Here is a 57,671-nt window from a genome sequence, read left to right as displayed (position 1 = left end):
ACAGTGGGACAGTAATCGTGACCCAAATGGGCAAACGATATAAACGTATTTTAGAGGGACCAATTAATGTACAGCAACATTTTTCAGCTAAAGGTGATGGAGTAACCGATGATACCAAAGCCATACAAGCTGCAATAGATGCTGCCTGTATCGTTAATAACCCTAAACTTAGAGGAGCGGCTAGTCCTTCCGATGGATCCAATACCGTTTATATACCTCATGGTTTATACAAAGTTACCAATGAAATTCTGGTGCGTGGGGCTTGTACTATCATAATGGAACAGGCTAGCAGTTACGGAGGCACAAGACTTCAACAGATGGCTCAAGGGAAACATTTATTTCACATCATCAAAGATACGGACGGTATTTCGTCGGGGGTTCATATAATTGGCGGGATTTTAAAAGGTAGTGCCTCAAAAGCTGCCAATGAAACTGCATTAATTTATGGTGGCGAAGGCGCACAAGATGCGAATAATAACAGTACCTATATTGATAATGTATGGTTCCAAACACCAGAGCAATATGGGGTAAATTTTGCGCGGGGGGACGATATCCATATTCGCAATTGTACATTCGATGTAGCTGCGTATCATTCAATTAAATTAGGAAGTCGTATTAACTCAGTTACTAACTCAAGTATAAGTGGTTGTACTTTCTACGATATAAGAAGTGGTGCAATTGATTTAATTAATACTGATGGATTACAAATAAATAATAATTTTATATATACTGATGTGAACAAACACATTCCTTATTTTATTAATGCTAACGGCGAGAATATAAAAGGCTTACAAGTTAATAGTAACTCGTTGAATTATGTCAATAGATTGATCTACATTAATCATAAAGCAGAAGACATTCAAATTGTAGCTAACATGCACCGCAATGGCCTAGGTAGATGTATTGAATTTGGTGGAGGCCAAATTATTACTACGGTGTACATAATAAATAATGTGTTTACTGGTGATTACTCTGGAAATGTTAAATTGGGCGACATAGTGCCGGACTCACCTATATTCGGCTATTTAACAGGCCTTACAAATTCAAGAATTTCAAACAATACGTTTCGACATACAGGTAAAAGTAAAGCTATTACTCCTTTACTTTTACCTGATAAAAGAGTGGTCGATAATTACATAGAAAATAATATGGTTATAGGCTTTACTGACAAAGGCCAGTTAGCTAATAATAATTTAAATAAATTTAATTAAAATCTCAACTGTATTGATTCCTGTTTTTGGTGAAATAAGTTGCCAAAAATAGCTAGTATTGACTCTAAGCTTGACTTTAGCCTTATGCAGCCCAGGCCAAGGCGTTCTGCCACAGTTGGTACTGCTGTTGGCTCATTTTAACGTGTACTACCGCCGAGCCTGATGTCTGGAAATTCATTTCCTGCCACAAATACCGGCGAACCCCAGCCAGTGCGTCGCTGAATGTCAACTGCTGCTTGATATACCAACTGCTCGCCTGACTAACCAATTGGCCCTGCTGCTGTAATGAATGGGCTAAGAGCGTAACTACCGAAAACAAGCCCAGCAAAACAGGGGTAGTGCGGGCAATTGCCTTATGACTCCATTGCCGTTGTGTTTCCACACCCAGATGCGCACGTACCAGGGCGAAAGTTGTCTCTATCGACCAACGGCGGACAAAATACTCGATCATCTGACGGGCCTGTAAATGATCATCGTTACTAACTAAGCCGGTTAATTTACCATCCAGACGCACAATCACCCATCGGATGGCCACCGGCTGCTTGCCGGTGTGGTACCACAGGGCCTTACCTGTACAATAGTCGAGGGCCTGTGGTTGTCCCCCGTACCAGTCGCTTACCGTCAAGGGTTCCCATTGAGTTCGCTGATCACTGGCTACCTCCATCAAGGTCGGCAAGCGTTGCCCTTTGAGCCGCTTTCGGCCTCGTTTGCCAGCAGACTGAATAGGAGCCGGTTCGTACAAGGCCGCATCCAACCGTAACCGACTGATTAGACTAACCTGGCCCTGCATGTGAGCAAGTCAATGACTGCATAGCTACTATCGCCGACTGCAATAACCGCACGTTCACCAACCCACCGCTTTACCTGCAACAGTAATTGCCGTGCCCAATCCGTGAGCTTCTTGTGTAGGCGGGGCTTATCGGCGTAGTAGCGCTCCGAGGGCGCTAAAGCTGTTAAGAAAGGGAGTGCCCATACTCGATTAGCCCAGCTTACTTTGGTTAACAACATTACACTCATCCATCTTAATCCGCTACACTTTACAAAATGACTGCCACTACTGCGCACGGCATCGCGGTAAATGCCACGGGCTTGAATTTTGGGTCCCCAACGTCGTTCGAGCGTCTCATCAATACCAATTATTAGAGGGCCATCACCCACAAATAAGTTAAGCAGTTGGTCAAGCAAGAGCCGACTAGCGGCCAGTGTTGACCATTGGGAATGGCTCAATACCCGGTGGTACTTATGAAAGGCTTTTTCGTTATTGAGGCCTATGATTCGGAGTACCGAACTGATGGTTCGTTTACCGGGTGCCAAGACGGCTCCCGCCACTAATAGTTGCACATGGGCAAAGACCCGTTTGCAAAACAGACTCGCGTATGGTAGTATTACTGAGAGAAACTCGTCGGGTAAAATGGGCATGGTGATTTGAGTTTGGCGACCCAAAATTACACGCTGGATACCCGCGAGTTTCTTCTAAAAGGCTAAAGTCAAGCTAAGAGCGTGTTTGGGAATTGAAAAGAACTGGTAGCGGAGTCAACTTTGTGGTCGCCAAACGACAAAGCTATGACCAAACAGTGGGGGCCACTGACCGACTACCAGTGGGCCGCAATTTCGCCTTTTTTCAATGGCACCGGCCACCCGGCTCCAACGCAAGCGTAAACACGATTTACGTAAAATTCTTGATTGTATTTTGTGGCTATTGCGCACAGGCAGCTAGTGGCGTAACATTCACCCTGACTGGCTACCTTGGCAAGCTGTCTACTACTATTTTAACCAGTGGAAGAAAGCGGGGGTTTTCGAAAAAATGAATGCGGCACTGAACCAATTTGACCGTCAACAGCAAGGCAGGGAAGCACTACCTTCCGCATTATGTATTGATACACAATCTATTAAGTTATTACCTATGATTGGCGAATATCGAGGTATGGATGCCCATAAGCTTGTTAATGGACGCAAGCGCACGTTTGTCGTCGATACCCAAGGACGCTTATGGGTAGCTGATGTAAACCTAGCAAATGGGGCCGATGGAGCCTTAGCTGTCCCCCTTGTCACTAGTATTTTGTGGCGATGTGGCGATCGGCTGGAAAAGTTCTTCGGCGATCAGGCTTATAACGGGGTATTTGCCGCAGAGTTAGCAACTTGGAGTATCGAGTTTGAGAAAGCGTCCCGGCCTGAATCAGCCAAGGGATTTGTGCCTGTAGCCAAGCGTTGGGTGGTCGAAAGGAGTATTAGCTGGACAAATTTCTTCCGTAAGCTGGTGAAGGACTATGAATATACCATATCTTCTTCGGTTAGTTGGATGTATTTAGCTAACATTCAGATCATGTTGCAACGAATTCAATCCAAGAACCAAACATAATTCCCCAACACGCTCTTAAATAAGCCTATTATGCAATTTATTATGTGACAACCTCCCAGCAAACTAAACCAATCTAAAATAGAGAATTTGGGCGGTTTTTTATACTTTAAACCAATCAGATAATCGCTTGTGAAGAAGAGAAAATTCACCGAAGCACAACCGGGGGCCGGAGCAATTGTTTTTGCGCTTCGTCAAGCCGACACGGTCTTTGTCGAAGTTTGCCGTAAGATGGGCATCAGTGAGGCCCCAGCACGGGCCACCCCGCTTTTATAATTGGAGCCGCGACGGCGGACTGTAGGAAGTACGCAGGCCTAGGAGTTCCCGAACTTCGACGGCTGCGCCAATTAGAAGAGAACAAGCAACTAAAACAGTTGGTAGCGGACTTGAGCTTAGATAAACAGATGCTTCAGGATGTGATCAAAAAAAGCTCTAACGGGGCCGCCCGGGCGGGCCAGATCAAAAGCGAGGGCTGGCCCAAAGCCTGATGGCTGACTATCGGAGCGGTCGAGCGTCGATCCTGTATCGTGCTTCTGCTTCGACGCTCAACCGCTCCGGTGGCTCGACTGGTTTTATAAAGACCATCGGCGAGACGATTCCCTATTAAGAAAGCGCATACGCGAGATTGCCGAAACTTGGGTTCGATATGGTTGCCAACGCATTTTCACTTGCTCCGACGTGAGGGTTGGCGCGATAATCACAAGCGGGTGATCGTCTATATCGTCTAGAAGGGCTGCATCTACATAGTAAGCGGCCTAGACGCAACCGGGCAGCGGCTCATAGGCTTGAACGTCCCCAACTCTCCGGGATTCATCAATGTTTGAACGGTCCGATTTCTATGGTTTATGCAAGAGGTGACACATAATTTTTGTCATATTTTTCACCCCGTGCCACCACCGCATACACGCGATGAATGAGTTTGTTGCGAACCGCGTTCAAGACCAGCCGCATCGGCGGTCCGAATTTTATTCTTGCCCTCCTTCACTTTTCGGTGGTAGTAGTCCTGAAGTTCACCCTTGGCTCGAATGGCTGCCATCGCACCCAAGTGGAACAAAGACTTGAGTCGTTTACGAGCATGTTGACTCACGCCGGGACGCCCTCGGACACTGCTGCCTGATTGGTAATTAAAGGGGGCAACCCCGGCATGACAGGCCATTTTTTTAGGGTCAGTGATCGCCTTCATTTCATTGGTGGCGATGACAACTTCGGTGGCCGTGGCCGTACCGATGCCCGGCACAGACATGACCAACTCAAAAAGTTGACTCAGACGTGGGTCAGCTTCGATAAGTTTATCAATGGCCTTTTCCACTGCTTTGCGATCTTTCTCCAAGGCGGTTAACGAGGCTTGACAGCTCTGGCCCAGTTGCTTTTGCAGCACTGGGCCGATAAAGCCCTGTTGTTCAGTTAGAGGACAAGCCAGCTGGTTGTACACGCTGATAAGCCGATGACGAGTAGCACTCAACAATGCTAACTTTTGAACAATCTGGCGGGGCGGCTCCCATAGGCGAAGCTGATCGCGGAAGCGAAACCGGGCCGCCGGAGCGGGCATACTCAGCTATCCGCTGGGCATCAATTGAGTCGATTTTTCCTCGCTGCAAACCACCCGCTTTTTTGATTTGCAGACTGCTTTCTAACCAAATAGGGAAATGAAGTTTATGCAGAAAATCAAGCAGGTGAGCGTTGTAAATACCTGTGTGTTCCATGCAGAAGATGGCTTGTTGTGGGTTCCAACCAGGCAGTGCCTTTAAGAGCCGCAAGGCAGTCTTGATACCTGCGATGGTGTTAGGAGAGCTGGTTTGCAGTACTATTTTCTTGCCGTCGTAAACCGCCCAATCCAGCGTGAGTTTAGCGATGTCAATACCAATGAAATAGCGAATGTCCATGATGATTTGTACTTTAGAGTTGCCAAAAGCCTACCGCCGGGCGGCCCCGTTGTTTTGTGCTCATACCTTGCTAACGGGCCTTGTGTCCCACATTTCTATCGCTACGGCGCACCGTTCGAGCCAGCCAAGTAGAGACAGAGCGGGTCCTAAATCGGCCGGCACGGGCCGCCCCGCATAGGCCTAGGAACCTTGCCGAGCGATAGGGTAGCCCGCTCTGTTTTTCTTTCTGAGGCAAGCTACCCAAATCCAGGAATCTTACCAGCCCTTAAACCTAAAGGCCGGAGCGGTGCTATGCGTCAACGGCTTGTAGGCGTTCGCCAGCAACTTCAACAGCCTCTGACCGAACAAGCTGGTTTTGTGGAGTCATCCCTTCAAAAGCAACTCACTAAAAACTGTCAGGCTTCCCTCAAAGCAATTAACGCTGATCTGGAAGTGGTTGATAAACAAATTGATGAACTCATTCAAGGTGATGATCGGCTCAAAGAACTCTTTGGCTGGATTACTTCTATCCCTGGTGTTGGTAGTGCCACTGCAACCGAAGTATTAGCAGCAACCGACGAGTTCAAGGCAATCAACAATGCCAAGAAATTAGCGGCTTCGGCCGTCCGATTGCCATGCTGGTGTAGCCTCTTTTGAATACCGATCGGTAGCAGCGTCCGAGGCAAAACTCGCGTGAGTCAACATGCTCGATTACGCAGCGCGGGCTGCCCCGTTGAAATCTGTTTTTCATCTGGGAGCTATGTCTGCCATCCGCATGGAGGGCGAGCTACGAGATTACTATCAGCGCAAGGTTATGGAGGGCAAGAATAAAATTCGGACCGCCGATGCGGCTTGTCTTGAACGCGGTACGCAATAAACTCATCCACCGGGTCTGCTCGGTGGTGGCGCGGGGCCAAAAATATGACAAAAATTATACGCCACTGCTTGCATAAACCATGGAAATCCGTGCGGTGGTGATAGTGATGAATCACTTAAAAATCGTAGATTTGGCTATTCCTAAATCTTTGAGTGGTCCATTATTTGGAGGGCCTCATCTTAGCTTAAATTCCGGCTGAAACTGGTTTCTCGAACGGGGTAAGGTCAATATGGTGTTGAAGCTATATTGAAATTATTAACTAAAAATAGAGTAAATGATATATCTAGTGATATCTGTTTACTTATATATATGCTCCGGATGTTAAATATATATATATTGTATTTATTGAGTAAGCCTTATCATTTTTACTTGTTACTTATTTGGCTTATTTATATTAAAAGCCTACTTTTGAAGCAATATCTCAATCAAATTAAAAGCGACCAATGAAAGCCTAAATAACATCCTATGGCATGAAATTTGTTTCTTTTTAAGTTTCTCATATATAGGTCTGGGTATGCGGTTGTAGTTATTTCGTTTAACATTTTTTGAGAATTGATTATTCAACTCTGATCGATTTGTAACTAAGTAAGTTGACAAATAGTAAGGAATCACACGGTAATGATCTTAGTATAATAAAAAGAGTTTGGCTTGAGGATTGGTTAGTTTACATTCTAATTTAGATTATCTGGCTATTCAACTTTCTAAAATTTAACTTTGTATGTGTATTGCCATATGTTTAAACCGTTTCAAGTTATGAAGCACAAATTTTACATGCTATTTATTTTTATGGCTAATTGCCATATTCTGACAGCTCAAACGAACTTTGTTTCAACTGCACCAGAATCAATCACACCAGGCTCTGATAATACGCTGATAGGGATAGGAGCAGGAAACCTAAATATGAGTGGGGCTAATAATTTGATTGTTGGTAGAGCGGCAGGAGTGGCTAATGCAGCTGGTACCCAAAATGTGTTTCTTGGTTCTAGTGCTGGTAAAAATAACTCGAGTGGACAAGGCAATGCTTTTGTTGGATATTCTGCTGGACTCACGAATACGAGTGGTAATTATAACACGTTTATTGGTTCAGAAGCTGGTAATAAAAATGATGTAGGGTTCAATAACCTTTTTGCTGGTTATAGGGCTGGCTTTTTTAATACTTCTGGGCAGAATAATGCCTTTGTGGGGTCTGGGGCGGGCTATGCAAACCAAACAGGCATCAATAATAGCTTTTTAGGTGCTGATGCCGGTTCTGCAAATATTAACGGGAATGATAATGTATTTAATGGCAACTTAGCTGGCGCAGCTAATACTTCGGGAAGTAGTAATATATTTTTAGGCAGCAAATCTGGGGCTTCGAATATATCAGGATCACAAAATACATTTGTTGGCTTTGAAACAGGTTACGGTTCAACAGGCGCAGCTAACACATTTCTAGGTTATCAGGCGGGCCGAAATAATCAGGGGGGGGGGGCTAACGTATTTATTGGTAGTACTGCAGGTTACGGTAATACAAATGGATTTGCCAATCTTTTCTTAGGTCAACGAGCTGGTTATGGAAACTCAACGGGGGCTTATAACACCTTTATCGGTAGCTCATCCGGAGAAAGCAACACGGTAGGGGCTAACAATAACTTTATCGGTAATGGGGCTGGCCTGGCCAATACAGAAGGTAACTTCAATGTGTTCATTGGCTCAGAAGCAGGTTCGAAAAACAAACGGGGCGGCTCCAATGTTCATATTGGCAGCTATGCTGGTAAAGAGAATCTGGATGGGAGTGCTAACACGTTTATTGGGCATAATGCTGGCGTGCCGGTCGGAGTGACTCTCAACAATGTGACCGTGTTGGGTTACAATGCGGTTGCCACGGCGAGCAACAGTGTAATTTTGGGCTACAGTGCCAATGTAGGGATCGGTACATCCGCCCCTGCTAACAAGTTAGAAATTACTCAGGGCACCAACGGAAATAGTGGACTGCGATTTACTAATCTGACAAGCGCTGTTAGTACTACATACACAACTAATAAGTTTTTGACAGTTAACTCCTCAGGAGATGTTGTATTAGCACAGTCAGGTACACCTAATTTAAGAGTTGCTGCTGACGAAACGCCACTTTGGCAAGCTGATGGAGCAAATATTCAGAATACTAACACAGGGGCAGTCGTTATTGGGCCCGGTATTAGTAAGACTCCTGTTGGTTACAGACTTTTTGTCGCTGATGGCGTTTTGACGGAAAAAGTAAAAGTTGCGGTAAAAACAACGGATGACTGGTCTGACCGTGTGTTTGAAAAAGGCTATCGTCTTCGGAATTTAAATGAGGTAGAACACTATATTAATCATGAAAAGCATTTGCCCGGCATTCCATCTGCTGAGGAAGTCGTTAGTGAGGGAGTTGATGTAGGTAAAATGCAAGCGAAGCTTCTTGAGAAAGTTGAAGAATTAACGCTTTACCTGATTGAGCTCAAAAAAGAAAATGAATTATTGAAGAAGAAAAGTGTAGAGCTTGAGCATCGAGTTAACAAACTCCAATCTAAAGATCGTAAATAGTATGCGACTACTACTACTAGCACTAGGCTGCTGTTTATCTTTTGTCGGTATGGCTCAGTCAATTCAAAATCGATTGACTATCAAGATAAGCTATGAAAAGGCTGGTCAATATCGGGAGAGGGCCATTGAGACTATAGAAGCCTCTAATTTGTTGATCAAAAATACGGATGTTGAATACAAGGCAGGACGGTCTATAAGCCTGTTACCTGGCTTTCAGGCTCAGCATGGTAGTCAATTTGTTGCTCAGATAGATCCAGTTATGCAGCAGGGTGAGCCTACTTTACAACTTACTGCTTTCCCAAACCCTTTTGAGCAATCAACGACAATTAACTACTACTTGCCTGCTGATGGTAAAGTAAATTTATGGATCATTGATTCACAAGGTAAAGTCGTAGCGCAGTTACTAAGAGACGAAGACCAACCATCTGGTAGTCATCGATTAGAGTGGAAACCAGAAGCAATAAGTTCGGGTATGTATATCCCAATTGTTGAGGTTAATCAACAAAGAGTTAGTGGAAGGCTCGTGAAAAAATGATTTTACTAGCCCTATTAACAGCAAAAGACACTCCAATCAATTGGAGTGTCTTTTGCTGTTAATAGGGCTAGTAAAACTTTACCACACTATAGAAATCTTAATTAATTGAAGTAAATTATTGAATACGGCATTATTATTGTAACCTTCTTAGCTCATTTATACCAGACAATCAATGCTCACTTGCACAAAGCCAGGTCTGATATTTTTTTTTCTCATATTTAGTGTTGTTCCTTATTACTTATTGGCCCAACTGATTCATAGCCCTAATCAATATTCTGCTGAAATAGGAACATATATATCGACATCTACCGAAACCCCATTTTGGCTGCGCTCTAATCAATACGGTATAGTTCCTAATAGGTCTCCAGTATCCTCTTTACGGGTTGGCTTATATAGTGATTACGACACGAGTCGCCATAGTACAGGGCGGTGGAAGGAATCTAAATTTGATGTCCGATATGGAATAAATTTTGTCGCTAATACACCCCAAAATTTATTATCGTATGAAAAGAGTCTACTACTTCCCGAAGCCTATATAGCCATACGCCGGGGGATTTTTGAAGCTTACGTTGGCCGACAACGGGAAAAATTTGGGCTCGCTGATTCTTCATTGTCGACAGGATCATATGCCTGGTCAGGTAATGCCATACCAGTTCCTAAAATTCAAATTTCTATTCCGGTTTTCACCCCAATCAGATTTACTAAAGGTTGGGTTGCTATCCAGGGAACTTATGCACATGGCTACTTGGATGCCCAAGGATATATTCGAAATAAATTATTACACCAGAAGTCACTATACCTTCGAATAGGAAGGCCGAGCGATGTAATACATATTTATGGAGGATTAAATCATCAAGCCATTTGGGGAGGACAAGCAGCCGATCCGACGGGGATTCCGGGTACAATTCCGGTCGGTGGTAAACTGCCCTCTGGTCTGATTAACTACTTTTATGTAGTGACTACCCTTAATTATGGCCGGACCGACACGCAGCAATATACCTTTTTTGATTTGACTAATCGTGTCGGTAATCATCTTGGCTCTGTTGACGTAGCGGCAGAAATTGACTTAGTACGACATACTTTATATATATATAGGCAGAACCTCTATGAAGACGGTTCATTGTTCTATTTGCTAAACATCGCTGATGGATTAAATGGAGTCAGACTCCGGCGTAATGACCCCAATGCTTTAGTACGCGATATTCTATTTGAATTTTTGAACACAACCAGCCAGGGCGGCCCAGTTTTTGTGTATGATGATCCGAACCGACGAGGTAAAGATGATTATTTTAATCATCAGCAGTATAGAGATGGATGGGCATATCGCAATCATACAGTCGGTACCCCGTTTATTGCCCCAGCACTAGGTAGCCAAGATCAATATCCTTATGGCACGTTTACGGCAAACAACAGGGTCTATGTATTTCATATGGGACTAGCAGGAAAACTCCCGTTACGTGGACGACAGTTACTCGCTCCAGTTTCCTATCAGGTTAAGTTGTCTTTTAGTCGAAACTTAGGTACTTATGATAATCCTTTTCAATCCATAAGAGATCAGTTTTCTGCTTATGCTAGTTTAGGTGTACCTTTACGTATGCTTGGAGGTCTGTACCTCAATGCCAGCATTGCAGGTGATGCTGGTGATTTTTATCAAAATAGTTTCGGAGCCTATATCGGGATTCGCAAAAGCTGGAACAGATAATGGTTATGTAACTTTATTCTGATTTCGGTACTATCGATTGTTTTTTATTACGACAGGTAATTATTAATTTGCAGGGTTGTAAATTGAGCCGTAGAATAATATTCTGCATACTCAATTAAGTCAATGAGTTATTTTAGCATAAGCGGTTGGGTATAGTAGCCATACTTCGCCAAATAAATCCAACAAGTATGAGGCATCGTTATTCCATACTGTTTTTCCCACTTCATGTAATTGTTGATTTTCTAAGTCTAAATGCGGCTTTTGTAGGAGCTTATTGGATAAAATTTCAGACTGTTGAAACCGTTTGGGACCAGCCATATGCAACATTATGGGCAACATTTAATTTGATTTGGTTAATAGAAATATTACTCCTAAAACCGTATATATTCCCCAGGCAGCTTTTTAAGGCAGACCATTTAATAAGAAAGCTATTAATATTAATGATTATCCATGTGTCGGTTATTTCGATTTATTGGGTAAGCATACGGGCCTATTACTATTCAAGAGAGCACTTACTGATCACATACTTACTTTTTATTGGGCTAGCAGCCGTTATTCGAATTGGGGGACTACTATTCTTGAGAGAATATCGCGCTCGAGGCTATAATAATCGGCGATACGTAGTTGTCGGATATGGTAAATTGGCTGCTTCTATAAAAAGTTTTTATGATACGCATCCTGAAATGGGGTTTCGCTTTTGTGGGTATTTCGATCAACCGACTTTAGAAAACCAAGGTCTGCTTACAGGTGATTACACTAATCTCCTCGCCTATATTCAAAAGGAACAAATTGATTGTGTATACTGCTGTATGCCTTATATTGATAATAATAACTTGAGGCCTATCGCTGATAATGCCGAAGTTCTTGATTATCAGGTAAAGTTATTGGTTGATTTTAGAGGCTTTTTAGCGCGTAGCACGTCGGTTGAATATCATGATTTTCTACCCGTTTTGAATTTATCGTCAGAGGTGATTGCTGATTTTAGGGTAAACATCTTTAAGCGTTCGTTTGATATATTGTTTTCTCTACTCGCTTTAGGGCTGGGGGCACCATTCTTTTTGCTGATTGCGGTAATTACGAAAGTAACCTCTAAAGGCCCCATTTTTTATGCCCAGGAACGAATCGGGCGTTCTGGAAAACCATTCAAAATATATAAGTACCGTAGTATGTACGTAGATGCTGAGAAAACCGGCCCGGTTCTGTCAGGTGGTCTATTAGATGCTCGTATTACTCCTTGGGGGCGATTTATGCGAAAAACGCGGCTTGATGAAATTCCTCAATTTTATAATGTATTGATCGGAGACATGTCGGTAGTTGGACCAAGACCCGAACGGCAGTATTTTATCGATCAGATTGTCGAAATTGCTCCTGAATATCGATCCCTTTTGAAAGTAAAGCCGGGGATTACATCGATTGGCCAGATTCGGTTTGGCTACGCTGCCAACGTTGATGAAATGGTACAGCGTTTACGATATGATTTAATCTATCCCAAACGCCGGTCATTTTTATTTGATATGTGGATCATTGCACAAACCCTGCGAGTTATGGCTCAGGGGCGTGGTAAATGATCGTTGGCTAATTTTTAATGTAGCCACTCTTCTTTATGAGGCTTGTTTGCTTATTGTTTTTGGGGATAATTTATATTATCAGTGGGGTTAATATAGCGTATGGGCAGCGGGCAAACCAATATCAGCTTGAGCTAGGTGGTTTTGTTGCTTCAGACCAGACCCCTTTCTGGCTTCGGGCAAATCAGTATGGCACGGTGCCGCTGAAGTCCTCTCTAGGGCGGCTATCTGCTGGTTTAAAGTCTGATTACCAATCAACTGATAGTACAGGTTACAGACCACGAGTTGATTGGGGCTATGGTATAAATGCAGTTATTAATACAGGGAAAACTAATCAGGTTCTACTTCCTGAAGCTTATGTAAAGGGCCGCTGGGGCGCTTTGGAACTTTACATTGGGCGCCGTAAAGAGGTGATTGGCTTGATGGATACTTTACTGACGACAGGATCGTATATCTGGTCAGGAAACGCGTTGCCAATGCCTAAAATCCAACTTGCGGTACCTCAGTTTACGCCTATTGGACTTACAAAGGGTGTTATATCCCTAATGGGAACCTTTGCTCATGGATGGTTTGAAAATGCAGATCGCCTGATAAAGGGGGTTTATCTCCATCAATCATCCTTATACGGGCGAATTGGAAAGCCTTCCTGGCTGTTGCGATTATACGGTGGGTTCAATCATCAGGTAATGTGGGGTGGTTATACAAACTACGTAAGCCCGAATATAGGTGCAGATGGGCGCTTACCATCGAGTATCAAGTATTTTCCTGCGGTAGTTTTAGGAACCAGAGATCCCTTTCCGGAAGATCAGAATATTCAGACAATCACTCGTTTTGAAGAAAATAGAATAGGTAATCATCTGGGTTCGATAGATCTGGCCGCTGATGTGAATATAGGCCGTTGGAATCTGTTCGCTTATCGCCAATTTGTTTATGACGATGGTTCTCTGTTCTATGGTACTAATCTAGAAGACGGTTTGAACGGTCTACGGTTGAAAAATGGAAATGAGCCTAAAGGTTCACCATTTTTTCTGCGTCAAATTACTGTAGAGTACCTGTTTACAGGAAGCCAGGGGGGAGAGGTATTTGTTCTTGAGGATCCGAAATTAAGAGGTCGTGACGATTATTTTAATCATAGTCAGTATCTAGATGGCTGGACGTATTTTGGCCGCACGATAGGTACGCCGTTTTTAACACCACAGCAGGAGGTTAATTCGTCGCTGCCTCCTCGTTTTGGGATTGCCAATAATCGTGTCAGTGTGTTTCATATAGGATTAAGCGCTTTAGTCGTTGGTAAAGTAGATATAACCACTCGTTTATCGTTTAGTAAAAATGCAGGTACTTATGTCACTCCTTATTTAACATTACCTAGAGAGTTTTCTGGTTTGCTAACGGCATCAATACCGGTTAATCTATTTGGCGGAACTGTATTGAACGGATCATTAGCAGTTGATTCAGGTGAGTTGTTGCCTAATAGTGTAGGAGGATATGTTAGTTTACGGAAAATAGGTGTTTTTGAACGCCAACGGAAATCTCGCTCTGTACTATCACCCAGATGGCCATTTAAATAAACGTCTGAAAGGCCGATAACGAACTTTCATTTGAATTTAACTCAATGGAGGCCGCTGAGTCTGGTATAAATACTATTTTTGTTTAATGTCTGCTAATAAAAGTAAGTTGAAATAAGTGCGTGAGGATGGTGAGGACGAATAGTATCTGGAGTGTTTGCGCTAGTTTAATTCTCATAGCAATTAGTGTTGCGTGTACGCAGGATTCCCAAAAGAATCTCAATCGGTCGGCACGTGAAATGCGTAACTGTGCTGATGGTCAGTTGCTCACTACAGACCAGGAAGCAGCTGTCCGGCAACAAATCGATGCCGATCGGAAAACGCAGCAAATCGATGAGATAATCCGTCAGAAAGTCCGAAGCGGCTTGAACGGGAATGTATTGATTGCCCAGAAAGGAATCGTACTTTATAAACAGTCGTTTGGATTGGGCCATTTTGAAAAAAGCCAGCGCGATACACTGGTTGAAGATTCTAAATTTCAATTGGCCTCTCTGTCAAAAACATTTACGGCTGTAGGTACGCTAAAGCTTATTCAGGCTGGTAAACTGAAGTTTGAAGATACTATCCAAAAATATTACCCGGATTTCCCCTATCACGGAATCACGATTCGGGATTTATTGTGTCATCGAAGTGGCTTGCCCAATTATCAATATGCCTTCGACGATAGCATGAAGGTGAATTTCTATAAGAAAGAAAAACCCTATCCAACTAATGCAACGATCATGCATTGGTTTGCAACCGTACAACCCACGCCCAGAGCTTATAACATACCAGGCCGTGGCTTTAGCTATAGCAATACGAATTATATGGTGCTGGCCTCTATTATTGAGAAGGCAACCGGGCAAAGCTATGAGTCGTTTATAAACAAAAATATCTTTGAGCCACTTGGTATGCATCAGACCTTTGTGGCAACTACCAAGAACGATTCAATTAATCACCATCGAACGGCGGGTTATCAGTGGAACCGCCGAATTCCCAAAGATTATTACGACGATGTAGTTGGTGATAAAGGGATCTATTCAACAACAGGCGATCTGTTTCGGTGGTATCGTGCCTTGAATGGAGACTGCCTGTTGCCTAGAAAAATGTTGGCTGAAGCATTTATTCCACGCAGTTTCGAACGAAAAGGAGCTAAGAATTATGGCTACGGGTTTCGGATGATGTTAAATGATATGAATCAGCCGGAATACATTTATCACTCAGGCTGGTGGAAGGGCTACAATACCATGTTCTGGTTTAGTCCTAAAGATGAATATGTCATCATAATTCTTGGTAACCGCTATAATACAACGGTGTATCGGGTAAAGGAACTGATCGACATTTTGCACGGCGGTACTAATACAAGCTCATCCGACGCTGATAGTGAAGTGGAGATATGAGTAGAGCCGACCACAAGGTCGGCTTTTTGTTTAAAGGCTTCTTTGATTCGTTTCTACACATATGCGCGCTTTCTTTGTTAGTATGCTTTTTATTTCTGGTTTAACGACGGTTGCTTCGGCACAAGATGTTGTAAAGCTATGGACCGATGATGCGATTCCAAATGCCATTGCTGGAGCCCAAATCACAGAAGCTTCTGCAACAGATGCCAATGGAATCTTGCGAATCAGCAATGTATCGGTTCCTACATTAACAGCTTATATGCCTGCTAAAGAGAAAATGACGGGCGCGGCTGTGATGATTTGCCCAGGAGGAGGCTATTCAATTCTGGCGGCCAGTCATGAAGGGTCCGACATTGCTCGCTGGTTTAATGACATGGGCATAGCTGCTTTTGTGCTGAAATACCGGTTGCCCAATCCTGAAATTATGACTAACCAGCAGGAAGTCCCCTTGATGGATGCTATGCAGGGGATGACATTGATTCGGAAAAATGCCAGCAAATATGGTATCGACCCAACCAAAATAGGGGTTATGGGCTTTTCGGCAGGTGGTCATTTAGCATCAACGCTTTCGACTCATTACCATCGAGGACCGAAAGCCAGTGAGCTGGCCAAACCAAATTTTGCTATCCTGATGTATCCGGTCGTCACATTTGGGGAGAAAGCCCATACGGGTTCACGAGATAAATTATTGGGTAAATTAAATACCTCCCCCGAGATGGTTGCCTATTACTCCAACGAGCTACAGGTAAGCAACCAAACACCGCCAACGTTTCTGGTCCATTCCGAAGACGATAAGACGGTTCCGGTAGAAAATAGCATAAATTACTACCTGGCTTGTCTGAAAAGTGGGGTTCCGGCCGAAATGCATCTCTACCCAACCGGGGGGCACGGCTACGGATTGCGAACAACAAAATTTGGGTCGCTCAACAAATGGCCTGAAGCTTGCAAAGCCTGGCTAACAAGTATAGGTGCAGCCAAATAAGGAATCCGAAAGAACTGATTTGACGTTTGGTGTTTGATGAGACCGTTATATAGATGAGACCGTTATATACTAGTCATTTCAACTACCAAACGTCTTACCCTGTTACTAGTCATTTAGGATTAGGGGTACATTCCCTCGGCTGCCCATAATCACGATTTTGGCGTTCGGTGAGGCCGCAAGCTCTCGCTGGGCTTTGATCTGCTCATATTGCAACTGCTTGTCGGTCAGTCCCGTGGCCAGGATTTTCTGATAATCGGCAATGCCCTGCGCTTCAACTCGTTTTCGTTCGGCTTCCTGACGCTCCTTTTGCAGAACAAACTGCATTTTCTGGGCATCCTGCTCGGCATTGATCTTCGACTCGATGGTTTTCTTGACCGAAGCAGGCAAGTCAATGTTGCGGATCAATAATTGCTCCAGTAGAAGACCACGCTTTTTAAAATCGGCTTCAATGGTTTTATAAATCCGTCCTTGAAATTCGTCACGACGGGTGGAGTAAAGGGCAACAGCATCGTAATACACGGCATTGTCCCGGATACGCGTACGGGTGATTGGCCGAACGATTTTATCCGTGTAATCTTCCCCAATCTGGCGGTAGATTTTTGGAGCATCATCAGGGACAACCCGATAGAGAACGGTCAGGTCAATAATTACCTCCAGACCATCGGCCGTAAGAACCCGAATGGCATCGTCCCCTTGTTTTTGCCCTTCATCGTGCGAGGCCGACATCGTGTAGTTTTGGGTTTTTATATCAAATTCAGACACAGCAGCCAGAGGGTTCACAAAATTAAGTCCAGCATTCAGGACACGGTCACTTACGTTGCCAAACAGCGAAATAACGCCAACCTGTCCAGCATCGATTTGCCGAATGCTGGCAGTCAGCGCACCCAGCACAAGTAAAATAAGCCCAACCACCTTGGCGGGCCTTGAAAAGCGCGAAATAGTAAGCGCAGGGGTATTGATGGCAAATCCGGCAATGAAGACCAGAAAGCCTAGCATAATGAAAAACATGGTGTATAGTAAACGAGCCGTTCGGACTCGAACAGCATGGTTAAATGATGGTTAAGAACGGATAAGGCAGAAATGACAAGGTGCCGGACAAATCAGCGATGGGGCGGAGTCATGGTTGGCTATAAGTCGGTAGACGGGCCAAATATAGCGGGTAATTGACTGATAGAGAACAACTATTGGAGGAGTGGACGGGCAACAGGCCGATTGGTTACAGGACAGGATGGTGAAAGACTAAACATAAAAAAAAGGCATCCGGTAAACTACCAGATGCCTTTCTTAACCACACTATTAACCCTTCAGTAGATTAGCGTGAAGTTTTCTTCTTAGGCGCTGTAGCCGCTGGCGTAGCTGCGGTCTCTGCCTCTTTCTGTGTCACGACCTCGCCCTTGAGATACAAAACTGTTTGACCGGCTTCAGCGTTGCTGGTTACCGTTACCGATTTATTGAACGGTCCCATAGCTGCTGCGTTGAACGTTGCAGATACTGTTCCCGTTTTGCCCGGCATAACTGGTTCACGAGTCCAGCTTGGCTTTGTGCAGCCACAAGATGCCTGCGCATCGCTGATGACAACTGGATCTGCGCCTGTGTTTTTGAATTCAAATACGTAGGTTACTGGTTTGCCTTGCTCAACTTTGCCGAAATCATGCGTTTCTTTCGCAAATTTCAGAACGCCTTTCTGTGCATAGCTAACTGCAACAAACACAAACAAAGCTACGAAAAGTGAAAAAATCTTTTTCATTGGACTAAACGGAATTATGATTTGGTTGTTAAGATATTTACCCTCACAACCTCAATCATAGCAAACATTTTGCCAATCCTTGCAGGTTGTTGTTCGGTTAACAAAGAAACTCAAAAAATCGTTTTTTTGAAAGCTGTCTTGTTTTGACTTACTTTTACTTTTGTTAAGTAAATGGGCTATTGAAAGCCATCCACTTCATCGATAAATTGAAAGGTAGACGATTTTAATCCGTAGCTCTGTTGTGATAGCAAACGAACAACTCCGCTCAACTGATATTTTAAGTCGCGAAAAAATCCTATTGGACTACCGGCTTGCCTGCGAAAGTCGGCAGGCAAGTTTACTGGGGCGGCGCGATGTAATGGGAGGTCGGGCTAAATTTGGCATTTTTGGCGATGGTAAAGAACTGGCACAACTAGCAGCCGCCCACGCATTTGCAAAGGGGGACTTTCGGTCCGGTTATTATCGCGACCAAACGTTTGTAGCGGCTCTGGGTGAACTGCGATGGACGGAATTTTTTGCGCAGCTCTATGCACATACTGACCTGGAAGCAGATCCGAATACCGCTGGCCGTTCGATGAATGGGCATTTTGCCACTCGCTGGCTCGATGAACAGGGGCTTTGGCGTAACCAGACAGAGATGTACAACTCGGTTTGTGATATTGCCCCCACCGCTGGTCAAGTTCCTCGTTCGCTAGGGCTAGCGTATGCCTCAAAATTATTCCGGAATAATCCTGCCCTGAGCGATCTGACGAAGTTTTCCCATAATGGGAACGAAATTGTATTTTCTACCATAGGCGATGCATCAACTTCACAAGGCATGTTTTGGGAGACCATGAATGCTGCTGGTGTATTGCAGGTGCCTTTGCTTATGTCCGTTTGGGATGATGGGTATGGTATTTCGGTTCCCGTTGAGTATCAAACGACCAAGGCGAGTATTTCGAAAGCCATGGCTGGTTTGCAGCGGGATGCGCACGACAAAGGCATTGAAATCTTTACCGTAAAAGGCTGGGATTACGTCGGGCTGCTCGAAACCTATCAGCAGGCTGCTCACATTTGCCGGATCGAACACGTGCCGGTATTGGTACACGTTCAGGAATTGACCCAACCGCAGGGACATTCAACATCGGGGTCGCATGAACGGTATAAGTCGAAAGAACGCTTAGCCTGGGAAGCTGAATATGATTGCAATCGAACATTCCGGCAATGGATTCTGGAAAATGGTTATGCGACCAATGAGGAACTCGAGCAGATAGAAGACGAAGCTAAAAAAGTAACGAAAAAAGCGCGTACAGAGGCCTGGAATGCGTATCAGGCGTCTTTGAAAGGTGATTTTGATGAAGCCGTCGACTTGATTCAGCAAGCTGCCCGACATAACCCGAAATCGGCTGAGTTGATGGCTATTCGTGAGGAGCTTCGGAAAACCGATATGCCCATTCGGCGAGATGCGGTGAGTGCCGTTCGGAAAGCATTACGCTTGTTACGGGCTGACTCTGGCGCCGGGCGGCAACGGTTGAAAGACTGGCTGGCGCGTACCAATGTTGAGAACGACGATCGGTTTCACTCACATCTATACAGCCAGTCGCCCGATTCACCGATGCTGGTAAAAGGTGTAGAAGCCGAATTCTCTGATGAGAGCCCAATACTGGATGGCTACCAGCTTCTCCAACACTATTTCGAAAGCCTGTTTGACCGCGATCCACGCGTAGTAGCTTTAGGCGAAGATGTGGGTAAAATTGGAGATGTCAATCAGGGATTTGCGGGCCTTCAGGAGAAGTTTGGTGAGATTCGTATTACGGATACCGGCATTCGCGAGACGACGATAATTGGGCAGGGGATAGGTATGGCTATGCGTGGTCTACGGCCTATTGTCGAGATTCAGTATTTCGATTATGTCTACTATACCCTGGCTACCCTCACCGACGACTTAGCCACGTTGCTATATCGAACTAAAGGGGGGCAGAAATCACCGTTGATTATCCGTACCAGGGGACATCGACTGGAGGGTATCTGGCATTCGGGCTCACCGATGGGGGCCATGCTGGGTAGCCTGCGAGGACTGCATGTGCTGGTCCCGCGCAATATGACCCAGGCGGCTGGCTTTTACAATACGCTTATAAAAGGAGACGATCCGGCGCTGATGATCGAATCCCTGAATGGGTACCGTCTGAAAGAAATCCTGCCTGACAATTTGAGCGAATTTTGCGTTCCGCTAGGCGTTCCTGATATTATTCGTGCGGGTACCGACCTGACCATTGTAACTTACGGCTCGATGTGTCGGATCGTTTGGGAAGCGGCTAACCAGTTGGCACAGATGGGGATTCAGGTCGAAGTAATTGATGTGCAGACCCTGCTTCCTTTTGATGTGCATCACCTTATTCTGGAGTCGATCAAGAAAACGAACCGGGTGATTTTTGCAGATGAAGACGTTCCCGGTGGGGCTTCGGCTTACATGATGCAGCAGGTTGTGGATGGGCAGAATGCTTACCAATACCTGGACTCTCCACCCCGAACGTTGTCGGCTAAAGCGCATCGCCCACCCTATGGTTCCGATGGGGACTATTTCTCAAAACCAAATGTTGACGATGTAATCGAGATGGCTTACGAGCTAATGAGCGAGTGCGAGCCCGACCGATTTCCCAAACTATACTGATTGAATAGCTGAATGATTGAATGATTGAATAATTGAAGGGGACGATCCATTCAGTCATTCAATCACTCAATCATTCAATCATTAAAAATGTCTTACTTCCACGATATACAGACCGGGATTCGGACTACGTTGAAAGGCTTGAGTCTTACACTGAAGCACCTTCGACGAGCGACAAAACGCCGGACCCCTGAAGGAATTGCCAGCGATAACTATTTCGATCTTCAGAATGGGCTGGTTACACTTCAATATCCGCATGAGCAGTTACCCATACCCGATAATGGGCGGTATCGACTTCGGAATGAGATCGAAGATTGCATCGTCTGTGATAAATGTGCGAAAGTCTGTCCTGTCGACTGTATTACGATCGACGCCATCAAAGCCACAGAAGAAGTAGGTCGGGCGTCGGATGGTTCTCCCATTCGGTTGTATGCTGCTAAATTCGACATCGATATGGCTAAGTGCTGCTATTGCGGCCTTTGCACGGTGGTTTGCCCAACCGAATGCCTGACGATGGACAAAAAGTTCGATTACAGTGAGTTCGAATTGGGCAAGCTTACATATAACTTCTCGAACTTAACGCCTGAACAGGCCGATGAGAAACGCTCCTTATATGAGCAGTTCTTACGTGAAAAAGAGGAAGCGAAAGCGGCACAGAAAACGGCAAAACCGGCCATTGCTCCTGCATCAGAATCAGCGACTGCGCCGACTGCTACCGCTCCTAAACGCCCTGTTTTCAGGCCAACAGCCAAACCGGCTGCACCTGCGACCGATAAACCGGTTAATTCGGAAGGGTCATCGATTGAGCATCCATTAACGGACGCCAAACCGGACGAAATGCAACAGATTGCCCAGGAAGAGTTGGAAACGGCCAAACGTCCGGTGTTCAAACCTACGCAAAAGCCAATAAAGTCAGTTGTCGAGGATACTGGGGAAGCTAAACCGGCTGGCGAGAAATTGGTTGATACCAAGCCCGTTGTTGCCAAACCGGCGTTCCGGCCAACCATGAAGCCGGGAAAGGCCGAAGCGACAAAATCGATTGAGCCTGATGCCATCGAACCAGCAAACTCCGAAGCGGTGACGCCAAAGCCAAGTACAAAACCGCCCGGTTTCCGACCGACCATGAAACCGACAGTTGGTAAGACGGCTGAACCAGAAAAACCTGCGTCGGAGGCCAATGTGTCGGAGCCTGTTCAGCCGAAGCCTGCTGGTTTTCGACCAACCATGAAGCCCGCCAATCCGGCTAAACCAGCACCTGATCCAGATCCCACAGCACAACCCACCGAAGCGGCAAAACCGAAACCTGGATTTCGGCCAACGATGAAGCCAAAACCAGCACCGGAAGGAGAAGCTGGTGGCCAGGTAGACCTGACTGCAAAATCAGAGGCTTCCGATGAAGCCAAACCAGCCGAACTAACAGGAGCCATTCAGGAAGCAGCCAAACCCAAACCGGCCTTCCGACCAACTATGAAGCCTAAACCCAAGCCGGACGAAGGCGAATCGACTAATTAAAACCAGCTAATTCAGTGATTCAGGTTGCTTTTTATATGTTTGCCGCACTTAGTCTCTCGGGAGGTCTGGCGGTGCTGTTTACCCGCAATGTAATCTATGCTGCGTTTTTTTTGCTGCTGACCCTATTGGGCGTAGCAGGTTTGTTTGTCCTGGCAAGTGCCGACTTTCTGGCAATAGCTCAACTCATGATTTATGTTGGGGGAGTATTGGTGCTGGTGATTTTTGGGGTGATGCTCACGAATAAAACCGATCCTGCTGCCGATGCCAGTAACCAGCAGCCTAATCGAATTGCCTCCCAGAATCGTTCTACAGGTTGGGTGATTAGTGCCTTGGTAGCCGGAAGTTTGTTTGTGGCTCTATTTACGTTGCTGGCCAGGGCAAATTTTGCCTTATTAAATCAGCCGGTTGGGTGGCAGAGCACCGTAAATACCATTGGTCGACAACTCATGACCGAATATGTATTACCGTTTGAAATAGTCGGAATACTGTTGTTAGCCGCTCTGGTAGGCGCAACCTACCTAGCATCGCCATTAGCTAAATCATTTCGAAATGCAGCCCGTTGATAGTCATCTGTTTCTGATTGTTGGTGCCGCCTTGTTCAGCATTGGGCTTGCGGTTGTGCTGCTTAAGCGTCACGCCATTGTTGTATTAATGGGTATTGAGTTGATGTTGAATGCCGTCAATATCAATCTGGTAGCCTTTAGCCAATATGACCCCGATCGATTACAGGGGCAGATGCTGGCTCTATTTGTGATGGTTGTGGCTGCCGCAGAATCGGCTGTTGCGCTGGCCATTGTGTTGCAGGTGTATCGCCATTTCCGGACGGCGCAACTGGATGAACTTAACGAACTGAAACAGTAACAGACCTGGTAGGGTTCGAAACCGGAAAGGTCCTGGCATATGAATACAGTTTTTGAATCAGTTATCGATGGTATTGTGTCCGAAGGGTATGGTATTGCCGATAATTTTCTAACACCCGAAGAAGTTACAGCCCTGGCCAGTCGCTTGCGTGAGCACCGGGGAGCGGGCCAGTTTCGGGCTGCTGGTATTGGTAACCAGCAGAAAATGGTTCAACATACGATCCGGGGCGACGAAATACTTTGGCTGGATGAAGCGTCGGCTACGCCTGAGGAAACGGCCTTTTTACAGCGAATCAACGAGTTTGTAGCGTATGTAAACCAGACGTGTTATTTAGGCTTACGAGAGTACGAGTTTCATTATGCCGTGTATCCGCCAGGTACGTTCTATAAACGGCATCTGGATCAGTTTCGCAGCGACTCGCGCCGGAAATTATCCGTCATTTGCTACCTCAATTCCGATTGGCAGGAAACCGATGGCGGGCAACTGGCAATCTATCTGCCAGAAGCCGAGGGCCAATCCGAACGCCAAATTACGGTTAGTCCGTTAGGCGGACGACTGGTTTGCTTTGAAAGTGGACGCTTAGAGCATGAAGTGCTTCCGGCCACCCGCGAACGGCTGAGTATAACGGGCTGGTTGAAAACGGGATAAAAGCTATTTGCATCCCCACCGGATAATAGGGATATTTGCGGCCAATTCTGACCGAATACGGATGCCCGTCCATACACCTTTGTCATTATCGTTACTAACTACCGTTCTACTAGGCCTTCCTTTTGTTGGGTTTCTGGCGTTGGCTGTAGCAAGTCGTCGGGTATCTGCGTTGTTAGCTAGTCTGATAACAGGTTTAGGATTGGGTTTATCCATCGTTCTGGCCCTGCATGTACCGGATCAGCCACTTACGATTCAGGCGGCATGGGCGAACCTGTCGGGTACGTTGTTTTCGGCTAGCTTCAGGCTTGATTCACTATCGGCTCTGATGCTTGTTCTGGTGCACTTTGTAGCGCTGCTGGTACAGATTTATTCGGTTGCCTATCTCCATGACGAACCCCGTCTCCGGCGTTATTTCGCGTACCTACAATTATTTGTCGGCGCAATGCTGGGGATAGTATTGGCCGGAAATCTGCTGGTGATGTATGCTTTCTGGGAGCTGGTGGGGCTGGCTTCCTACCTGCTCATCGGATTTTATGCCGAACGGCCAGCTGCGTCAAAGGCTGCGAAAAAAGCCTTTCTGATGAACCGCGTTGGCGATGCTGGATTTCTGATCGGTATTTTTCTGACGTATTACTTCTTCAGAACGCTCGATTTTTCGGCATTCAATACTGCCGGAGCGGGCGTTACATTACCAACGGTGTTGGGACTTTGCCTGTTTATGGGCTGTATGGGGAAATCGGCTCAGTTTCCCTTACTGACCTGGCTTCCCGATGCTATGGAAGGGCCTACGCCTGTATCGGCCTTGCTGCATGCCGCTACGATGGTAGCAGCCGGGATTTTTCTGCTTGCCCGGATTCACCCGTTGCTATCGCCCGATGCGTTGGTAGTAGTTGCCTTAATCGGAACCATTACGACTGTATGGGGTGGGTATTCGGCCCTCTTTCAGACGGATATCAAGAAGGTACTGGCGTTTTCGACAGTTTCACAATTAGGGCTGATGGTAGCGGCTATGGGAACCGGTAATGTGAGTGGGGCCATGTTCCATTTACTGACCCATGCCTTTTTTAAAGCTGGGCTTTTTTTAAGTGCAGGTGCGGTTATTCATGCTGTTCACACGCAGGATATGCGGCATATGGGTGGGCTACGCCAAGCGTTGCCTATAACCTTTTGGAGTTATACACTCTGTGCAGCAGCGTTGGCAGGTGTTCCATTTCTGTCGGGTTTTCTGTCGAAAGAAGCCATTTTAGGCGGGGCATTCGATTGGGCGAATCAACAGACTAGTGGGCTTGCCAGTATAATCCCCATACTATTGCTCTTATCGTCAGGGTTGACCATGCTGTATATGGCGAGGCAATGGCGACTTGTTTTCTTCGGGAACTACCGGAACAGGCATATTTCATTAGAACAAACGCATGAACCTGACTGGCTGATGCGTGGCCCCATGGTGGTATTGGCCGTTTTGTCGATTGGTTTTTGGTTTTCGATCAATCCACTTTCGGTACATGGGAGCTGGTTTTTCTGCGTCCTGCCTGCAACGTCAGAAAGCCATTTTTGGTGGTTGGCACCCGTGTCAATCGGGCTGATTGCAGTGGGAGGATGGGCCGGCTTTCGTATGAAAGATCCTCGTACGGAAACACTGGCTGTCCGGCTCTCGCTTGAGTATGGTTTTTTAGATGTCCTGTTTCAGCACCTGGTAATAAACCCAACACAAAAGCTGGCGAATCTTCTGAGCCGGGCCGATAGGCGTTTGGTCGATGGGGCGGTGAATAAACTGGGTGTTTCCCTGGTAGTACTGGCTTATATTGTGCGCACACTCGATCGGCTGGTAATCGATGGTATTGTAAACGGGGCAGCCTGGTTAGCCAGTTTATTAGGGCAAATGACACGATCTGTGCAAAATGGCCGGGTGCAATCCTATATTACGGTAACTGTAGTTGGTTTAGTGTTGGTTCTTTGGTGGTTGCTTTACTAGTGGGGGCTATAGAGAATGTGTCCCTGACAACTTATGATTCTTTCGTTACTTATTTTTCTACCCTTACTTGGTGCTCTGGTTATAGCGTTGCTTCCTGAGAGTCAGGTCATTCAATTTCGCTGGATTGCCTTTGTGATTACACTGGCCGAAGTAATGCTATCAGTGGTAGCTTATCGGGAGTTCAATCAGGCCATCGACGATTACCAACTGGTAGAACAGGTTAACTGGATTACATTGCCGCTTGGTAATCTGGGTATTGTGTCAATCGACTATCTGCTTGGAATCGATGGCATTAGCTTGCCGCTGGTTATTCTATCAGCGGTGGTCATGTTGATCGGCGTTGGGGCATCCTGGACAATGACGCATCGGCTGAGAGCTTACTATTCCTTGTATTTGCTTCTGACAGGCACGGTGATGGGCTGCTTTGTCGCGCTGGATTTCTTCCTCTTTTTCCTGTTTTTTGAGTTCATGCTCCTGCCTATGTATTTCCTGATTGGCCTATGGGGTGGACCACGACGGGAATATGCATCCATCAAATTTTTTCTGTACACCCTGTTTGGGTCGCTCTTGATTTTGCTGGTCATGATTGGGCTGTCTCTGTCGGTCATGGACCCGGTGAGTACCGCCATTACAGCGGGGCTGATTCCTGACCCTTCGGCTGTAACGGATGAGCTTATGCGAAGCATTCAGAGTGCGTTGCAAAGTGGTCAGTTGAATTCTGCCCAGATCGTTCATACGTTTACGATGCGTTATCTGTCAGATAGCAACAACTACTTGCCTAATGCGCTACTGAATCCGGCTTCTCAATTGATTGTCTGGGGCTTTTCGGCAAGGCAACTGGCGTTCTGGGCAATTTTTATTGGGTTTGCCATTAAGCTACCCATTGTTCCTCTACATACCTGGTTGCCTGAGGCACACGTAGAGGCTCCTACACCTGTATCGGTTGTGCTGGCAGGCGTTCTGCTCAAAATTGGCGGATACGGTTTCCTGCGAATCGCATGGGATTTCTTTCCCGATGGAGCGGTCAATTATACGCAGATTTTGGCTGGCCTGGGCGTGTTATCGATTGTATACGGCGGTCTTAACGCGCTGGCGCAGGCCGATCTCAAGAAAATGATTGCCTACTCATCGGTATCCCACATGGGGTTTGTGTTACTGGGGATAGCCTCGCTAACGGCCGAAGGGATTAATGGCGCCATTTATCAGATGGTAAGCCACGGGGTATTATCGGCCATGCTATTCCTGATTGCGGGTGTAGTTTATGATCGGACCCACGACCGCCGAATCGATTCCTATCGTGGCCTGATGAAGCCTATGCCACGCTATACAACCCTGACTGCCATCGCCTTCTTTGCGTCGTTAGGGCTACCTGGATTCTCGGGTTTTGTGGGTGAATTATTCACGCTTATGGGAAGTTTTCAGTCCCGATGGCTGGCAGGCTGGCTTACCGTTGTAGCTACAACGGGCGTTTTGCTGGCGGCTGCTTATTTTCTTTGGACATTACAGCGTATGTTCTTTGGGCCATACTGGTCTCGTCATGAGGCTACAACGGTGCTGACGGATTTAACCGCTCGTGAAAAATTAATGCTGATTCCGCTGGCGGTCCTGGCACTTCTGTTAGGCTTATTCCCCAATCTTATTTTCAACCTGACCAACGCCACCGTGACGCAGTGGCTGCTAAAATTCTCGGTTGAGTAGAAACAGACTAGTTCGCTAAGCAGGTGAACGACCGATCAGTAAGGCTTGAGGGCGACCTTTGGCACGATACCACTGTAAATTTTGTTAACTTTATAGAGACGAATTATTGATTGCATACATTTCACAAATGGCCATGGACTGTAAATTTATTGAGAAGGCGACGGGGGCTATGGCCGACAAATCCCGGTTGTCAATTCTGGTTGAGCTGGCTAAAAAAGAAACGTTGACCAATGCCGAAGTGATGGAATTGGTAGGGCTTTCGCAGCCTTGCGTTTCGCATCACATTAAGCAGTTGATTGACAGTGGCTTAGTTAGCTCGTCGAAAGATGGTCGTAATATACATCTCCGTTTAAACAAAGATGCGATTCAGCAATTGACGATTTTTCTGGATGGATTAGGCTAAAAATTTTAATCAATCCATCCAAACTTTTGAATATATGGATGTGTTAGAGATAGGAGGATTCAATAAAACCCACTCTAATCTTATTACTAAAAAGCAGTCAGACAATGGCACAGAAACTGTTCTCAGAAACTAAACTTGGTACATTAACCCTTCAGAATCACGTCGTCATGGCTCCCATGACCCGCAGCCGAGCGTTGGGAAATATTCCAAATGATATGATCGCCGAATATTATGCACAACGAGCTACGGCAGGCTTGATCATTACCGAAGGAACGGCTCCTTCGCCCAATGGGCTAGGGTACGCCCGAATACCAGGTATTTACAGTGCTGAGCAGGTGGAAGGCTGGAAGAAAGTAACTACGGCAGTTCATGATAAAGGAAGCCGAATTTTTGTCCAGCTGATGCATACAGGGCGGATTTCACATCCGGCTAATATGCCTTCAGGAGCTGAGGTTGTAGCCCCTTCGGCCATTGCTGCGGCTGGTAGTATCTGGACGGATACCGAAGGGCTGGTGCCGAATGCAACCCCGCGTGAAATGACCAGTGAAGATGTTCAGTCGGCCATTCAGGAGTTTGCACAGGCCGCTAAGAATGCTGTAAAAGCGGGCTTTGATGGGGTCGAACTGCATGGTGCCAATGGCTATCTGATCGAACAGTTTCTGAGCGCCCGTAGCAACCAGCGTACCGACGAATATGGAGGATCTGTTGAAAACCGGGCTCGGTTTGTTCTCGATGTGGCGGCCGCAGCGATTGCAGCGATTGGTGCCGACCGAGTAGGGGTACGATTATCGCCTTTCGGAGCTGCCGGTGATCTAATGCCTCATGCTGAGGATACGCACGATCTATATGTTTACCTGGCTCATAAATTGCAGGCGCTGGGTGTCGTGTACATACACCTGGTAGATCACTCATCTCAGGGCGCTCCAGCAGTGCCGCAGGAAACAGTGGATGCTATTCGCGCGGCTTTCAAGGGAACACTGATTCTGTGTGGTAATTATGATACGGAGCGGGCCGAAGATGACCTGGAAAGTGGTAAAGCTGATCTGATCGCTTTCGGGCGTCCATTCATTGCCAATCCTGACCTGGTCGAACGTTTGAAAACGGGAGCTGAGCTCGCTCAATTTGATGCGTCAACGTTTTTTGCTCCCGGCCCTAAAGGCTTTGAGCAAGGCTTCATCGATTATCCAGCGCTTGCAGAAGCACAGGTCTAATCAGAGTCATACATCTTTATACAAAAAGCGCTCTAAAGTGATAGAGCGCTTTTTTTGATTATTGACCATAGCTTCGTCGTCGTATAAACTGCCATACAACGCCTACAAGACTTAAAAGAACTAAAGGCCCCAGCAGGTTAAGGGCCTGCCAGCTAGTTCGGGATGAATCGACTTGGATTTTGTCAAGCGGGCGAAGGGTAACAACCCGGTTGCGGGCGGCAATGACCCCGTTGGGATCAATTAGATAATCAATCGCATTCAGGGCGAAATCCTTGTTGGCAAATGTAGTACGTGTGTATCGGTCGAAGCCAAGTGGATAGGGTGTCTGCCGTTTGTAATCGACATCATTTACGATTAAATCCCCATCCGAGCAAACCAGGACACGCGAGGCTACCCCTTCCGCCTTGAAACCCGCAGCGCGTGGATCGCCGGGTAAAATCCGATTGGCATACAACGACTGGAAATTACCTTCGAGCAGGCAGCCTACAATCTGGGGGCCATCGGTGTAAGTAGCCGGATCGGGTTGCTGACGGGCTTCGTTGTATGAAATTAAAGCAGGGGTTTTGAGCAGCTTCGTATAAGCCGATGTCAGCAATAAAGGGGTTTTTTGAATACCTGCCGAATGAACCGTGTCAACGGTACTAACAAACCGACCGAGTACAGCATCCAGATTGCGAACAATTGGATTGTTGGAGGTGCCGAAGTTGTTGAGCATGGGATAAAACCGCCATGGCACGAGCTGAATATTGGGTTTATCGCCCATATTGCCCACATCAAATGGAACGGGGGCGCAGTACATATCTTTCACGACATCCCGATTCATTCGGATTCCCCACCGGAAGAACAAATCGTCGAGATTGAGGCTAAGGGGCTGTGCATACGTACCTTGATTGCTAACACTATCGACCCGCTGCCCATCGACAAAAAACAGGGCGCGGCCTCCCTTTACCACGAACTGATCGAGTTTGAAAATTTCGTCGTCCGAAAATGCTTTGTCAGGCTTTGTGACCAACAGCAGATCGACATTCTCGACCGGTCCCGGTTTATTCATATCGACAAAAAACAGATCGTAATTTTCCTGTACAGAAGCCAGCAGGTCTGAGAAGCGGGAGGGCGGTACCTGTGTATGCCCAAATACCAGCCCAACTCGTTTTCGATTTTCTTTGGTCTGGCTTAGCTTCCGAATGGCGGATGCCAGCTGAAATTCGACGCCCTCATACGATTGGTTTAGTTGCTCCTGCGGTGAAGCCGTTTTATTTCCTTTCAGGAGCTGAACAGCTACTTCCTGACCTTTATAGGAAACAATGGCACCCGGAAAGATCAGCTTTTCGGTTCGTTTACCACCTTCATTATCAAACAGATTCGTGGGGAGTAGGCCCTTTTGCTGGAGCTTATCAATGAGTTTGTTTCTGGCATCTGGGGCAGTAACGTCATCTGGATTAATGAACCGATACGTAACCGTTTTGGCGGCTTCTGCCTGAAACCCATCCAGTGTTTCCCGAACGGCATTTTCTAGTCGCTTAAATCCCGGTGGTAAATCACCCGTGAGGTATACATCGATATGGACATCATCGGGCAGATTAGCCAGCAGATTTTGCGTGGCTTCCGATAAGGTAAACCGTTTTTCCTGGGTCAGATCAATCCGAAAAAATACAAATGCCGACAGAACATTGACGGCAATGAGGGCAGCAATTAAAAGAAGCGTGCGTAAGCGGGCAGAGTTCATACGGGACTATAACGAAAGAACGCCGTGCCTTGTATACATAGTTTACAGGATGCGGTAATGGTTGAAATGAACTAATCCGGTTTAGTATAATGGACCGAGTATCATCAATTCAATCGTTGTTCGGGAATACGGGTCAGATTAATGGTTTTGGCATCATCCAGAGCGGCCTGGGGCGAGTCAATTTTATCGGGGTCCATGCCCAGTTCTTTCATAATCCGATACTGGCGGGCTTCGATATAGGTTAAGCGCGCTATGAGCTGGCTCATGCGTGTCTCCTGTTCATCCTGCCGGGCAAGCAGATAAGCCGTTTTTTCTTCTAATTCGTTCAGGCGTTGTTTGTCACGGTCGGTCATGTATAACAGTCAGAAAGAGTTACAGATGCAAGATAACAATTTTTGGCTTCCTGTAAACAAAATCAACAGGCCCGCTCAAGACTTAACGGCCATAGAAACCTCCGTTGTCGTAGAAGCTCCGACGGCGGCTTAACTTTAATTCCTGGAGGATGGACGATCGTGCCCGCAGGTCGAATGAGTAGTTGCCCGATCGGAAGTTATTACCCGAATAGGGCGTCCAGTTGAAAGCCATTTCCCAGCAATGCAGATCACGGTTGATACCGATAGTGGTCAGGGTTGGGCTATGGAACTGGAAGTCATACCCTGTCTGGATGGTAATTTTCCATTTCGGTGTCAGGCTCAGATCGCCGGTTAAGGTGAGCGCCTGGACCACCTGCGAAAGCTGCGGGGTTAACTTGGTCAGACCGAAGGTATAACTCACGTTCATCGACCAGGGGATGTTGAAGTCGACGTACAGTTCTGGGTTGTTATTGATCGCTTTAAGAGTTGCTTCCGATGCGTTCGGGCTGGATTTGGGTTTCTCTGCCTGTTTTGGAGCAAAGCGGGCGCTCACGTAGGCTTGTAAGTTTGTAAGCCGTAATAGTCCTTGCCCAGCCTGAAATGAGTATAGGTTCGGAACGCGGGTGTATTGCTGATCAACATACGGTTCCTGTAACGACTGAAGCGAGGGCGAATACGAGAGGGGTGTTAGGGTACTGGTCGTAGTGGCAAAATAATAAGCGGCTGTGCCACCATAAGCTCGATAAGCGTACGGATCGAAAGTCGATGAAAAGTTGAAGCTGATGTTTTTAAAGATCTGCGTGTTGGCACTAACGGCAATAGGCGATAGCTTGTAATCGGGAGCCAGGAGGTTGTAGCTGCCGTTGATACTCAGATTATCGAAAATCGGAATCTTCTTAAAGTCCTGCCCCGACGAATCACTACGTGTACGAACTTTCATTTCCAACTGGTTCACAATACCGAAGTTGATGAAGGCCGACTCGGTACTGGAGGCACTGGTACTTCCACCATCGATACCCCGGAAAACCGAAATAGTTCGTCGGTAAAGCGGCAAATTTGCCAGCGCTCCGCGAGCCTCCAGAACGAAAAACTGCCCATACTTCGGGTTGGTAAAGTCGGGTACATAACTGAACGAAATAGAAGGCGCTACGGTATGCCGTATTGCCTCAACACGTTTGCCACGGACAAAAAATGTTCCGTAGAAGCGCGTGTTCATACTGGCATTGATAGAGAAGTTGTAGGACGGGAAAAAGCCCGGTACAGTATCAATTTTTACATCATTATGAGTGGCATTGTACCCCTGATCCAGTTTTAATTTCTTGCTATAGATATTGCCCTGCAACGAGAAACCGGGTGTCAGGTTGATGTATCGCAATAGCTTTACGTTGGGTAGTGAAATGGGGATACTATACTGAGCCTGTAGCGTTCGATTTCGCCAGATCCGGTCCAGGTTGGGGAGGCTGAAAGCAATCAGGTTAGGGTCGGCCGTAACAATACCTAAGCGAAGATTATTGGCCCTCGTGATACTATCCTGGATGCGCTGTACTGTACTGATCGTGGTTAGATTCGTAACAACGGGGAAGCCCAAACCTGTTGTATCGATCTGCCGACGAATGGTATTGCTTACGCCAATCGATCCACTTACATCCAAACCGACCCGGAAACTTTCGTACCAGCGGCCCGACCCACCCTTCAAGGCGAAGGGAGCGATCTGATTCACACCAAAGTTGAAACTGGACGATGCATCAGTTTTCCCGTTTTCCCGAACGCCCGTTTGCTGGTTTACCTGTCCGAACTGCTGGTTTACACGGATGTTGGCTCCTGCCCGTACGTATTGCCCAAAGCTGCGGCTGTACTGAACCGACGAACCTGCTACGTTGGAGATATACGATTGCGTATTATAGGAGTTAAACTGGTTGTAGCTGTTACTACTAACGTTGACATTGGCGGAAAAACTTCCCCGGCCGCGTGGTACCGGCGAGTGCGACCAGGTAAAGGAGAAGTCGTTGCGTGGGCTTTGGGTGGTATCGACCCGGTCGCCGGAGCGGTTGCGATTGAATTGTAGATTCACACTGCCACTGAATCGATACCGTTTATTGTAGGCCGACGATACGCCCAACCCCCAGCTTCCGCGTGAATAAATCTGTCCTTTGAATTGCAAACCCAGGTTTTCGCTGACAGCCCAGTAATAGCCGCCATCGCGCAGGTAGAACCCACGCCCGTTGGGTTCTTCGCCGTATTGAGGCACAATAAGCCCCGAAACGCCGATCTCTTTTCGTTTTGGAAACGGAAAAAAGCCAAAGGGCAATCCAATGGGCAATGGAATCTGATTGATAACCAGATTGAAAGGCCCAGCCACTACCTGCTTGTTATGAATAACCTTGAGTTTACTGGCGTTGATATGAAAGTGCGGAATCGCCAGGTTACAGGTCGTATAGATCGCTTTACCAATGTAGAGGTTATCTTCAGCATCTTTTTTGACCGTCGTTCCCCGAATATTGCCTTCACCCTGTTGAGTTACTACACCCTGAATTCGGCCTTTTTGGGATTTGAAGTTGTATCGGATTTCTTTGGTGTCGTATTTGCCTTCGCCATCCTGAAAAATAGGCCGTCCAATCGTTTTTTTTGTTGTTGAGTCGTAGCGCCCTCGGGCATACACCTCATTGGTCAGATAGTTAAGACGGATGTAATCAGCTTTCAGAGAAATCTCTCCGTATATGACGCTGGCATCCCCAAATAATTCAACGGTTTGGCCATCGGCAGCATAAATAGTTGAATCTTTGGCTTGGTATTTGACCGTAGTTTTAAAATCATCGGTGCCTTTTGTGGTATCAACTTTGGCGGTGTCGTTTGCCGTAACTCGCAATGAATCAGCGCTATTGCTCGTTGTAGATTGTGGCCGAACGGTATTGGGCGACACAACACCTGGGGTGGTCTTGTTGGGCACCCGCTGAGCAGGTACCGTTGCTGGGGGAATACCACCTTTGGCGGGTAGTTGAGGCAGCGTTTTTTGTTGCCCCAGCGCCGTAAACGCCCAGAGTAGCCAGAACAGACAGACGATCATCTGTATCCATATCGGTCGTTTATGCAGGGGCCGCAAAATAAAGTCTCTGTTTTTCAGGTTTATTAAAAAAATTATATTTGCCACTAGACCGTTAAGTCTATGGTTTACAAAGGTATCCACGAACAGTTATCCTACTATCGCTTTGAAACGTTTTTGGCTGTTAAAAATTATTAAACCCATGAGCCTTCCCGCTCCCGGAATAATGACAACTTTGGTCTTCGCCATCGTACCCTTACTGGCGATGACCAGCCCAGATTCGTTACCCTTCGACCTCACCCAGGAGTCTGTACAACAGGCAGGTTCGCAGGATAAGGAAGCCACGCAGGAGAATGATGCCCCTAATCAGCTTCGAACCATCGTTCTGGATGCTGGTCATGGTGGTAAAGATCCTGGTACCCATGGCCGCTATGCCAAAGAGAAAACAATTAACCTGGATCTGGTTCTCTTACTGGGTCGCAAAATTAAGGAGAAGCACCCAAACGTACGGGTCATTTATACGCGAACTTCGGACCATTTCGTCGAATTGTTGGAGCGCGGAGCTATTGCCAACCGCAACCGGGCCGATTTATTCATCTCGATACACTGCAATGCCAGCCCGTCGAGTAATCGGGTATACGGTACTGAAACGTACACGCTTGGATTACACCGTACCCAAAGCAACCTCGATGTGGCCCGGCGGGAAAATGCGGTTATCTTACAGGAAAAGAACTATCAGCAGACCTACAAAGGCTTTGATCCAAACTCACCGCTGGCTACGATCATGCTGGCCAATTACCAGCATGCCTTTATTGCCAGCAGCATCAATTTTGCCGAAAAGTTGGAGAAAAGCTTTCATTTTAATGCCAATCGAAAGAGTAATGGCGTTAAACAGGCCGGATTTATTGTGCTCTGGAAAACAACCATGCCCAGCGTTCTGATCGAGAGCGGCTACCTGACCAATCATGACGAAGAAGATTACCTGCGTTCGGAAGAAGGGCAGGAAGAGATGGCCGACGCGATTTATAAAGCCTTTGCCCGGTATAAAGAAGAAATTGAAGCGGGTGAGTGACGTCGCTAAAGAGTAGCCTTACGTTCAATCAATTCTCGCAGCAACTTAGTCTGAAGCTTCACTAAATTCGCCCGACTGTGGGACAAACACCCCTAAAAGTTGGTTATACCTCCAACCAGTCTGGTTAGGACTGCCCATAACTGGGTTGTTCACCTTCACGCAACACATGAAAATTTCACAGGAAGTAAAGGTAGGATTGTTGGCCGTTGTGTCGCTGCTGATGTTCTACTATGGATTTCGCTTTTTGAAAGGCTCTGATTTCTTTTCCTCAACGAATAAGTATCAGGTCGTTTATGATAATATCGATGGGCTGGTGCCCTCAAACCCAGTTCGAATCAATGGCTTGTCGGTAGGCCGGGTAAAGAGCATCGAGATTCTGCAGAACCAGGGTAACAAACTGCTGGTAACGCTGGAGCTAAATAAAACAATTCGGGTTACGCAGGGCTCCAAAGCGGTTCTGGACGATGATGGATTGCTGGGGGGGAAGCTGATTAAGCTGAGTATTGACCCGAAAGGGGCTACGCTGGAAGATGGGGGTATGCTGGTAGCTACAAAAGAATCAGGTTTGTCGGCATTGATTCGGGAAAAAACGCTGCCCGTTCTGAACAATGTTGATTCGCTGACTTTTCAGCTTAATCGGGTAGTCGCTCAGTTCGACCAGACGGGGTCTATGCTCAAACAGACTCTCCAAAGTGCGAACGCCGGTGTAAAAACGCTCGACCTTACCATTGCCGAAAACCGGGCTGGTTTAAAAGCTACGCTGGCTAATGTAAGCCATTTGTCGGCCTCGCTTGTGGAAACAGAAAAACAACTCAAGCCCATTCTGGCTAAAGCCGATACCTTTGCCGATTCACTTCAGGGTTTACAATTGAAACAAACGCTGCTGACAGTTAATAAAACGGTTGATAACCTGCAGAAGATTCTGGCCGATGTCAACAACGGACGGGGTTCATTGGGTAAACTCACCTCAGATGAACAGCTCTATCGGAACGTGAACGCTACGGCTGCTAGTCTGGAAAAACTCCTGACCGACCTACGTGAGCATCCTAAACGGTATGTTCAGTTCTCTCTGTTTGGTAAGAAAGAGCAACCGTATACGGCGCCAGTGACCAGCACCAGCGTGACGCCAGCCGATTCGACGAAGAAGTAAACGCGCCAGAAATACGGGTTGATTTTAGGTAGATAAACCTGTATCTTAGGAAGCTAAAACTCGTCAGAATATGGTAGTAGCCGAAAAACGAATAATCAGCCAGGAAGAGTACCTGACCCATGAACGGCAGGCACTTGAGAAAAGCGAGTTTTTCAACGGCGAACGTATCCCCATGGCTGGCGCAACCTTCAATCACAATCGTATTAACGAAAATTTATCGATTAGTATAGGAGCCTTTCTTGAAAAAGCTTCCTGCCAGTCATTTTCGTCGGATATGCGTGTCCACCTCCCGGCAACAGGTCTGTATGCGTATCCTGATATCGTCATTGTATGCGGAGAGCCTGAACTCTTGCCAGATGGATTTGACAACCTGTTGAATCCAGTTGTATTGCTTGAGGTGATGTCGGAAGGAACCGAAGATTATGACCGAGGACGGAAGTTTCTACGTTATCGGAGCATACCCACGTTTCAGGAGTATATTCTTATCGACTCACAACAGGTAGCTGTGGAGGCCTGGCGTAAAAATGACCTTGGGCAATGGACACTGGCCGAACAATCTACCGACCCATCTGGCGAATTCTCCATCCAAACGATTAAGCTGACGATTTCGTTGGCGAACGTATATGCCCGGACAGTAGGGCTGGTTACGGCTAAATCCGTTTAAATGTCTTTCCCCAAAATAGTCTTATCCTACTTCGTAAAGATCGAGATCGCTTACAACGACTACTTCCAACCTGATCAAGTCTGTCTGCTACATTAGTTGGACTGTCATGTTGGCTTTTCATCGTTTCTGCCATAGGCACTTGCGTCGATATGCAATGAGAAGTGCCCAATGCTACGTTATTCGCGAGAGAATCCCGATGTTTGCCCAGCAACAATCCCGATAAACGTTTATGCAAGCCCTCCTTGACGAACTCGCCCAACGCACCGCTCAAACCCAGTTGGGGGGCGGTCTGAAGAAAATAGAAGACCAGCACCAGAAAGGAAAACTAACAGCCCGCGAGCGCATCGTCTACCTGACTGATTCAGACAGACCATTTGTTGAAATCGGGCTATTTACCGGCGATGGGATGTATGCTGAGCATGGCGGATGTCCATCGGGAGGAGTGGTAGTTGGTATAGGGTACGTGTCGGGTCGTCAGTGCGTTATTGTTGCCAACGATGCGACTGTAAAAGCAGGTGCCTGGTTTCCGATTACGGCTAAAAAAAACCTTCGGGCACAGGAAATCGCGATGGAAAACAGGCTTCCGATCATTTACCTGGTCGATAGTGCGGGGGTGTACTTACCCTTACAAAATGAGGTGTTTGCGGATAAGGAACACTTTGGTCGGACTTTCCGGAATAATGCGCACCTGTCGGCTATGGGCATTTTTCAGGTGGCGGCTATCATGGGTAGTTGTGTAGCGGGTGGTGCCTATCTGCCCATCATGTCCGATGAATCCCTGATTGTAGAAGGGACAGGTTCTATTTTTCTGGCGGGACCTTATCTGGTTAAAGCCTCGATAGGGGAAGATGTCGATGCCGAAACCCTCGGTGGGGCTACTACGCAGACGGACATTTCGGGCGTGGTCGATAATAAGTATCCTGATGATAAAAGCTGCCTGGATGCCATTAAGCGAATGTTCAATAAACTGGGGCATCACGAATCAGCTGGGTTTGATCGCGTTGAGCCCGCTGCTCCCGCTAAAAATCCGGAAGAGATTTACCAGATTCTGCCCGTTGACCGGGTTAAGCCCTACGATATGCAGGAAATTGTGGATAGGCTTGTGGATAACTCCGCTTTCGATGCGTATAAACCTGGCTACGGCCAGTCGCTGCTGTGTGGTTATGCGCGTATCGATGGATGGGCAGTTGGTATTGTGGCGAATCAGCGGAAGGTGGTAAAGGCCAAAGGTCGGACAGGCCAGGCGGGCGAGATGCAGATGGGCGGGGTTATCTATGGTGATGCCGCCGATAAAGCCGCCCGGTTCATTATGAACTGCAATCAGAAACGAATCCCACTGGTGTTTCTACAAGATGTGTCGGGATTTATGGTGGGTAGCCGGGCCGAACAGGGGGGAATTATTAAAGACGGGGCCAAAATGGTGAGTGCTATGGCTAATTCGGTCGTCCCGAAGTTTACGGTTGTGGTCGGTAATAGCTATGGAGCGGGTAATTATGCGATGTGTGGTAAAGCCTACGACCCCCGGCTGATGCTGGCCTGGCCTACCGCGCAGATGGCCGTTATGAGTGGCGCTTCGGCAGCCAAAACCTTGCTACAGATTCAGGTAGCGGCTCAGAAAGCCAAGGGGCAACCCATGACCCCTGAGGAAGAACAGGCCCAACTGACCAAAATTACGGATCAGTACAACGCTCAACTCTCGCCCTACTATGCAGCCGCCCGGCTTTGGGTCGATGCCGTTATTGATCCATTACAAACCCGTCAACTTCTTTCGGAAGGCATCGCAGCCGCCAATCATGCCCCAATCACAAAATCGTTCTCGGTGGGCGTGATTCAGACCTAAAGGCAGAAGCAAGGACAAGGTTTTGATAATCTCGGAAAATTTTTGAATAACAGTAACTATGAGCTATTTAATCCTATAGCAGTTGTATGTTTATGGCGAATATCCTCATAGTCAACGTATATCCACTACTTAAAAATGATAGCTGAACCAACGTCGTGTGTTTCTCAATTGATTGCAGGTACTCATCTTCGCAATGTTGAATTAAGACAACTTCGGGAAATACATGACCACAGGGGGGCTTTTACAGAAACGTTTGCTGATCATTGGGGCCTGGCCATTTCGCCAACGCAGTGGAGTATGATTCGCTCGGAAGCGAATGTACTCCGGGGACTGCATATTCACCAGCGACATGATGAATACTTCTGTCTGATTCAGGGGCATTGTATGGTGGGCTTATACGATGTCCGATCCGAGTCGCCAACGTATCGGAAGTACGGTCTTTATGAATTATTCGGAGTAGATCTGAGGGCGCTTGTTTTTCCGGCTGGTATCCTGCATGGCTGGTATTTTCATACCGCTTCCATTCATCTGCAGGCGGTATCGGAATCCTATAACAAGTATGCACACGACGATAACCTCGGTTGCCGCTGGGATGACCCAGCCCTGGCTATTCCCTGGGGTATTTCTACTCCAATTTTATCGGATCGGGCCGTCAACTTTCCTCATTTGGCCGCTTTGCTGGATCAGTTAGCCACCAGCGAAGTTTGTTCCTAAACCATGGTATTAGCTCGGAAAACCGCTTTCCCCGAAACAGAAACCAGCTTTCCTTAAACTGGTTACGCTCATAGATTAAATTGACGAAGGCCTGATTCATAGCCGACTGAAGCTGTTCGGGGTTCTGTAGAATAGTATCCCAGCGAGCTAATTCTTCATAGCGTTGAGCTGTTGGCCAGCCTGGATGGTTATTTCGTTTAAAATACAACAACGTTGGCTGCCAGACTGTTGCTACCCGGCAGTTGGGGTGAGCCAACAACTGATCCCACATGTATAAGTCAGTAGCTTGATTGGGAGGGGTTGTTCGCCAGCCATAGGGGAGCTGTCGGTAAAAGTCGAGCCGATGGGCTGTTGCCGAAAGAATACCTCTAGCCCTCTGGCGTGGAGAACTGGGCAGGTAGGGTAGAAAGAGCTGCTGACTCCGTCTTACGAAGTAAAAATTTGTGCTTGCCAACGTGGCTTCCTGTAGAGCGTTACACAACGAATCCAGGTGATTAGGGAGCCACAAATCGCGGTCACAAATGTAGGCGACGAAGAATCCCTGCGCCTGTTGAAGCGCCTGATGCCGATACACTTCACCACGGCGCTCATGCTTTGGGTGATCAAAAAAACGAATGCGATGGTCCTGAGCTATCAGGTCTTGAATCACGGAGCGGGTTGGCTCATCGACACCGTCACCAATGATAAATAACTCAAATGCCTGTAGGGTCTGCTGTTGGATACTACGAATGCAGAAAGGCAGAAGTAATCCCCGGTCGGCAGTCGTTGGCAAAATGATCGTAGCCTGAATAGCTGGACTCATAACGGTCATCGAAGGGATAAGTAATCAGGCTAACTGCTCAATCGCATCAATCAAACGCACAATGTCAATGCCTTCTGCTAAAGGACTAAGTGGGGGCGGTCCTCCACGAAGGTACTCAATAAATGCAGCCAACTCTAATTCGAGTGGAGGAGTGGAGTCAAAAAAGAGCTGTTCATGCTGACGTTCGGCAACGGATGTACGATCGTTACCATACCAGATGTCAATCGCGTTTGTTTGTTCATTGGCCAGTACGGCCACTCCTTCCGTACCTTGGAGCCGCACTTCCCGACGTTTATCAGCGTACCGGGTCGATACATCAATAATACAGCCTGGATCGTTGCCAAGGATGGCCGTTAAACTACGTATGTACTTCCCATGCCGTTCTGCGGCTACCGCTCTAGGAGCAGGTATATATCCCAGAATCTGCTGAATGATAGTTAAGTCGTGAGGGGCTAGCGTCCACAGGCTATCTGTATCAAGGCGCGGGCTAGTCCAGTTGGTGCGGCTTGTTCTCACCGTTAAAAGGCGCCCAAGATTACCAGCGCGTTGAAGATCACCTAGTAGCCGAATACCGGGATGATAACGCCAGATGTGCATCAAAAAAGTAGGAGGTAATCCTAAATTAGCAATAGCCAGGGCATCGGCGTAGGAGGTAGTTAACGGTTTTTCAACGAATATGGGTTTGTCGAAAAATCGTATCTGCTCAAGTACAGCCCGATGGGTTGTGGCTGGCGTTGCCACGATGATCCCCCTCGCCTGCTTCAATGAATCGAGGTGCGGTGTGGCATCAATGGCCCCTAACTGTAGCGCCTGATCACAGTGTTCGGGATTTATATCGTAGACAACTACCCGTACTGCTAATTTCAGCAATGTCGATAAAATCTGGCGGCCCCAAAGTCCACAGCCGATTAAACCAATATCCATTGCCAGGAGAAAAATGTCTAAGGTCGTTGAGCGCGTGTAGCAACAGATAGCTACTTCTGCGCGCGGGTAGCTTTTACTTCATCAGCCGTGATGGCATCGGCTTTATTGCCGAAACTGCTTCGGATGTAGGTCAGTACATCGGCGATTTGGGCGTCGGTCAGAAAATCGTGGGCAGGCATGGCATTGTCGTACGCATCACCTTCCACTTCCTGGCCCTGTAATCCTTTCAGTACCACATTGATGAGTCGGGTTTTATCGCCCAAAACCCAATCGGTACCACGCAGGGGCGGATTCAGGTTGGGAACTCCTGAGCCGTTTGCCTGATGACAGGTCAGACAGTTTTGTTCATAAACAACCTGGCCGGGCGATTTGGTAACGGTAGCCGACGGTTTGCCACTGGGTTTTACCGAGGCTTTTTTCGTAGGGTTTTGAGCAAATGTGAACGAGGGAACAATGGCCAAAACAGCGATCAGACTGACTAACGCAACTCTGTTTATTTTCTCCATTTCAGGGTGTTGAGTAGATGGATAATGTCTTTCCGGATGTATTGAATAACAGGTTGTAACGAGTCGTTCTCGGTGGCCGTATTGAAGTATAAAGCCCCTCGTAGGAAGTGTGTCGTGGAATCGGTCGTCACAAACTGTACCTGACTCGGCACATCGCCCGTCAAGTCAATTACACTGGCTTCCAGGCCCGATTTCAATCGCATTTTTTTCTGCTCGATAGCGTATGCTTTTATATTGTGACGGGCTGCCAGTTTATACGAGTCTTCGAGCATGGCCCTCAGCCGATTCACATCGTTGTGAATCGGTTTGTAGGTCAGCTGGATGCTGGCGTGAAACATCGGGTAATGGATAAAAATCCAGTGTGGTTCGGATCGAGCGAAAGTATCGGGTAGTAGCCGGGCCACTTTATTGTACTCAAACTGATACGGGTGAACAGGATCGATCAGCTTATACTGCTGTGGTGGCAAATCCAGCCGAGGAAACCCCTTGGGTTTGGGTACATAATTATCTGACGAGCTACCACCACAGGCAGCCAGCACAAGGCCAGTAAGGAGAACGATACAGTGCTTTATCACATTCATAGTATTGTCTTGCTAACGAAGCTATTTCAGCAACGGCTGTCCGGCTTTGTCAGGATGACAAATTTAGTAACGCAAAAGCCCGGCAGTTTGGTGCTGGGCTTTTACAAGAGACTATTTATAGCCTAATCAGACATTTACGTTCTCTACTTCTTCCTGCCGGACAGGCTGGCCCATCAGTGTGGCAAACCGATTGATATTGAATGTTGGTTCGAACCAAACTTCACCCATAACGGGGTGTTTTACAGGCACATCAGGATTTTTAATTTCGTTCAGCAGAACCCCCGTTTCGCCTGTTGTATGACGCTTTACCTGACGAATGGTGTACATTTTGTCACGTTTTGGGGTTTGTATACCAAACTCCGCATAAAATGCCAGCACAGGAGCCGGAAAATTGTCATTTGTGCAGATAACTTCCATGTATTGTCTGTTTTTCAGATACCTATGCAAAGGTAACAACGAATCGCCAAAACAGATTCCCAATTAATCTTCGAACAGGTTACCCAACTGGCCTAATACAGAACCACCTTCTTTATGGGCCTGAGCGCTATTAGGCGACAACCGCTGAACGAGTTTCGAGATTGGCATCGACTGTATCCAGACTTTACCCGTACCACGAAGTGTAGCCAGGAACAGACCTTCACCACCAAATACCATACTGCGCAGACCACCAGCCCGCTGAATATCGAAATTGATGCTCGGCTCAAAACCGACCACGCAACCCGTATCGACCCGGAGTGTCTCGTTGTTCAGCGTGCGCTCTACCACAACACCGCCAGCATGAATAAATGCCATACCATCACCCTGTACTTTTTCCAGGATAAAGCCTTCGCCACCGAAGAAACCGGAGCCCAGCCGTTGATTAAACTGAATACTTAGTTTGGTGCCTAGGGCTGCGCATAAAAACGCATCTTTTTGAACAATAAGGGTATTGCCATATACATTGGCCAGGTTAACTGGCATCACGGTGCCCGGATACGGTGCGGAAAAAGCTACTTTACGCTTGCCCACGCCCCGGTTGGTAAAATGGGTCATGAACAACGACTCGCCCATAATCATGCGCGAACCGGCCTGAAGCAACTTACCCAAAAAGCCCTGATCGGGTTGTGAACCGTCGCCCATTTTGGTTTCGAAGGTGATGCCATCTTCCATGAACAACATAGAACCAGCTTCGGCGATGACGGTTTCGTTCGGATCTAGTTCGATTTCTACAATCTGAATGTCTTCTCCAATGATTTTGTAGTCGATTTCGTGCGAGTACATGCTAAGAGTCGTTAGTGGTTAGTAAATGTAACGCGGGTGGAAACCCGCGCTGTAATACGCCAATCGCGGGTTTCCACCCGCGTTACATTTATTACCGAAAACTACAGAAACCATCGCATTTGGCTGCTAATTTTTCTGACAAACGGGCAAAAAAAAGCCCGACCGGGCAATTTCGCTGGTCGGGCTTTTAGCGGGAATTAATGTCATCGGGTAAATCATTGTCCGTTTCGTCAAACAGCTTATCGTCATCATCCTGATCGTTCGGCTCGTCGGGCTCAGGCTCACCTTTCAGATTAAGGTCGGTTCGATGACGAAGTTTTTTATCGTCGACGGTTTTGTTTAGGAACTGGTTGATGCGGTCAATGTCAAAACTCGTGGTGATTTCACCGAACGAGTTGATCTTGATATCGAAACCTTCGAGTTCTTTATGGACTCGTGGCTTATCGTTTTCGTCGGGATTGGTTTTCTTCTTTGCCATGACTAAATGACGTATGATATATGACGTATGATGTATTTTATGGCTTGCAATTTTTCTTTTTTGTCAAAATAACACTCTTGATAATTTTAAGAAGTGCTTCGGCATCAGTATGGATCGACGTAAATTGTTTTTCATCAAGGTAATTTGTGGCATTTAACAATTCGAGCCAGTAACATGTTTCATCACACTCTTTCTGCGCCATACCAAACTTATGAATAAAGTCGGCGTCAGACTCTGCATTATAGCCTTCACGAATGTTAGCGCCAACAGATGTACCACTTCGCAAAAGCTGACGGCTGAGTACGGTTTCTCTTTTATTTTTCCGGAGATACTTTTCCAGATTGATGATACGAATGGCAAAGGCAAAACTTTTGTCTTTAGTGATATTCGCTTTCTGTACCATTTAGAACGGTGAGTTTATGATATGCGATGTAAGGTATATAATGTATGCTTGGATTAGTAAACATATATTATATACCTTACATCATATATCATAAAATACTCAGGGCGTTTTCCAGTCGCTTAATCGTTTCGTCTTTACCAATAATTTCCAGCGTTAACATCAGATCCGGGCCAGCCCCTAAACCCGTCAGAGCCAGGCGCATAGCCTGCATGATTTTCCCCTGTTTGATACCTGCCTGCTGCATTGTATCGCTCAGCGTGTGCTTGATCGCATCAGCGACAAAATCACCGTCAAAGGTTTGCAGAGCATCCCGGAAAACGGTGACAGCCCGAATGGCATCTTCATTCCATTTGGCGGCTACAATGGCTTCGTCGTAGGTAGTGGGGGCGTTGAAAATAGTGCTCGCTTCCGTAAAAATTTCGTGCGCGAAATTGACACGTCCTTTCAAAAGCGAAACAATCTTTTCGGCTTTCTCCAGCGAACAAGCAAACCCAGCAGCTTCAGCCTGTTGCTGAACAGTGGGAGCCAATTCGGAATCGGGGCGCTGGCGGATGTATTGGTGGTTGAACCACTGCGCCTTCTGAATATCGAACCGGGCTCCGGCTTTGTGCACCTGAGCAATATCGAAGGTGGCAATCAGTTCGTCCATTGTAAACAACTCCTGTTCCGTACCCGGATTCCACCCTAACAGAGCCAGGAAGTTAACAAGGGCTTCGGGTAGGTAACCATCCTCCCTGAAACCACGTGCCACCTGGCCTGTTGTTGGATCAGTCCATTGGAGGGGGAAGATTGGGAAGCCACCCAGGTCGGCATCGCGTTTGCTGAGCTTACCATTGCCTTCGGGTTTCAAGAGTAGCGGCAGGTGGGCAAACTGGGGCATGGTCGATTCCCAGCCCAGATACCGATACAGCAATACATGCAATGGTGCCGAAGGAAGCCACTCTTCACCCCGAATTACGTGGGTAATGCCCATCAGATGGTCATCGACGATGTTGGCAAGGTGATAGGTAGGTAACCCATCCGATTTTAAAAGTACTTTATCGTCAATGGCCGAGGAATGAACGGTCACCCAGCCTCGAATCAGGTCGTTTAGTCGAACTTCTTCTTTACGCGGGGTTTTCAGCCGGATCACAAACGGATCGCCCGCTTCGATGCGCGCTTTCACGTCATCGGCCTTCATCGTAAGCGAATTACGCATCTGCATGCGCGTGATGGCGTTGTATTGCGCGGCTGGTGCGTTGGCCTGTTCCAGCCGTTTGCGCATGGCATCTAGCTCTTCGGCTGTATCGAAAGCATAATACGCTTTGCCTTCGTCGATTAACCGCTGGGCTTCTTTCTGATAAATTTCTTTCCGCTCCGACTGACGATAAGGTGCATCGGGTCCACCGACACCCTGACCTTCATCGATCTCGATACCGATCCAGCGTAGCGATTCAAGGATATATTCTTCTGCTCCGGGTACAAACCGATTCTGATCGGTATCTTCAATCCGTAGGAGCATTTTGCCGCCCATTTTTCGGGCAAACAGGTAATTATAAAGCGCAGTACGCACCCCGCCAATATGAAGCGGCCCCGTAGGGCTAGGTGCAAAACGAACGCGAACAGGACTTGACATAATTTTGAAGGAGTGAAAGAGTGAAAGAGTGACAGAGCGAATAAGCTGCGGGAGAGTTTTCGCTCTGTCACTCTTTCACTCTTTCGCTCATTGAATAGCTATTACTGAAATTTCGACATTAACATCTTTGGGCAAACGGGCCACTTCGACGGTTTCGCGGGCAGGTGGTTCGGAGGTAAAATACCGGCCATATACCTCGTTGATAGCTGCAAAGTTGTTCATGTCTTTCACAAAGATGCTGCTTTTCACGATGTTGGTATAATCCAGGCCAGCAGCTTTCAGGATCGCACCGATGTTTTCCATTACCTTTTGGGTCTCAGTCTGAATGTCGCCCTGGCCGGCTACATCAAGGGCAATCTGACCCGAAACGAACAGCATTCCATTAACCAGTACGGCCTGGCTGTAAGGCCCAATCGGGGCTGGTGCCTGATCGCTATAAACAATTTGTTTGCTCATGGTTTTTAGTAGTCAATAATGAGTAGCCTTATGGCAGAGGCCGATCGTCGCCTGCCGTGAGGTTAACGCCAGCAAAGTTATCACTAAACCCTGGATAGGCTTATGTTTGGCCTAAAGTTTGGCATTTGCCATTTGCCAGCTTTACTCGTCAAACCCAAAGAATCAAACATTAAATCGATCAATATGGCCAGTTGGAAAGATTTTCTGGTAAATACCGTTGCGGATGTAGACGCCCAGTTTGATCGGCTCAAAAATCGGCTGTCGGGACGGCTCGATAGCAACAAGCCATACCGGATTATGTATTATCGGGGATTTGGGAGCCCGACGGCTGTTTGGCTGAAAGGCCGGGTATTGCGCCAAAACGACCTGAGTACGCCCAGCGATCACGATACCTTCTGGCAGAATCTGCTGGCTACCTACCAGCGATTTGGGAGTGAGGCCGTTGCCAACGTAACCGTTCGGATCGAAGCCTTTGGACAGGTGCATCAGACCCTGACCAACGACGAAGGGTATTTTGATCTGACGATCAATCCGCCGAACGATTTACCACCTGGCCGGGCCTGGTTTCCGGTCCGATATGCGCTGGACGGAGTTTTGCAGCCTGATACACCGGAAACGGCAGCAAATGAGCCCGTAATAAAGGATGGGTATCTAATGATTTCGCCAACTTACAGTCAGTTTGGAGTTATATCCGATATTGACGATACCGTTCTGGTCACCGATGCGACCAACCTTTTACAAACTGCCCGGCTGACATTTTTGGGAAATGCCTACACGCGGTTACCCTTTGCCGGGATAGCTGCGTTTTACCGGGCCTTACAAAGTGGGCCTGTCACCACCTTGTTCAATCCCATCTATTTTGTATCGAGCAGTCCCTGGAATCTGTACGATCTGCTGGTCGACTTCTTTCGAATTCAGGGTATTCCCAAAGGGCCGCTGCTACTTCGCGATTTTGATCTGTCGGCCAAACTGTTAGCGTCCGAAGGACATCACACGCATAAACTGGCCATGATTCGGAAGGTACTGGATGTAAATCCTCAATTACCGTTTGTACTGATTGGCGATAGTGGTCAGCAGGATCCTGAAATCTACACGCGAGTCGTACGCGAAAATCCGGGTCGTATACTTGCCATCTATATTCGCGATGTGTCGGAAGATCAGCGGGACGAAGCCGTTCGCGAGCTGATCCAAACAACCCAGGCCTACCACGTTCCCATGTTACTGGTATCCGATACGGTAGCCGCTGCCGAACATGCGGCTTCACTCGGATTGATTGATTCAGATACCATTCCTGAGATACGCGCCGACCGCCGGGCCGATAAAGAATAACTTTTTTTTATCGGCTACGCAACCCAGTGTTATACGACTCCGTATTGCCCATTGAACCGGTTCAACTGTTCTTTTTTCAACCTAAAAAACACAGTTGATAGAATGAAACCTTCTGTTTACATAAATCGATCAGTTTTACTGACAGCTTTGTGCGTAGCAACCTTGTTGGGCTGCAAAGAAGATAACCCAATCGTTAGCTCGGATGTAGGGCTGGGAACCACCACGCTGGGTCAGGTGCTGACCGGAAAGGATGGCAAAACACTGTACTTCTTTTCACGGGATGTAGCGGGTGATGCCAATTGTTCAGGATCTTGCCTGGATAACTGGCCAATTTTCTATAAGGAAACGCCTTCGTTAGCCACTGGCCTGAAGGCGTCGGATTTTGGCACGATTACACGGGCCGATGGCAACAAGCAGACGACGTTCAAAGGCTGGCCATTGTATTATTACAAAAATGACGCAAAAGCGGGCGATGTAACGGGCGAAAATGTGGGCAATTTATGGTTAGTCGCCAAACCAAATTATACCGTATTACTCGGTTCACGGCAATTAGTTGGACTGGATGGAAAAAACTATACATTTGATACCAAAGAGGGTACAGGGAATTCCTTGTTTCTGACCGATAGCCTGGGTCGTACGCTGTATGCGTTTGCAAATGACAAAAAGAATGTGAATAAGTATACCAAGACTGATTTGAGCAACGATGCCACCTGGCCTATTTTCCAGACCTCATCGAAACTTGGTGAAATTCCATCAGCGCTCAATAAAGCTGACTTTACAACCATTACGGCCGTTGGCAAAACTCAACTGACTTACAAAGGCTGGCCACTGTATTATTTCGGTGCCGATGCCGGACAGCGAGGTAGTACGAAAGGAGTTAGTGTACCAAAACCAGGTATCTGGCCAGTGGTCAATACCACATCGGTCGAAGCCCCAGCCCAGTAGGAATAATGTAAAATGAATAATGGACAATGAATTATGAATGGATAATGCGCTCCTGATCATCGATTTAGTTGCCGGTCGTTATCTTTTACATTGCCCATTATTCATTGTTGATTTACGTGCAATACCCATTTAGATAAAGCTTATTTTGTCCAACGCTTCAAACATACCTGCGCTAACTGATCTGCTGGCCGGTTGCCTACGCAACCAACGGCAAAGTCAGGAATTGCTGTACCGGCAGTTTTACGGGTATGCTATGAGTGTATGCATGCGCTATGCACCTACACGCGAGGAGGCCCTGGAAGTGTTGAACGATGGGTTTTTGAAAGTATTTACGCGATTGGATCAGTACGATCCTGCACAGCCGTTTAAAGGCTGGCTCCGACGCATTATGATCAATGCGGCTGTCGATCTGTACCGTCGGGAAGCCCGCCATCAGCATGAAGGCGTCGAAAAGATTGAATTAACGGCCATCGCCGAATCGGCCGATGCCTTCAGTCAGTTAGCGCATGAAGATTTACTGGCCCTGATTCAGCGCCTGTCGCCTGCCTATAGGCTAGTATTTAACTTATACGTTATGGATGGATTTACGCACGAAGAAATAGCTGGTCAACTGGGTATTTCGGTCGGTGCGTCGAAATCGAACCTCGCTCGGGCGCGCGAAAATCTGCGTCAGCTATTGAAACAACTAAACTACGACGAGTATGCCAGAGCTAACCGATGACCAATTGGACGGGCTCTTCAGAAAGTCGGCTGAAGAGTTCGATCCCCCGTTCGATCCGGCAGCCTGGCAGGACATGAAAACCCGCCTGGATACCAACGAACATACTACGCCTGCTGGAGGAGCCTTATTCTGGAAAAATATGCTTCGGTGGGGGCTGCCTGTTGTGCTGCTGTTGCTGCTGACGGGAGGGGGATGGCTTGTCTATCAAAAAACAACAGCTAAAGGAACTACTGCCATCGATCCGGCCCGACTAGCCGAAACAAAACCTCGCCAATCGGCGGAGCGCCCCTTCGTTCGCGAGTCAGACTTGCCGGGAAGTCGTACTGCTGAGCCTAAGGAAGACGAGGTTCAGAAATCGGCTAATCGGAACGAATCGATACATGAAGTCACGAATTCAGTCAACCGACTTAACAAATTGACAGAGCGGCCAACGTCCGCACACAAACCAACCTTAGAATTGACGCGAAGCCCTGTAACGAACCGGGCAACAACTACGTATGAGTCAGTAACAGATGGTCGGTTACTTCGCCCGAAGCGCAGCAATCGACCATTATCGGAGCCTGCTTTGTTAGCTGCAACCAATGGTGAAATGAAAACCGCCCGCCCGGAACTGATCACTAGAAAAGGCAGGAATACACGTGTGCGTAAGGTCCGTAATGGCGTTCCAGATACGGAAGCCGTCGCATTAGTTGGGGCGGATTATTCGACAACACCCACGACATCGTTTTTGAACACGAAACGGCAAGATACGCGTCGACGGGAGGTCGTTCAGCCAGATGGGTATGCCGTTGGAGGAGGTATAACACCCGGTGAAGAGTTGGAGTCGCCTTCATCAGAAGCGTTTACAGTCTATAAACTAGCGGTTCGCCCGCCAAAATGGCCAGTCGTGACGTTTACGAATCAGCCTGTCGTTGCGCATCCTGATACGACGGCCCAACGTGTGGTATCAAAGACAGGTGTACCATTTCAGCGAGGGTTGAGTGTTCGGTTTGGTGTGTCGCCCGATTTAAGCTCGGTTGGGCTGGATAATTTTTCCCGACCTGGTACCAATATAGGTGCATTTCTGGAGTATAGGTTGGCATCGCGCTGGAGTATTCAGGCAGGGCTGATTCAGAGCACAAAAATTTATCAGGCTTACCCTGACGAATACGTTGCTCCGACGGGCGCCTGGGGAGGGTATGTAAAGCCTAACGATATCGACGGGCGTTGCAATATGTTCGATATTCCGATCAACGTGCGGTACGATTTTTCAGTAAAGCCTAAAAAAGCCGATAACCGACTGGTCAATCGCTGGTTTGTGAGCACAGGCGCAACCAGCTATATTATCAAACAGGAAGCGTATCATTACAATTATCCGGCGCATACTTACAACCAGCGAACAGATTCTACAGCCAGCACAGGTGGATACGGATTTAGTAATCTGAATTTCTCGGTAGGCTATGAACGGGCACTAAGCCGTCGGTTGTCCTGGCAGATTGAACCCTTTATCAAGATGCCATTGCGGGGTGTTGGCCTTTTCAAGGTTAATTTATTGAGCACGGGTGCCTTTTTCTCGCTTCGTTTGAAACTATGACAAAATCTCTACGGATAGCCTACAGGAGGCTGTTATTTGATGTAACTACATGAAACCGACTAATCAGATGAAGAGTAACTCAGCAACCGAAACAATGAAGCGTGGAGAATTTTTGCGTAGCCTGGGCTTGAGCACGGGTGCCCTGATGGCTTTCTACTGCATGGGGACAGGGCTCACAGCTTGTTCGAAAAGTGATAGTAGCGATCCTACACCTACGCCAACACCAACGCCAGTGGCTGGTGTAACAGGCAATGCCGATACGTCGAAAGGTGCTATCAGCTTTACCATTGATCTAACCAATTCCAACTATAGTAAACTGAAGACGTCGGGTCAGTATGCCATCATTGGTAGCCTGATCGTGGCTAAATCAAAAAGTGGCTCATTTATAGCGCTTTCCAAAACTTGCACGCACGAAGGTACAGAAGTGAAGTATCGGGCTGCGCAGGACGATATTTATTGCGACAATCATGGGTCGGAATACAGTCTGACAGGAGCAGTTGATGTTGGCCCAGCTACCAAGCCGCTCACACAGTACAAAACGTCCCTTAGTGCCGACGGAAACACGCTGACCGTAACTGCCTAACCACTAAATCGTACTAGATGAAATTTATTTGTTTTGCCTTACTGGTATGGGTTGGGCTGGGTACGCTACAGGCTCAGGATACAACCGCCGTACGTCGGGATACAACCATTACACCCAGTCAGACGCCGGATAATTCGGCGTCTGACCTTCTGGCTGGTCTGGCTGACTCGACCGAAAAACAGGAGTTACTGCCCCATAAGATGATTTTTACCCAGCGAATTTTCTGGGGACCAAAGGGCTTGCTGCGAACTATGAATGTGGCCCCGCTTACCTCGGAAGGGCGTATTCATGAGTTGAAAGTGCGACGGACCATGCTGGTGGCTCACCAGATTGGCGGTTTTCTGACCTTGGCGGGTTTCGTTACGCAGGGTATATTAGGAGCGAAGCTGTATAATGCCAAAGGGCAGGATTACGTCGATACAAAGAAGTGGCACGAACGGACCGCCACGTTTATTAACATTTCCTACGGAACAACCCTGGCCTTGTCTCTAACTGCTCCACCGCCCATTGTAGGCCCCAAGCGTGGCTTTACTACCATCAAGTTGCACCGATACCTGGCTATTGTGCATTTGGCAGGTATGATTACCACCAATATTCTGGCAGGTATGATTGAGGATAATTCGTCGCTCAAACCGTATCACCGGGCCGCTGCCTATACCACCTTTGGCGCTTACGCAGCTTCGATTCTGGCCTTAAAATTCTAAGATCATGAAAAACTATTCGATTGCAAATGGCTGCCTGGTAGCCATCATGGTTCTTTGTGCCTTTACAGCTCCCCTGGCAAAACGAAAAATAATGGCCGATAAAGCGGCTTCGACTGTTACGTATGCGGCCAAACACCCGCTTCATAGCTGGGAGGGCGTTAGCCATGATGTGAATTGTGCCATTATCTACAATGACGATACAAAACAGCCTGAAACCGTAGCTGTTTCCATCAAAGTTGCCTCCTTCGACAGCGATAATAATAATCGGGACTCTCACGCTGTAGAAGCGATGGAAGGCATCAAATACCCGAATGTAACCTTTACCAGTTCAGATATTAAAGCAGGCGATAATGGGGCACTTACAGCAAAGGGAACGCTAACGTTTCATGGGGTATCTAAGCCTGTCACACTGAACGCCACCCGCAAAGACAATGGGAATAAGATGACTCTGACGGGTGAGTTCCCGGTGAATATGACTGATCACAACATTGAGCGTCCCTCGTTGATGGGGCTAAAGACCGAAGATGCTATGATGCTCCGGTTTACTATTGTATTTAGTTTATGAATAGGTTGTAAATGGCATGATTTACAGGGAAGTATTCTGTATATTATGCCATTTACAACCTATGCATAAGCTACATGAAACTATCCACTCTCGGTTTGCTCGTATTGAGCACCGTTTCGCTGTGGGCGCAAAAGCCCATTTCTTCCAGACAACTTCAGGATTTTGATACCTATGTAGAGGCCGCCCGCAGGCAATGGCAGGTGCCGGGTATGGCCATAACGGTCGTTAAAGACAATAAGGTAATTTTTAAGAAAGGGTACGGCGTTCGGGAGCTGGGCAAACCAGAGCCTGTGGATATACAAACCTTATTTGCCTGTGCCTCAACCACCAAGGCAATGACCGTTACGTTGCTGGGCATATTGGTCGATGAGGGTAAACTCGCCTGGAGTGATCCCGTCAGCAAATACCTGCCCGAACTCCAGCTATACGACCCTTACGTAACCCACGAACTGAGGGTACGGGATTTGCTCATTCATGATACCGGTATCGGGAGTACCGATTTCATGACGGGTGCTATGACTATTCCGGCCAATGAGATGTTTCTGCGAATGCGGTTGGTGAAACCCAGCTATTCGTTTCGCGCAGGATTTGCCTATCAGAATACGTTTTACTCAGCCGCCGGGCGAATTATTGAGCGGATTGCCGGAAAAACCTGGGCTGAGTTTCTGAAAGAGCGTGTGTTCAATCCCCTCGGTATGGTCCGCACGGCCCCCAAACGCAGTTATATCAAAGACGATAATCAGACCCGACCGCACTACGCCATCAACGATACGATTCGGGTTATTGACTACGGAGCAGATAGTGAAATTGGTTCGGCAGGTGCCGTCTGGTCGTCGGCTGATGACATCAGTAAGTGGGTTATCTGTATGCTGGACAGCAGCAAATACCGAGGTGGCCGTCTGTTAAAGCCTGAAACCTGGACCGAAATGTTCACCCCGCAAACGTTCTTCCCCGAGGACGAATACCCAACTATGTCGGTCCTGAAACCCAACTGGCGGACGTATGGACTGGGCTGGTATCAGCATGATTATAAAGGGCATAAAGTCAATTTTCATACGGGAAGTCTGGCGGGGCTGACAGCCATTACTGGACAGCTACCCGACGAAAAGTTAGGGGTCTATATTTTTGGGAACTTGGACCATGCCGAAGTGCGCCATGCGTTGATGTACAAAACATTCGACTGGTTTGCTTTGGGGGGTAATCGGGACTGGAGTGCGGAATTGAAAACAGTATATGATGGGCTGAAAAAGAAGCGAAAGCAGGCGATCAATGAGTTCTACGAAGACCGGATAAGGAATACATCACCTGTTTTACCCCTGGCATCGTACGCCGGAACCTACAGCAGTCCATTGTATGGGAAGGCCGTGGTGAATGTACAGGGTGATGGATTAGCCGTCAATATCAACGATAACAATCTGCAGGCAAATCTGGCCCATTGGCAGTACGATACCTTTTATGGACCTTATCAGAAAGCCTGGTATGGAAAGGCGCAGGCCCGGTTTCTGTTCGATAAAATGGGAAAGGTGGATAAACTGCTGATCGACGGGCTTGAGTTTACTAAAGAGTAGCCATTCTGGGTTTGCTTTCGACCGTCCAGGTAATCAAATAAGATAGTACTGCCTTCAAGTATAGGTTTTCCTTCAGTAAAATATAGGTTTTCCCGGATTGAAAATGGGGTGCTTATGCTTGATCTTTGTCCTGTTCAATTGTTTGATTGACAGGCACTATGCGTAAATTAAGTGGTTCGCCAGCAAGAGCTGACCGTTATCAGCCTACGGTGCTGGCACTGGGTATGGGGCATGGGTTTTCGGACGCAGCAGCTGGTTATCTGGTAGGCGGTTTTTCGGCCAATACCTCGTTTACCGACTTAGGTGTTGCCATCATGCTCTACAACCTGCTGGCTTTTGGCGGGCAGTTGCCTGCCGGAATCTGGCTCGACCGCGTTGGGCACTACCGGGAGGCCGCCATCATCTCTCTGCTGAGTATGGCAGGGGCATTGGTCTTGTTGGGCAACGATCTAATCTGGCCTGCCGTAGTACTGGCCGGACTAAGCTCAGCTATCTACCATGTAGCGGGTGGGGCTATCACCCTAAGAAGCTTTCCAGAGAAATCACGGTTTGTAGGCATTTTCTCCGCCTTTGGCGTACTGGGTCTGGCACTAGGTGGCTGGTCAGGCACGATGCATTGGGCTGGCGTTAGTTATCTTCTGATATGCGGATTACTCATACTTGCCCTGATCGTCGGCAACGTTAAACTACCCCTGAGTCGACCACAACTGGTAGTTCCAGAAAAGCCTCAACTGGATCGTCATGACTATCTGATGATCTTACTGCTGACAGCGATTGCGATGCGGTCGGCAGTGTGGAATATGATTCAGTTGCTTTACGCGCATCAATACGACTGGCTCCTGTATATCGCGCTGGCGGCAATGGCGGGTAAGTTGATCGGTGGTTGGCTGACCGACCGGATTCCCTGGAAACCGTATACGCTTGTGGCACTGGGTATTGCTATACCGGCCCTCGGCTGGGGGTATCGCCGATTGTTCTGGCTAATGCTTGGAACAGGGCTGTTACAATCGTTGACACCTGTCAGTGTAGTAGCGCTCCAGCGGCTTTTCCCAAATACACCGGCTACCGTGAGTGGGGCTACGTTCGGACTGGCTATTGCGCTGGGTGGGCTAATCTCATCTATTTCGCTGGGTTCTTATTTTTCGCTATTTACCCAGTTGCTTCTGTTGGGTATTCTGGCCTGGTGCCTTTACTATTCGTTCTGGTCGGCCGACCGCCACCAACTAACCTAGCCTTATAACTGACTTTTATAAGTGTTGTTAACCGAAGTATAGCCCCATCGCATCATGAAAATATGGCCTCTGCTCTTGCTTTTTACCAATGGCGTTTTGCCCGCTTTTGCGGATGAAATTCCTCATAAAGGGCCGCCCCATCATTCTTCACCACTAACAAGCACATTAGTTATTGGTGTCTTTGCTGTGGTAATACTACTAATTGTTCAGCGCGTTCGTAAGCGGAGAGATAGATGATTGATTCGTTGTAACGCGGGTGGAAACCCGCGCTATTCAGTCGAATGTCGCGGGTTTCCACCCGCGTTACAGTAAGCATAACACGTGGTAAATAATCCTGCCAATAAGCCCTATACAACTATGACAAAACTCATCCTCGCCTTGCTGTTGCTCGGCTCCTTTTCGCAGGTATTTGCTGACATTGTTAACAGCGAGCCGACAGGGTATCCTGTAGTGGACTATACGCTGGTGATCGGCGTAGTGGCAGTAGTCGTTCTGTTGATTGTGCGTCGGGTTCGTAAACGCAAACAACTATGATCGTTTCGTATACACGCAAGCGATCACGCATGAACCTCTGGCGATTAGTTCTGCCTGGCTTGTTTTTTGCGAGCTCTGTTCCAAGCCTTCGGGCCGATATAATTCCTACAGGGCAACGACGGGTTGAGGCTTATTTTCGGCTGGCTAATGTCAATCAGTATCCGAATTATGTATTCCTGGCATACGCTCAGGATCGATTCGGCGATAGTTATTCCATACTGGATGAAAAGCATGTTGGCCTAAATAAACAAAGCCACACCACTATTTTTGCCATCCCCAAAACAGATTTTAACGTCGGCGATATTCAGGCAAATCCGGCGAAAAGCCCTAATGGAGATAATCACCAGTATGGGCATTATTTTACGGCCAACCCTAAGCTTATCAGAGCGGATGCCGATATATACCCACACGATTTTATTGCGGAGCCCGATTCAGCAGTAAGTGTAGAAGATGTGTGGACAATTAAAACCCTAACATCTGACACACTTATTATATCCTCAGATAATGAGGTATATACCTACGCTAGCGGACGAGAAGATATCCGTCGGGAAGAAACGATGACTCAATTGGGTTGGCTGGTGCCCGGTATATTCGCGGTAGGCGCACTATTGGCTGTTCTGTATTTCTGGAAGCGAAAACAATAATGTGGATTTACCTGGTCAAAACGTGGCTAATTGAAATTCCGCTATTGTTCCTGTTTATCCGAAAGCGGGATACACCCCTGAACATTTTCTGGCTGGGTTTACTGATCAGTGGATCGACCTGGCCATTTCTAGTCTATTACTGGTCAAGGTTTGGCGGGAATATTTACCTGCTCGAAGGGGTGGTATCGTTGGTAGAAAGCTTTTGGGTGCGCTCGTTATGGAAGACCTCCTGGCGTTATAGTCTGCTGGTCGGCTTCACGTGCAATATCGTCAGCTTCGGGCTTGGCTGGCTGGGTTGGATTTGATTCAGTAATCATGTTCCGCTTGAAGCCACGGCGGGCCAGGAACGCGCTGATAATGACCAGTAAAGAGCCTAAAAAGTATGGCGCGCCAGGCAGATAAATAGGTGCTT

The 57,671-nt window shown here is 47.3% G+C and carries 56 protein-coding genes and 1 pseudogene (2 of these 57 cut by a window edge); 37 read left to right on the top strand and 20 right to left on the bottom strand.

What is annotated here, in order from left to right; genetic code table 11:
* Positions 1 to 1,211, top strand: the 3' portion of a protein-coding gene (locus tag BGO59_RS07445; protein ID WP_293682758.1) for a right-handed parallel beta-helix repeat-containing protein. 265 nt of this gene lie to the left of the window's left edge; only the last 1,211 of its 1,476 coding nucleotides appear in the window; the start codon falls outside the window, past its left edge; it ends in the stop codon at positions 1,209 to 1,211.
* A gap of 82 nt (positions 1,212 to 1,293) precedes the next feature.
* Here BGO59_RS07445 and BGO59_RS07440 read toward each other — a convergent pair whose 3' ends face one another.
* Positions 1,294 to 2,001: a hypothetical protein gene (locus tag BGO59_RS07440; RefSeq protein ID WP_293682756.1), complete on the bottom strand. Its 708-nt coding sequence runs from the start codon at positions 1,999 to 2,001 to the stop codon at positions 1,294 to 1,296.
* Positions 1,980 to 2,630 carry a transposase gene (locus BGO59_RS07435; RefSeq protein ID WP_293682754.1) on the bottom strand — a complete coding sequence of 217 codons (651 nt, stop codon included), beginning with the start codon at positions 2,628 to 2,630 and terminating at the stop codon, positions 1,980 to 1,982. The genes BGO59_RS07440 and BGO59_RS07435 overlap by 22 nt, the downstream gene beginning before the upstream one ends.
* 307 nt (positions 2,631 to 2,937) lie before the next feature.
* Here BGO59_RS07435 and BGO59_RS07430 point away from each other — a divergent pair, with 307 nt between their 5' ends.
* Both BGO59_RS07430 and BGO59_RS07425 read left to right on the top strand, forming a co-directional pair.
* The gene (locus BGO59_RS07430; protein WP_293683139.1) at positions 2,938 to 3,570 is read left to right on the top strand and encodes a transposase; all 633 of its coding nucleotides are present in this window, start codon (positions 2,938 to 2,940) and stop codon (positions 3,568 to 3,570) included.
* Between the two features lie 129 nt (positions 3,571 to 3,699).
* Positions 3,700 to 4,387, top strand: a pseudogene (locus BGO59_RS07425) (IS3 family transposase); the annotation flags it as partial.
* Between the two features lie 60 nt (positions 4,388 to 4,447).
* Here the strand turns inward: BGO59_RS07425 and BGO59_RS07420 are convergent.
* Both BGO59_RS07420 and BGO59_RS07415 read right to left on the bottom strand, forming a co-directional pair.
* Positions 4,448 to 4,999 carry an IS110 family transposase gene (locus tag BGO59_RS07420; RefSeq protein WP_293682752.1) on the bottom strand — a complete coding sequence of 184 codons (552 nt, stop codon included), beginning with the start codon at positions 4,997 to 4,999 and terminating at the stop codon, positions 4,448 to 4,450.
* Positions 4,968 to 5,450: a transposase gene (locus tag BGO59_RS07415; protein WP_293682750.1), complete on the bottom strand. Its 483-nt coding sequence runs from the start codon at positions 5,448 to 5,450 to the stop codon at positions 4,968 to 4,970. The genes BGO59_RS07420 and BGO59_RS07415 overlap by 32 nt, the downstream gene beginning before the upstream one ends.
* Before the next feature lie 291 nt (positions 5,451 to 5,741).
* On the opposite strand from BGO59_RS07415, the gene BGO59_RS07410 reads away from it, so the two are divergent.
* The 9 genes from BGO59_RS07410 to BGO59_RS07370 all read left to right on the top strand — a co-directional run bounded on the left by BGO59_RS07410 (position 5,742) and on the right by BGO59_RS07370 (position 16,578).
* Complete coding sequence (locus tag BGO59_RS07410) at positions 5,742 to 6,086, top strand: transposase (RefSeq protein WP_293682748.1); 345 nt, start codon at positions 5,742 to 5,744, stop codon at positions 6,084 to 6,086.
* 46 nt (positions 6,087 to 6,132) lie between these two features.
* Positions 6,133 to 6,306, top strand: coding sequence for a hypothetical protein (locus BGO59_RS07405; protein WP_293682746.1), 174 nt, complete (start codon positions 6,133 to 6,135; stop codon positions 6,304 to 6,306).
* Between the two features lie 753 nt (positions 6,307 to 7,059).
* A complete protein-coding gene (locus BGO59_RS07400) occupies positions 7,060 to 8,850 on the top strand; it encodes a TMF family protein (protein ID WP_293682744.1) in 1,791 nt (596 codons plus the stop codon).
* A 49-nt stretch (positions 8,851 to 8,899) separates the two neighbouring features.
* Positions 8,900 to 9,385, top strand: coding sequence for a T9SS type A sorting domain-containing protein (locus tag BGO59_RS07395; RefSeq protein WP_293682742.1), 486 nt, complete (start codon positions 8,900 to 8,902; stop codon positions 9,383 to 9,385).
* Positions 9,386 to 9,557: 172 nt separating this feature from the next.
* Positions 9,558 to 11,087, top strand: coding sequence for a capsule assembly Wzi family protein (locus tag BGO59_RS07390; RefSeq protein WP_293682740.1), 1,530 nt, complete (start codon positions 9,558 to 9,560; stop codon positions 11,085 to 11,087).
* A 188-nt stretch (positions 11,088 to 11,275) separates the two neighbouring features.
* Positions 11,276 to 12,655 (top strand): sugar transferase, encoded by a 1,380-nt coding sequence (locus BGO59_RS07385; RefSeq protein WP_293682738.1) that lies wholly within the window; start codon positions 11,276 to 11,278, stop codon positions 12,653 to 12,655.
* 35 nt (positions 12,656 to 12,690) lie between these two features.
* The gene (locus BGO59_RS07380) at positions 12,691 to 14,220 is read left to right on the top strand and encodes a capsule assembly Wzi family protein (RefSeq protein ID WP_293682736.1); all 1,530 of its coding nucleotides are present in this window, start codon (positions 12,691 to 12,693) and stop codon (positions 14,218 to 14,220) included.
* A gap of 236 nt (positions 14,221 to 14,456) precedes the next feature.
* The gene (locus BGO59_RS07375) at positions 14,457 to 15,596 is read left to right on the top strand and encodes a serine hydrolase (RefSeq protein ID WP_293682734.1); all 1,140 of its coding nucleotides are present in this window, start codon (positions 14,457 to 14,459) and stop codon (positions 15,594 to 15,596) included.
* A 61-nt stretch (positions 15,597 to 15,657) separates the two neighbouring features.
* Positions 15,658 to 16,578 carry an alpha/beta hydrolase gene (locus tag BGO59_RS07370; protein ID WP_293682732.1) on the top strand — a complete coding sequence of 307 codons (921 nt, stop codon included), beginning with the start codon at positions 15,658 to 15,660 and terminating at the stop codon, positions 16,576 to 16,578.
* A 105-nt stretch (positions 16,579 to 16,683) separates the two neighbouring features.
* Here the strand turns inward: BGO59_RS07370 and BGO59_RS07365 are convergent, their stop codons facing one another.
* On the bottom strand, positions 16,684 to 17,586 hold the full coding sequence (locus tag BGO59_RS07365; protein ID WP_293682730.1) for a prohibitin family protein: 903 nt from the start codon (positions 17,584 to 17,586) through the stop codon (positions 16,684 to 16,686).
* Positions 17,587 to 17,890: 304 nt separating this feature from the next.
* Complete coding sequence (locus tag BGO59_RS07360) at positions 17,891 to 18,325, bottom strand: DUF1573 domain-containing protein (protein WP_293682728.1); 435 nt, start codon at positions 18,323 to 18,325, stop codon at positions 17,891 to 17,893.
* A gap of 241 nt (positions 18,326 to 18,566) precedes the next feature.
* Between BGO59_RS07360 and BGO59_RS07355 the strand changes: the two genes are divergently transcribed.
* The 9 genes from BGO59_RS07355 (at position 18,567) to BGO59_RS07315 (ending at position 29,277) form a co-directional block, all read left to right on the top strand.
* Positions 18,567 to 20,975, top strand: coding sequence for a thiamine pyrophosphate-dependent enzyme (locus BGO59_RS07355; protein WP_293682726.1), 2,409 nt, complete (start codon positions 18,567 to 18,569; stop codon positions 20,973 to 20,975).
* Between the two features lie 87 nt (positions 20,976 to 21,062).
* On the top strand, positions 21,063 to 22,484 hold the full coding sequence (locus BGO59_RS07350) for a 4Fe-4S dicluster domain-containing protein (protein ID WP_293682724.1): 1,422 nt from the start codon (positions 21,063 to 21,065) through the stop codon (positions 22,482 to 22,484).
* A 14-nt stretch (positions 22,485 to 22,498) separates the two neighbouring features.
* Entirely contained in the window at positions 22,499 to 23,047 is a 549-nt protein-coding gene (locus BGO59_RS07345; RefSeq protein WP_293682722.1) for an NADH-quinone oxidoreductase subunit J, read from the top strand.
* The gene (gene nuoK / locus BGO59_RS07340; RefSeq protein WP_020596990.1) at positions 23,034 to 23,345 is read left to right on the top strand and encodes an NADH-quinone oxidoreductase subunit NuoK; all 312 of its coding nucleotides are present in this window, start codon (positions 23,034 to 23,036) and stop codon (positions 23,343 to 23,345) included. The genes BGO59_RS07345 and nuoK overlap by 14 nt, the downstream gene beginning before the upstream one ends.
* A 39-nt stretch (positions 23,346 to 23,384) precedes the next feature.
* A complete protein-coding gene (locus BGO59_RS07335; protein ID WP_293682719.1) occupies positions 23,385 to 23,993 on the top strand; it encodes a 2OG-Fe(II) oxygenase in 609 nt (202 codons plus the stop codon).
* Positions 23,994 to 24,054: 61 nt separating this feature from the next.
* Entirely contained in the window at positions 24,055 to 25,965 is a 1,911-nt protein-coding gene (locus BGO59_RS07330; RefSeq protein WP_293682717.1) for an NADH-quinone oxidoreductase subunit L, read from the top strand.
* Positions 25,966 to 25,998: 33 nt separating this feature from the next.
* Positions 25,999 to 27,663 carry a NuoM family protein gene (locus BGO59_RS07325; RefSeq protein WP_293682715.1) on the top strand — a complete coding sequence of 555 codons (1,665 nt, stop codon included), beginning with the start codon at positions 25,999 to 26,001 and terminating at the stop codon, positions 27,661 to 27,663.
* Between the two features lie 133 nt (positions 27,664 to 27,796).
* The gene (locus BGO59_RS07320) at positions 27,797 to 28,066 is read left to right on the top strand and encodes a metalloregulator ArsR/SmtB family transcription factor (RefSeq protein ID WP_365981651.1); all 270 of its coding nucleotides are present in this window, start codon (positions 27,797 to 27,799) and stop codon (positions 28,064 to 28,066) included.
* 104 nt (positions 28,067 to 28,170) lie between these two features.
* Complete coding sequence (locus BGO59_RS07315; RefSeq protein ID WP_293682711.1) at positions 28,171 to 29,277, top strand: alkene reductase; 1,107 nt, start codon at positions 28,171 to 28,173, stop codon at positions 29,275 to 29,277.
* 58 nt (positions 29,278 to 29,335) lie between these two features.
* On the opposite strand, the gene gldG is transcribed toward BGO59_RS07315, so the two are convergent.
* The 3 genes from gldG to BGO59_RS07300 form a co-directional block, all read right to left on the bottom strand.
* On the bottom strand, positions 29,336 to 31,003 hold the full coding sequence (gene gldG / locus BGO59_RS07310; protein WP_293682709.1) for a gliding motility-associated ABC transporter substrate-binding protein GldG: 1,668 nt from the start codon (positions 31,001 to 31,003) through the stop codon (positions 29,336 to 29,338).
* A 104-nt stretch (positions 31,004 to 31,107) separates the two neighbouring features.
* Complete coding sequence (locus BGO59_RS07305; RefSeq protein ID WP_080059025.1) at positions 31,108 to 31,356, bottom strand: hypothetical protein; 249 nt, start codon at positions 31,354 to 31,356, stop codon at positions 31,108 to 31,110.
* 82 nt (positions 31,357 to 31,438) lie between these two features.
* Positions 31,439 to 34,420, bottom strand: coding sequence for a putative LPS assembly protein LptD (locus tag BGO59_RS07300; RefSeq protein WP_293683137.1), 2,982 nt, complete (start codon positions 34,418 to 34,420; stop codon positions 31,439 to 31,441).
* Between the two features lie 202 nt (positions 34,421 to 34,622).
* On the opposite strand from BGO59_RS07300, the gene BGO59_RS07295 reads away from it, so the two are divergent.
* From BGO59_RS07295 to BGO59_RS07275, 5 genes are all read left to right on the top strand, one after another.
* Positions 34,623 to 35,468, top strand: coding sequence for an N-acetylmuramoyl-L-alanine amidase (locus tag BGO59_RS07295; protein WP_293683135.1), 846 nt, complete (start codon positions 34,623 to 34,625; stop codon positions 35,466 to 35,468).
* A 166-nt stretch (positions 35,469 to 35,634) separates the two neighbouring features.
* Positions 35,635 to 36,618 (top strand): MlaD family protein, encoded by a 984-nt coding sequence (locus BGO59_RS07290; RefSeq protein WP_293682706.1) that lies wholly within the window; start codon positions 35,635 to 35,637, stop codon positions 36,616 to 36,618.
* Between the two features lie 70 nt (positions 36,619 to 36,688).
* Positions 36,689 to 37,282: a Uma2 family endonuclease gene (locus BGO59_RS07285; RefSeq protein ID WP_293682704.1), complete on the top strand. Its 594-nt coding sequence runs from the start codon at positions 36,689 to 36,691 to the stop codon at positions 37,280 to 37,282.
* A 229-nt stretch (positions 37,283 to 37,511) separates the two neighbouring features.
* Entirely contained in the window at positions 37,512 to 39,122 is a 1,611-nt protein-coding gene (locus tag BGO59_RS07280) for an acyl-CoA carboxylase subunit beta (protein ID WP_293682702.1), read from the top strand.
* A gap of 135 nt (positions 39,123 to 39,257) precedes the next feature.
* Positions 39,258 to 39,836, top strand: a complete 579-nt coding sequence (locus BGO59_RS07275; RefSeq protein WP_293682700.1) for a dTDP-4-dehydrorhamnose 3,5-epimerase family protein — start codon at positions 39,258 to 39,260, stop codon at positions 39,834 to 39,836.
* Here BGO59_RS07275 and BGO59_RS07270 read toward each other — a convergent pair.
* The 10 genes from BGO59_RS07270 to BGO59_RS07225 form a co-directional block, all read right to left on the bottom strand.
* Positions 39,775 to 40,638, bottom strand: coding sequence for a glycosyltransferase family 2 protein (locus BGO59_RS07270; protein ID WP_293682698.1), 864 nt, complete (start codon positions 40,636 to 40,638; stop codon positions 39,775 to 39,777). The genes BGO59_RS07275 and BGO59_RS07270 overlap by 62 nt on opposite strands.
* Positions 40,639 to 40,662: 24 nt before the next feature.
* Positions 40,663 to 41,562: a Gfo/Idh/MocA family oxidoreductase gene (locus tag BGO59_RS07265; RefSeq protein ID WP_293682696.1), complete on the bottom strand. Its 900-nt coding sequence runs from the start codon at positions 41,560 to 41,562 to the stop codon at positions 40,663 to 40,665.
* A gap of 50 nt (positions 41,563 to 41,612) precedes the next feature.
* Positions 41,613 to 42,068 carry a cytochrome c gene (locus BGO59_RS07260; protein ID WP_293682694.1) on the bottom strand — a complete coding sequence of 152 codons (456 nt, stop codon included), beginning with the start codon at positions 42,066 to 42,068 and terminating at the stop codon, positions 41,613 to 41,615.
* The gene (gene gldD, locus BGO59_RS07255; protein ID WP_293682692.1) at positions 42,056 to 42,649 is read right to left on the bottom strand and encodes a gliding motility lipoprotein GldD; all 594 of its coding nucleotides are present in this window, start codon (positions 42,647 to 42,649) and stop codon (positions 42,056 to 42,058) included. The genes BGO59_RS07260 and gldD overlap by 13 nt, the downstream gene beginning before the upstream one ends.
* A 126-nt stretch (positions 42,650 to 42,775) precedes the next feature.
* Positions 42,776 to 43,066, bottom strand: a complete 291-nt coding sequence (locus BGO59_RS07250) for a hypothetical protein (RefSeq protein WP_080059013.1) — start codon at positions 43,064 to 43,066, stop codon at positions 42,776 to 42,778.
* 63 nt (positions 43,067 to 43,129) lie between these two features.
* Positions 43,130 to 43,909 carry a TIGR00266 family protein gene (locus BGO59_RS07245; protein WP_080059012.1) on the bottom strand — a complete coding sequence of 260 codons (780 nt, stop codon included), beginning with the start codon at positions 43,907 to 43,909 and terminating at the stop codon, positions 43,130 to 43,132.
* 187 nt (positions 43,910 to 44,096) lie between these two features.
* The gene (locus BGO59_RS07240) at positions 44,097 to 44,387 is read right to left on the bottom strand and encodes a hypothetical protein (protein WP_293682686.1); all 291 of its coding nucleotides are present in this window, start codon (positions 44,385 to 44,387) and stop codon (positions 44,097 to 44,099) included.
* Positions 44,388 to 44,424: 37 nt separating this feature from the next.
* Positions 44,425 to 44,790, bottom strand: coding sequence for a four helix bundle protein (locus BGO59_RS07235; RefSeq protein ID WP_293682684.1), 366 nt, complete (start codon positions 44,788 to 44,790; stop codon positions 44,425 to 44,427).
* Between the two features lie 88 nt (positions 44,791 to 44,878).
* Positions 44,879 to 46,405, bottom strand: a complete 1,527-nt coding sequence (gltX, locus tag BGO59_RS07230) for a glutamate--tRNA ligase (RefSeq protein WP_293682682.1) — start codon at positions 46,403 to 46,405, stop codon at positions 44,879 to 44,881.
* An 87-nt stretch (positions 46,406 to 46,492) separates the two neighbouring features.
* On the bottom strand, positions 46,493 to 46,861 hold the full coding sequence (locus tag BGO59_RS07225) for a RidA family protein (protein WP_293682680.1): 369 nt from the start codon (positions 46,859 to 46,861) through the stop codon (positions 46,493 to 46,495).
* Between the two features lie 183 nt (positions 46,862 to 47,044).
* Here BGO59_RS07225 and BGO59_RS07220 point away from each other — a divergent pair, with 183 nt between their 5' ends.
* The 11 genes from BGO59_RS07220 to BGO59_RS07170 all read left to right on the top strand — a co-directional run bounded on the left by BGO59_RS07220 (position 47,045) and on the right by BGO59_RS07170 (position 57,259).
* On the top strand, positions 47,045 to 48,190 hold the full coding sequence (locus tag BGO59_RS07220; RefSeq protein ID WP_293683133.1) for an App1 family protein: 1,146 nt from the start codon (positions 47,045 to 47,047) through the stop codon (positions 48,188 to 48,190).
* Positions 48,191 to 48,292: 102 nt separating this feature from the next.
* Positions 48,293 to 49,135 (top strand): hypothetical protein, encoded by an 843-nt coding sequence (locus BGO59_RS07215; RefSeq protein ID WP_293682678.1) that lies wholly within the window; start codon positions 48,293 to 48,295, stop codon positions 49,133 to 49,135.
* Positions 49,136 to 49,280: 145 nt separating this feature from the next.
* The gene (locus tag BGO59_RS07210) at positions 49,281 to 49,856 is read left to right on the top strand and encodes a sigma-70 family RNA polymerase sigma factor (RefSeq protein ID WP_293682676.1); all 576 of its coding nucleotides are present in this window, start codon (positions 49,281 to 49,283) and stop codon (positions 49,854 to 49,856) included.
* Positions 49,837 to 51,429 (top strand): hypothetical protein, encoded by a 1,593-nt coding sequence (locus BGO59_RS07205; RefSeq protein WP_293682674.1) that lies wholly within the window; start codon positions 49,837 to 49,839, stop codon positions 51,427 to 51,429. Before BGO59_RS07210 ends, BGO59_RS07205 begins: the two co-directional genes overlap by 20 nt.
* A gap of 49 nt (positions 51,430 to 51,478) precedes the next feature.
* Positions 51,479 to 52,012: a ubiquinol-cytochrome c reductase iron-sulfur subunit gene (locus BGO59_RS07200; protein WP_293682672.1), complete on the top strand. Its 534-nt coding sequence runs from the start codon at positions 51,479 to 51,481 to the stop codon at positions 52,010 to 52,012.
* A 17-nt stretch (positions 52,013 to 52,029) separates the two neighbouring features.
* The gene (locus BGO59_RS07195; RefSeq protein WP_293682670.1) at positions 52,030 to 52,716 is read left to right on the top strand and encodes a hypothetical protein; all 687 of its coding nucleotides are present in this window, start codon (positions 52,030 to 52,032) and stop codon (positions 52,714 to 52,716) included.
* A gap of 4 nt (positions 52,717 to 52,720) precedes the next feature.
* Entirely contained in the window at positions 52,721 to 53,281 is a 561-nt protein-coding gene (locus BGO59_RS07190; RefSeq protein ID WP_293682668.1) for a YceI family protein, read from the top strand.
* A gap of 74 nt (positions 53,282 to 53,355) precedes the next feature.
* Positions 53,356 to 54,849, top strand: coding sequence for a serine hydrolase (locus BGO59_RS07185; RefSeq protein WP_293682666.1), 1,494 nt, complete (start codon positions 53,356 to 53,358; stop codon positions 54,847 to 54,849).
* A gap of 158 nt (positions 54,850 to 55,007) precedes the next feature.
* Positions 55,008 to 56,081, top strand: a complete 1,074-nt coding sequence (locus BGO59_RS07180) for an MFS transporter (protein ID WP_293682664.1) — start codon at positions 55,008 to 55,010, stop codon at positions 56,079 to 56,081.
* A 357-nt stretch (positions 56,082 to 56,438) separates the two neighbouring features.
* Positions 56,439 to 56,615 (top strand): hypothetical protein, encoded by a 177-nt coding sequence (locus tag BGO59_RS07175; RefSeq protein ID WP_293682662.1) that lies wholly within the window; start codon positions 56,439 to 56,441, stop codon positions 56,613 to 56,615.
* Positions 56,612 to 57,259 carry a hypothetical protein gene (locus tag BGO59_RS07170; RefSeq protein ID WP_293682660.1) on the top strand — a complete coding sequence of 216 codons (648 nt, stop codon included), beginning with the start codon at positions 56,612 to 56,614 and terminating at the stop codon, positions 57,257 to 57,259. Before BGO59_RS07175 ends, BGO59_RS07170 begins: the two co-directional genes overlap by 4 nt.
* 215 nt (positions 57,260 to 57,474) lie before the next feature.
* Here the strand turns inward: BGO59_RS07170 and BGO59_RS07165 are convergent, their stop codons facing one another.
* A protein-coding gene (locus tag BGO59_RS07165; protein ID WP_293682658.1) for a TCR/Tet family MFS transporter crosses the window boundary here: on the bottom strand, positions 57,475 to 57,671 show its end. The gene runs 1,111 nt beyond the window's last position; the window shows 197 of its 1,308 coding nt (coding positions 1,112-1,308); the start codon falls outside the window, past its right edge; it ends in the stop codon at positions 57,475 to 57,477.

This window comes from Spirosoma sp. 48-14 (assembly GCF_001898575.1).
Lineage (GTDB): Bacteria > Bacteroidota > Bacteroidia > Cytophagales > Spirosomataceae > Spirosoma.
This window is presented reverse-complemented; position numbering and strand designations above follow the sequence as displayed.

Bases quoted from the DNA above. Each gene is read 5' to 3' on its own strand.
- BGO59_RS07185 (WP_293682666.1), top strand. From the start codon at position 53,356: ATGAAACTATCCACTCTCGGTTTGCTCGTATTGAGCACCGTTTCGCTG.
- BGO59_RS07220 (WP_293683133.1), top strand. From the start codon at position 47,045: ATGGCCAGTTGGAAAGATTTTCTGGTAAATACCGTTGCGGATGTAGAC.
- BGO59_RS07270 (WP_293682698.1), bottom strand. From the start codon at position 40,638: ATGAGTCCAGCTATTCAGGCTACGATCATTTTGCCAACGACTGCCGAC.
- BGO59_RS07400 (WP_293682744.1), top strand. From the start codon at position 7,060: ATGAAGCACAAATTTTACATGCTATTTATTTTTATGGCTAATTGCCAT.
- BGO59_RS07240 (WP_293682686.1), bottom strand. From the start codon at position 44,387: ATGGCAAAGAAGAAAACCAATCCCGACGAAAACGATAAGCCACGAGTC.
- BGO59_RS07330 (WP_293682717.1), top strand. From the start codon at position 24,055: ATGCCCGTCCATACACCTTTGTCATTATCGTTACTAACTACCGTTCTA.
- BGO59_RS07235 (WP_293682684.1), bottom strand. From the start codon at position 44,790: ATGGTACAGAAAGCGAATATCACTAAAGACAAAAGTTTTGCCTTTGCC.
- BGO59_RS07435 (WP_293682754.1), bottom strand. From the start codon at position 2,630: ATGCCCATTTTACCCGACGAGTTTCTCTCAGTAATACTACCATACGCG.
- BGO59_RS07295 (WP_293683135.1), top strand. From the start codon at position 34,623: ATGACAACTTTGGTCTTCGCCATCGTACCCTTACTGGCGATGACCAGC.
- BGO59_RS07175 (WP_293682662.1), top strand. From the start codon at position 56,439: ATGACAAAACTCATCCTCGCCTTGCTGTTGCTCGGCTCCTTTTCGCAG.
- BGO59_RS07365 (WP_293682730.1), bottom strand. From the start codon at position 17,586: ATGTTTTTCATTATGCTAGGCTTTCTGGTCTTCATTGCCGGATTTGCC.
- BGO59_RS07250 (WP_080059013.1), bottom strand. From the start codon at position 43,066: ATGGAAGTTATCTGCACAAATGACAATTTTCCGGCTCCTGTGCTGGCA.
- BGO59_RS07285 (WP_293682704.1), top strand. From the start codon at position 36,689: ATGGTAGTAGCCGAAAAACGAATAATCAGCCAGGAAGAGTACCTGACC.
- BGO59_RS07260 (WP_293682694.1), bottom strand. From the start codon at position 42,068: ATGGAGAAAATAAACAGAGTTGCGTTAGTCAGTCTGATCGCTGTTTTG.
- BGO59_RS07360 (WP_293682728.1), bottom strand. From the start codon at position 18,325: ATGAAAAAGATTTTTTCACTTTTCGTAGCTTTGTTTGTGTTTGTTGCA.
- BGO59_RS07300 (WP_293683137.1), bottom strand. From the start codon at position 34,420: ATGATCGTCTGTCTGTTCTGGCTACTCTGGGCGTTTACGGCGCTGGGG.
- BGO59_RS07350 (WP_293682724.1), top strand. From the start codon at position 21,063: ATGTCTTACTTCCACGATATACAGACCGGGATTCGGACTACGTTGAAA.
- BGO59_RS07390 (WP_293682740.1), top strand. From the start codon at position 9,558: ATGCTCACTTGCACAAAGCCAGGTCTGATATTTTTTTTTCTCATATTT.
- nuoK (WP_020596990.1), top strand. From the start codon at position 23,034: ATGCAGCCCGTTGATAGTCATCTGTTTCTGATTGTTGGTGCCGCCTTG.
- BGO59_RS07415 (WP_293682750.1), bottom strand. From the start codon at position 5,450: ATGGACATTCGCTATTTCATTGGTATTGACATCGCTAAACTCACGCTG.
- BGO59_RS07180 (WP_293682664.1), top strand. From the start codon at position 55,008: ATGCGTAAATTAAGTGGTTCGCCAGCAAGAGCTGACCGTTATCAGCCT.
- BGO59_RS07380 (WP_293682736.1), top strand. From the start codon at position 12,691: ATGAGGCTTGTTTGCTTATTGTTTTTGGGGATAATTTATATTATCAGT.
- BGO59_RS07370 (WP_293682732.1), top strand. From the start codon at position 15,658: ATGCGCGCTTTCTTTGTTAGTATGCTTTTTATTTCTGGTTTAACGACG.
- BGO59_RS07320 (WP_365981651.1), top strand. From the start codon at position 27,797: ATGGACTGTAAATTTATTGAGAAGGCGACGGGGGCTATGGCCGACAAA.
- BGO59_RS07325 (WP_293682715.1), top strand. From the start codon at position 25,999: ATGATTCTTTCGTTACTTATTTTTCTACCCTTACTTGGTGCTCTGGTT.
- BGO59_RS07265 (WP_293682696.1), bottom strand. From the start codon at position 41,562: ATGGATATTGGTTTAATCGGCTGTGGACTTTGGGGCCGCCAGATTTTA.
- BGO59_RS07200 (WP_293682672.1), top strand. From the start codon at position 51,479: ATGAAACCGACTAATCAGATGAAGAGTAACTCAGCAACCGAAACAATG.
- BGO59_RS07395 (WP_293682742.1), top strand. From the start codon at position 8,900: ATGGCTCAGTCAATTCAAAATCGATTGACTATCAAGATAAGCTATGAA.
- BGO59_RS07305 (WP_080059025.1), bottom strand. From the start codon at position 31,356: ATGACCGACCGTGACAAACAACGCCTGAACGAATTAGAAGAAAAAACG.
- BGO59_RS07170 (WP_293682660.1), top strand. From the start codon at position 56,612: ATGATCGTTTCGTATACACGCAAGCGATCACGCATGAACCTCTGGCGA.
- BGO59_RS07410 (WP_293682748.1), top strand. From the start codon at position 5,742: ATGCGTCAACGGCTTGTAGGCGTTCGCCAGCAACTTCAACAGCCTCTG.
- BGO59_RS07245 (WP_080059012.1), bottom strand. From the start codon at position 43,909: ATGTACTCGCACGAAATCGACTACAAAATCATTGGAGAAGACATTCAG.
- BGO59_RS07385 (WP_293682738.1), top strand. From the start codon at position 11,276: ATGAGGCATCGTTATTCCATACTGTTTTTCCCACTTCATGTAATTGTT.
- gltX (WP_293682682.1), bottom strand. From the start codon at position 46,405: ATGTCAAGTCCTGTTCGCGTTCGTTTTGCACCTAGCCCTACGGGGCCG.
- BGO59_RS07275 (WP_293682700.1), top strand. From the start codon at position 39,258: ATGATAGCTGAACCAACGTCGTGTGTTTCTCAATTGATTGCAGGTACT.
- gldD (WP_293682692.1), bottom strand. From the start codon at position 42,649: ATGAATGTGATAAAGCACTGTATCGTTCTCCTTACTGGCCTTGTGCTG.
- BGO59_RS07375 (WP_293682734.1), top strand. From the start codon at position 14,457: ATGCGTAACTGTGCTGATGGTCAGTTGCTCACTACAGACCAGGAAGCA.
- BGO59_RS07225 (WP_293682680.1), bottom strand. From the start codon at position 46,861: ATGAGCAAACAAATTGTTTATAGCGATCAGGCACCAGCCCCGATTGGG.
- BGO59_RS07315 (WP_293682711.1), top strand. From the start codon at position 28,171: ATGGCACAGAAACTGTTCTCAGAAACTAAACTTGGTACATTAACCCTT.
- BGO59_RS07195 (WP_293682670.1), top strand. From the start codon at position 52,030: ATGAAATTTATTTGTTTTGCCTTACTGGTATGGGTTGGGCTGGGTACG.
- BGO59_RS07205 (WP_293682674.1), top strand. From the start codon at position 49,837: ATGCCAGAGCTAACCGATGACCAATTGGACGGGCTCTTCAGAAAGTCG.
- BGO59_RS07190 (WP_293682668.1), top strand. From the start codon at position 52,721: ATGAAAAACTATTCGATTGCAAATGGCTGCCTGGTAGCCATCATGGTT.
- BGO59_RS07280 (WP_293682702.1), top strand. From the start codon at position 37,512: ATGCAAGCCCTCCTTGACGAACTCGCCCAACGCACCGCTCAAACCCAG.
- BGO59_RS07335 (WP_293682719.1), top strand. From the start codon at position 23,385: ATGAATACAGTTTTTGAATCAGTTATCGATGGTATTGTGTCCGAAGGG.
- BGO59_RS07405 (WP_293682746.1), top strand. From the start codon at position 6,133: ATGCTCGATTACGCAGCGCGGGCTGCCCCGTTGAAATCTGTTTTTCAT.
- BGO59_RS07215 (WP_293682678.1), top strand. From the start codon at position 48,293: ATGAAACCTTCTGTTTACATAAATCGATCAGTTTTACTGACAGCTTTG.
- BGO59_RS07440 (WP_293682756.1), bottom strand. From the start codon at position 2,001: ATGCAGGGCCAGGTTAGTCTAATCAGTCGGTTACGGTTGGATGCGGCC.
- gldG (WP_293682709.1), bottom strand. From the start codon at position 31,003: ATGAACTCTGCCCGCTTACGCACGCTTCTTTTAATTGCTGCCCTCATT.
- BGO59_RS07290 (WP_293682706.1), top strand. From the start codon at position 35,635: ATGAAAATTTCACAGGAAGTAAAGGTAGGATTGTTGGCCGTTGTGTCG.